Source organism: Mesorhizobium sp. ES1-4, assembly GCF_020164745.1.
GTDB lineage: Bacteria > Pseudomonadota > Alphaproteobacteria > Rhizobiales > Rhizobiaceae > Mesorhizobium.
This window is the reverse complement of sequence record NZ_JAIUGV010000012.1, coordinates 1-57,671: the sequence shown is the minus strand read 5'-3', so window position 1 is coordinate 57,671 and position 57,671 is coordinate 1. Positions and strand designations below refer to the sequence as shown.

Below are 57,671 nucleotides of genomic sequence, written 5' to 3'. Positions count from 1 at the left end.
CGCAGCGGCCATGGCCCATGACAACGATGTTCTTGACCCTGAGACTTTGCACGGCAAATTCGAGCGCGGCCGACGTCGAGTGGAACTCATTGTCGGGCTCATAAGGCGGCACCAGATTGCCGACATTGCGCAGCACGAACAGCTCGCCCGGGCCGGCGTCGAAGATGGCTTCCGGGGCGGAGCGGGAATCGCAGCAGGCGACGATCATCGTCTCCGGCGCCTGGCCTTCGCGCGCCAGCGAACGGTAGCGGCCGCTTTCGGTCGGATAGCGGCCGGTGATGAAGTTGCGATAGCCGATAAGGAGGTGCTCAGGGAGGCGGGACATGGGCGAAGGGAGCCTTGCGTCGACTTCTATCTATGGTTCACCCGACGCCGACATACAAACTCCCCGAGTCCCCGTATCCGAAGCGTGCCCTGCTTCGGTTGAGGCACGCCGATCTCTACTTGATCCGAGATGACTCTCGGCAGAGCCTGGGCGGCAAATCCCGCGCGGAGACCAGAAATTCGTACGATCTCCCTCGCCTCTCAACATAGACATCCATACTGGCCAATGTGATCATACATGACCGTATTTCGAAAGTGCCTCTGCCAGCGAGAGACCCTTTGCCAACTCCTCTCTGATCAGCACTTCCTTTTGAGTGAGCGTCTCTGCTTGACAGAGCACATCTTCAAGGCAATCGATGGGGACGACGACAACGCCGTCGGCGTCTCCCAGAACAAAATCGCCAGGATTGATCGTGACGAAATCGGTGGTGGCGCCGCGAACATAAATGGGGATTTGATTTGCCGTAACCTTCCAACGTCCGATGGACTGGACTGGCGTACGGTAGCGCGCGAATATCGGAAACTGATGCATTCCGAGCCAGCTCACATCTCGGATACCACCGTCGACGATTGCGCCTACGCAACCGCGCTCCTTCATCCCGAGCGCTATCAATTCGCCGAAGTAGCAGATTCCTTGGCCATCGCCACTCCATACCGAGACTTCGTTCGACGATATGCCGCTGCAGGCTCGCATTTTCTCTGGGTCGCCGGTGCCCTCATAAGGGGTCATCTGCCCTCGTATCGTATACGCGAACCCCGCAACCTTGCCGCCATCCATTGGGTAGGGAGCGAAATCCGCATGCAGCGCCTGATTGGGTCTTCCCACCATATCCAGCGCGTCCATCACGTTGGACGAATCGACGTTCAGAAAACGCTGTCTGACCTGGCTGCGATATTCGGCGTCCGAGATTGTCGGTTTCATGGCTCATTTCCCTCATCTTATCCGTTGGGTTGGTGTCAGGCGCGCGCATGCGGCCGCGATCGCCTCACAAGCTTCCTCAAGGCGCTCCAAAGGCTCGCCAATCGAAATGCGAAAATAGGGAGAGAGGCCAAAGGCCGAACCCGGTACGACGGCTACGCCTGCCTCCTCGAGAAAGTAGGTTGCCAGGCTCACATCGCTGTCGATTTCAACACCCTTCGGTGTCCTGCGGCCTATAAGGCCGCGACAGGACGGGAAGAGATAGAAGGCCCCGCCGGGGTTCAAGCAACTCAGTCCATCAATTGCATTGAGCCTATCTCGGCACTTCGTCCGACGTTCGTCATAGGCTGAAAGTTGGCTTTCCAAGAATTCCATCGGCGAAGACAGGGCCACGCGGGCGGCTTCCTGGGCAATCGAATTGGGGTTGGACGTGGAATGCGATTGCACCGTGGTCATCGCAGCGACCAGATCCTTGGGGCCGGCGCCGTAACCGATGCGCCATCCGGTCATGGCGTAGGCTTTGGAAACGCCGTTGCAGAGAAGGGTCCTCTGGCGCAGAGCCGGCTCCAAAGCGACGATCGTTTCATGCGTTCGCCCGTCAAAGAGAATATGCTGGTAGATGTCATCGGATAGGATGAATACGTCCGGCCACGCCAAGAGTTCTTCACTCAACAGATGCAGCTCCTCCGCCGAGTAACAGGAGCCCGAGGGGTTATTAGGGTTGTTGATGATCACCCATTTCGTTCGAGAAGTTAGCGCCCCGCGCAGCTTCTCGACCGTGAGCTTGAATTCAACGTCCTCTCCACATTCGACGATGACCGGCTTGCCTCCAGCCAACCGGACCATCTCAGGGAATGATACCCAATACGGCGCCGGGATGATGACTTCGTCCCCGGAATCAACGGTTGCAAGAAAAGCATTGAAGATGACCTGCTTAGCGCCCGTGGATACGATGATGTTGTCCAGGGAATAAGATAGGCCATCCTCCCTTTTGAACTTCTCAACGATCGCCTTTTTGAGCGCTAGGGTCCCATCTGTCGCGGTATACTTCGTGAGGCCAGCATCAATCGCCGACTTGGCCGCACTTTTGATGTGCTCTGGGGTATCGAAATCAGGCTCGCCCTCCGACAGCCGGATGATCGACCGGCCCTCGGCAGTCAGTTCGGCTGCGCGTTTGGTCACCGCGGTCGTAGCGGACGGAACGACTTTGCGAATACGATTTGCGAGCACCGACATTTGAAGCCTTTTGATTTCCTGGAGCGATTTCGCCAGATTTTGCTGCGCTCGCAACCAAGTGTGCCTTTCTTCTGAACGCAGTTTTTCCTCGTTGTGTGAAACGGACGTCCGGTTTCAATTTCTGGGAGTTGTTCGAAGAGGTGAGTTCGGGTTCTCGCAAGCATCTTCGCAGTTCAGCGAGATAGACGAACGCTAGGTCTGTGTCAGCGACGATTTTGCTGATTTAGCCGAGACACTGAACTCATGCATCGCCACGCGATGTACTCCGGTCAACGACAGAGTGGAACATCAATGATGCCCGCAATCACAGGGGCACGCACCAATGGAGTATCAGATCATGATCGGCACCACCGGATAGATCCTACCGTTTGACTCGGTTTGCACCGTTAATTTGCAAAAGCAAACGCGAGAGTGCGCCGTACCACTTGGTCCACTATTAATGATCAGGTGAAAACAACTTTCGAGCGCTGCTTCCTTTCGAGCGACAAGACTTGGCCAAAGAGCTTGGAGCGGAGTCGAAGGACCGGCCTTTGGCCAGGTCCAGAAACAGGAACCAAAGCGCACAAAAGACCGACGCCCCATCGGTGACGGGGCGGCGGTCCATCGAACAATCGGCTTTCCATCAACCTCCGGAACCGACCAGTCCCGGGTGCCGTGGAGGCTATGTCTCAAACTGATCGGAGGATCCTACAATGAAAATTCGCACAACAAGCATGGCAGCGGTCGCAACACTGGCCTGCGCGTTCGTGCCCGGGACGACGATGGCTCGGGCCGGAGATCTGCTCGACGACGTGAAAGCAAGCCATGAGATTGTCGTAGGCACCGCCAATGAGGCGCCGCTGTCCTTCATCGATCCGAAAACACATGAAGGAGCCGGCGCCCTCATCGATATTTTGAAGGAAGCTTTGAAACGGGAAGGCATCGATGCCAAGGCCACCATGGTGGGGATGCCGTTCTCCAGTCTTATCCCCGCAGTCCAGAGTGGTCGGATCCAACTTATGGGCGATGCCATGTATGTACGCCCACAACGGCGCGAGCAGATGGACTTCACCAACGGCATCTTTTTCAATCCTGAATCTCTTGACGTCCAGGCAGGCAATCCAAAGAACCTTCATAAGATCAGCGATCTCTGCGGTCATCCGGCCGGCACCTACCAAGGGACCTCCTACCTGGAGACGCTGAAGAAGGCGTCAGCAGCCTGCCCGGCTGACAAGCCGATTGACGTTCACACCTACCCAACGATCCAACATGTCTTGGCTGATCTGGCGGCGGGCCGGATTGATGCCGCCGTGGTTGACTCGTCGCTCTCGGCCTACGCCTTGAAGCAGACGCCCTCGCTCGGCTTCGAGCTCGTCGCGGACTTCGTTCCAGAGGACAAGGCCGACACCATGTGCGCTTTTGGCGCTGCCAAGGGCCAAAGCGACAAGTTCCTCGACGCCTTCAACAAGCAGTACGCCACCATGCTGGCCGATGGCACGGCCGCGAAGATCTTCGCCAACTACGGCCTGTCGCCAACCGACTTCTTCCTCAAGCCTTGACTGCGGCGGCGGCTGGGATCCCGCACACGCGGAACCCAGCCGCCAATCGCCATGGCCTTTTCCTGCCAAGCACGGCTCGACGAGTGCGCTACGGGCAATTGTGAGAGAATGAATCACCTCATCAACGACTACATCGAATGGTGGCCGCAGTTGTGGGCCGGCTTGCAGCTCACGGTCGGGCTGACCTTCGCCAGCATGGCCGTCGCACTAGCAATCGCAATCACGCTTGCCCTGGGCCAAATCCATGGCGCCCCTCGTTGGGCGCGAATATGCTCTGTGGTCTTTGTCGAGCTTATCCGTGGGACGCCGCTACTATTGCAGCTCTTCTACATCTTCTACGTCTTGCCCTATTTCGGCATCAAGCTTTCACCAATCGTTGCCGGCATAGCGGGCCTCTCGATCAACTATGGCGCATATCTGAGCGAAGTCTTCCGAGCCGGAATTGAGGCCGTTGACCGTGGACAATGGGAGGCATCAAGGGCGCTCGGCATGCGCTCACTTCAGTTCGTCCCGCTTGTGATCCTGCCCCAGGCCGCACGGATAGTCCTTCCACCCACCGGAAACTACTTCATCTCCATGTTCAAGGATACGGCCCTCGTATCTACAATTTCACTTGGGGATTTAATGTTTCGAGGCCAGTTAATTGCATCTGAAACCTTCAGTTACATAAAAATATACTCGTTTATATTTTTAATATACCTGGCCATTAGCTACCCGGCCAGCCGCGCGGTGGTGGGATTGGAGCGATACCTGCGCAGAGGCCGCAACGCTTGAAGAACGACCTATGCCAATGGAGGCTGCAATGCCCAAGTCGATTGACTTGAACTCTGACCTTGGCGAGGGCTTCGGGCCCTACAGCTTTGGCAATGACGAGGCGATGCTGGCCATCGTCACGTCGGCGAACATCGCGTGCGCATTGCACGCTGGGGATCCGGAAATAATGGCGCAGACCTTCGTTCGCGCCAGGGAGCGAAACGTCGCGATCGGCGCGCATCCAGGTTTCCCAGATTTGTGGGGTTTTGGTCGACGCCGGATACCATTTTCAAATGGCGAGATAGAACGATTGATTGCCTACCAAATCGGTGCCGCCATTGGCGTAGCCGCACTGAGCGGGCAAAAGATTGTTTACGTGAAGACCCACGGAGCGCTCGCGAATATCGCGGCTGCGGAACGCTCGGTGGCGGATGCAATCGCCAGGGCAGTTCGATCCGTGGATCCGTCACTGTCGCTGCTCGCCACAGCGTTGACCGAGCAAGTTCGGGCTGGCGAAGCCGCAGGTTTGCGGGTGCACCAAGAGATCTACGCAGACCGAGGCTATGATGAAGGCGGGCAGCTTATCGCGAGAAGCGCGCCCGGTGCGATGATCGAAGACATGGACTTGGCAGCGTCGCGGGTCCTCGCCATGGTCGAGGGCGGCTCGATCATCACGGCGAGTGGAAAGTTGCTCGCAACGCCGATCGACTCGATTTGCGTGCACGGTGATGGCGCCCATGCGGTGAGCCTGGCGAGACGAGTCAGATCTGTAATGGAAGAGGGCGGCATCGCCCTGGCATCGTTTATGACATGAAAACCGATCTCAATACCGATCTGCCGCGTTTCTACGATGCTGGTGAAGCAGCAATCGTTGTCGAATTCGGGACTGTCGTCGACCCCCTAATCAATGGCCGGGTGCTCGCGCTGGACAGGAAATTGTCAGGCCTCGGCCTGATCGGCGTTCGTGAACTTGTGCCGACTTACCGATCGCTGATGGTGCAGTACGATCCCCTGGTCCTTCCCAGGTATGCCTTGTGCGAGACCATTGCAGACCTTGTCTCGAGCCTGGATGAGACGGAGCTTTCGAATCCCGGAAAGCTTTGGGTCCTTCCCTGCTGCTATGATCCGTCATTCGGCGAGGATCTCGACGAGGTGGCCGCGCTAACGGGACTTGCCCGCGACGAAGTCATTTCCTCGCATGCGGGCGCGCAATACCGGGTTTACATGTATGGCTTTGCGCCCGCCTATTGTTACCTTGGCGGTCTGGCTGAACGTCTCTCTATCCCCAGGCGTCAGCGACCGCGTCCGCCGCATGCCGCAGGTGCCGTTTTGATCGGCGGCGGCCTTGCATCGATCACCACGTTCGCGATGCCTACAGGCTGGTATGTCCTGGGACGCACGCCGGTCAAACTTTATGACCCCCGACGGTCGGATCCTTTTCTGGTTCGGCCGGGCGACAGCGTCAAATTCAGCCCGATAAGTCCAGATGAATTCCTGGACCTGGATGCCCGAATTTCCTCCGGAGAATCCGTTGCCTTGGCGGGCAACGTTGCGGGGGCTCCGCAATGACCGCCATTCTTGTGCATCAAGTTGGTCCGGGGGTTTCTTTGCAGGACGGCGGCAGGAATGGCTACCTCCGGTTCGGTATCAGCCATGCCGGGCCCATGGATGCCGTCGCTCATGCGCTTGCAAATCTTGCGGTAGGCAACGATCGAAATGCCACGTCGATCGAGGTTTCGTTGGGTGGTATTGATTTATCCAGCACCAATGCTGCCCTGGACATCGCGGTGGCAGGCGGAACATTCACGGTTACCCGTGACGGCAAGCCGCTGCCGTCCGCCTGTAGACTTACGCTGAAGCCAGGAGAACGTCTCAAGATCGCCGCCGGCGAAGCGGGATCGTGGTGCTACGTGGCGGCAGCAGCGAGGTTTGACGTGCCCGAAGTCCTGGGCTCCCAGGCTACGCACACCCGTAGCGGCTTCGGGGGAATGAACGGCCGATGCCTGGTCGATGGTGACCAAATCGGCTTGACCGATACGAAATCATTTTGCGCTTCCGAGGGTCGTCTGCTCGCAACCTGGTTGGAGAGACCGGCTGAGACGATCAGAGTTCTGGCTGGGCCACAGCGGGATTACTTTGATGCCGAGCAATACCAAGCGTTCTTAAAGGGTCCTTGGGACATCACCGCACGCAGCGACCGAATGGCGATTTTCTTAGATGGTCCAAGGCTACGGCATTCCCAGGGATATGATATAGTTTCCGATGGCATCGTCATGGGATCGATTCAAGTCCCTGGCGACGGCCTGCCCATCGCGCTGATGGCCGACAGTCAGTCGACCGGCGGGTATCCGAAGATCGCAACCGTGATTGGCACGGATCTGGGATCGTTGGCGCAAATGCGACCGGGCAGCAGAATTCGCTTCGCTGCAGTGCCCTACCACGAGGCGTTGGCAGCTCGAGCCTTGTTGGAGCGGCATCTCGCGGACCCAGTCGAAGTTGAACCATTTGTCAGGACTGATTTCACTGCGGAGTTTCTATCCGCTACATCGCTGACGGACGGACTGCACCAGTCATCGAGTACGGCAAGCATTGATCCGGATACTATCCACGCGCGGGGCCGGCTAACCGTAACCGAACGGCTCTCGCTTCTTTTTGACGATCCAACCTGCGTCGGCGCCGACCACGGTAACGCAGTGGTCGCCGAGGGCCTCGTGTACCGCCAATCAGTTCTTGCCTTCGCGAAAAACCCGGCGAGCAATGGCGGAACGATAGGAGTGCGCGAGGCAGATGCGCTCATGCTTTTGCGAATGCGGGCGCAAACTGAGCAACTGCCGCTCATTGTTCTCTACGACGGCGCGGCCATTGATGCTGACCACGCAGGCGCGGGCTTTCGGGCATTCTCGGCGGTTTCGGATCAGCGGGCACGCGTGGCTGGTTTGGAAATTGCGGTCGTATTCGGCGAGAGTGTCGGCACAGACGCCCTTCTAGCCTCGCTTGCCGACATCGTCGTCACGACGGGTACGGAGGCAGGCGTGTCTCTAGCTGGCCCGGAGCTGGTAAGGCGGGTTTCGAACGAAGTCGTCTCACTTGCGGACTTAGCCTTCGAGGAAGGTATCGCCAGTGTTCAGTTTGATGATGAGGTCACCGCGATACTCGCGCTGAGGCGACTTCTTTCGATGCTCGTGGATCAGGGGTCAACGCGGCTCCGCGACCCCGAAGAGAGAGACTCGCCGGGCCTTAACTACCTAGCTGGCCGCGCGTCCTACGACATGCGCGAGATACTCAAGTCTGTCGCCGACTATGGCGACGTATTCGAGTTGAAGGCTCAAACGACATCAAGCGTCATCACTGCGTTGATCCAGATGGATGGCTTCACGTGCGGCGTGGTGGCTAATCAGCCGCTCGTCAAGCTTGGTCTATTGACGACCGAGGGAATGGGCAAGGCCGCGGATTTCATTGCCTTCTGCGCTCGCCGGCGAATTCCCCTGCTGCGGTTTCTCGATTGCCCTGGAATTCTGCCTGGGAGGATGGAGGCGCGCAACAGACCACTCTCAGCGGCAGCGCGGCTACTCGAGCTCGAAGCTCGATTGACCATACCGCCTATAACAGTGGTCACGGGAAAGGCAATTGGACTTGCCGCCGTCGTGATGGGAATGTCGTCGACCAGTGGCGGTCGCTGTCTTCGCTGGCCGCAAGCTGCCATCGATATGCGGGACGGGCGAGACGGCAAAACGGAACTCGAGCACCGGAACCTGGAACTGATCGTCCCGGGCGAGACTCGGGCACACATCATCAAAGCCATTCGTGAGACGATGGAAGCAAGAAAGTAGCAATGCAGTGTTCCAGAAGATCCTGATTGCCAACCGCGGTGAAATTGCATGTCGTATCATTCGAACCGCGCGACAGATGAATATCGCCACTGTGGCGGTCTATTCGGATGCGGATCGGGACGGGTTGCACGTTCAAATGGCGGACGAGGCCGTGCACATCGGCCCGTCACAAGCGGTGCATTCCTATCTGTCGATAGAAAAGATCCTGGCTGCGGCTAAGTTGACGGCCGCTGAAGCGGTCCACCCTGGTTATGGATTTCTGTCGGAGCAAGTGGCGTTCGCCGAAGCTCTTCGCAACGCAGGAATCGTGTTCATCGGTCCAAACCCCAAGGCCATGGCTGCCATGGGGGACAAGATCGTCTCCAAGAAGGTTGCTTCTGCCGCGGGCGTATCCACCGTACCCGGCTATCCCGACGCGATTGACACGCCCGATCAGGCCATAAGCATCGCGCAGTCGATTGGCTACCCTGTGATGATCAAGGCTTCTGCCGGAGGCGGTGGCAAGGGAATGCGGATTGCCCGAAATGACAGCGAAACGCGCGAGGGTTTCCTCCGCTCCCGGTCCGAGGCGGCGTCGTCTTTCGGGGATGATCGGGTTTTCGTCGAGAAATACATTAGCGAGCCGCGGCACATTGAAATTCAGGTTCTCGGCGACAAACATGGCAGCGTGATCTATCTCGGCGAGCGCGAATGTTCCGTCCAGCGCCGGCACCAGAAAGTTCTCGAAGAGGCACCCTCACCCCTGCTTGATGAGCAGACGCGCGAAACAATGGGCAGGCAGGCCGTGGCCTTGGCAAAGGCGGTTGCGTACGACTCGGCAGGCACCGTCGAGTTCGTTGTCGGACAGGACAAGTCATTTTACTTCCTGGAAATGAATACCAGGCTGCAGGTGGAACACCCCGTGACCGAGTTCGTCACCGGAATCGATCTGGTTGAAGAGATGATCCGCGTCGCGGCCGGCGAGCCATTGCGGCTGCAGCAGGAAGACGTTCATCTCAACGGCTGGGCAGTCGAGGCGCGCGTCTACGCGGAAGATCCTGTACAAGGCTTCCTTCCTTCGACCGGGCGTCTTTCCTTGTTTCGCCCTCCGATGGCCACTTGCTCCGATGCGGCCGTGAGAGTCGACACCGGCGTAGAAGAAGGCAGTACAATCTCTGTCTACTACGATCCGATGATCGCAAAGCTCGTGACCCATGCTCCGACAAGACAGGCTGCGATCGATGCCCAGCTCAAGGCGTTGAATGCTTTCTCAATTGAGGGCGTTCAAAACAATCTGTCCTTCCTCTCCTCTCTCATGAAGCTGCCTCGCTGGCTTGAAGGCCGCCTTTCCACATCGCTGATCGCCGAAGAGTTCGGGTCGTCGGCGAATATCGCCGCCCCGCGAGGGACCGATCTGAAAAAGGTGGTGGCCGTCTCCGTTGCCGTCAATTCGCGCCTCGAGCAACTGCGTGATCGCGTCCGAGATACCCGTGGGCACCTTGCGTCTGGCCGGCATCTGGTGCTGATCCTTGAAGGAGATATGCCGCCGGAGCAGATGCATGTGATGGCGGGCATCGAGGGCGACACGATTTCAACACGATTCCCAGACGGTGACACGGTTGAGGTAGAGACAGGCTGGTTGCCCCCGGAGCCGACATTTAGAGGAATGGTGGACGCGAAGGCGATGTGTTGCCAGGTTCGGACCTCCTCCTCGACAATAGTCATTGAACACTCAGGAACTCGCTTAAGCGCTCAGGTGCTTACCCCGCACGCCGCAGCGATGTCGGCCTTCATGCCGAAGCGTCGCCGCCTTGAGGGTGAGGGAATCGTGTTGGCACCCATGCCTGGAGTCATTCGCGAAATTCAGGTTGCTGCCGGTGATAAAGTCGAAGTCGATCAGCCGGTCGCCGTCATGGAAGCGATGAAAATGGAAGTCACGGTCCGCGCGATAATGCCAGGTCGGGTGACCAAAATCTTCGTCAGGCCAGGAGCGAACGTGGGCTCCAACTCACCGCTGATGACTATTGAGGCCTGAGCGTCGGTTCCGGAGCCCACCGTTGCACCAAGGCGAACAATGAGCGACCTTTGGCCTGCAGCCAGCAATGTCCGCTTGTGGGCACGGCAGGGCCTGACGAAGTGACCTAGAAAGACGCAAAGCTGCCATTCTGTAGAAGGTAAATGCGATTGACGAGTGGCTGGACCCGCTCCTTGAATCAACTTTGGCGAACCGCTTCGCAAGCCATTGTTTCATAACGATTATATTAGTCGCTGAGGTGTGGGACTCCTAAAGAAAATCAACGCTTAGGCGATGGTTAGCCAAGCCATATTCTTCGTCTGATCTCGTATGGTCCGGCGAACCAAGGGGCCAGAAAGAGGAGTAGCTTGGCCATGGGTATGGCCGCGGCTACTTTGAGGCCAAGAACGGACTGGCGGGTCCTGGCGCGAGATGTCCCTGCTTGGGCGTTTGATTGCAAGGCTAAAACCGGTCCCAAGTCGAATGCCACCCTATCCGACAGTTTGGCTTGCCAGGGCATAGGTCTTCGGCCTGGTGGAGCCGCCGTCGGAGAAATCCGCGAGACGTTTGCCCAGCGACATGGTCTGCACCGTGTCGAAGACCGGCATCCCGGCATGCGGCAGAAAGGCCGCGAACTCGCCACTGTCCATAGGGGTGTCCACCCGAAGGAAGGATCCGGAATGATCGACGACATGCGGCCGGATGACCGCCACCGCGTCGGCATCGCTTTCGGCTAAGACCGGCCCCACGACGTGGCCGCGGCCAAACGGCCGGCAGAGCGCGAAAGCTGTCAGCTTGTTTCCGTCGAAAAGCCCATAGCCGGCCGAGTGCGCGAAGAGCTTTTCAACGAGTGCCATCCGCCTCACGCCAAAACCCGTCGTGTCGAGTTCGATCGCTGCCGACATGTCGCTGGCGTCCAAAGTTCGGATGTCGCGTCGCGCCTCCGGTCTGACTGTCGTCGGCACGCGGGCGATGCCCTGGCATTGGTAGACGGTCCTCTCCGGCTGGAAGTCGAGCGAAAGATAAAGCCGCCGCGCAGCACGGGTCGCGTTGAGGCGCAGGTCGCGCCCAGGAATCTTCTCGAAGACCCGCTTCATCAGCCATTGCGCCGCCCCTAACGTCTGAAGCCGGGGCGAGGTGATGACCATGCCGACGGTTGCGAAATCGGGGCCGTGCTCGAACCACATTGCAGAACCGAGAACGCGGTCGATCTCATCGAGCGCTACGAAACCGTGCCCCGATTCCCGCAGGAACTGCCAGTCTTCGGCTCGGTGTGGCCATCCCACGGAGAGCGAGTGCGCATGCAATCGGTCGAGTTCGATGCCTTCGATATCGGCGATATGCATCGAGAAAGCATCGATTTTCAAGCTTTCGGACGGCTTCAATTCGTTGCCTCTGAAGGATTGCCTAACAGGTGACATACAACGCCATGCACAGACAACGGTAAACAACCCGACCGATACGATTTGCTCGAATGCCGTGCAGCAACGCTAGATTCGACTGAAACACTTCCGCTTTCGGCACGCAATCGCGAAAGAACGCGCACATCCTCTGCGGCAATTCTGCAGTTATGGCCGGTGGCGTCGACCCCGGCGAACCTGAAAATGCCGTGAGGGCTGGAATGGACGTCTTCGACATCCTCGACCGTCTTGTCGCCTTTCCATCGGTCGCCGGCAAGCCGAACGGCGATATCGCCGGCTGGATCGAAGCCTATCTCGCAAAGCACGGAATGCAGGTTATGCTGCTTCGAGGGCCGGAAGGCGACCGGTCCAATCTGTTCGCGACGGTCGGCCCGGCCGACGTCCCTGGCTATATTCTCTCCGGCCACATGGACGTCGTCCCCGCCAATGAGCCGCAGTGGAGTTCGAGCCCTTTTGCTATGCGCAAGGAGGGCGAACGGCTCTATGGACGCGGCACCACGGACATGAAGGGGTTTCTTGCCGCGGTGCTCGCGGCGGTGCCTACGCTGGCGGCACTGCGCCTTGCCATGCCGATCCATCTCGCCTTCTCCTATGACGAGGAGGTGGGGTGCCGCGGCGTGCCGCATTTGATCGCCCGCCTTCCCGAACTTTGCGCAAAACCGCTCGGCGTCATTGTCGGTGAGCCGAGCGGCATGCACGCCGTGCGCGGGCACAAGGGCAAGGCGGCGGCTCGGGTGACGATCCGGGGCCTCACCGGCCACTCCTCACGGCCCGATCTCGGTCTCAACGCCATCCACGCCATGGCGAACGCGCTGAGCGCAGCCGTGAGCGAAGCCGAGCGGCTGACGCACGGTCCGTTCGACCCCGCTTTCGAGCCGCCCTACTCCTCGCTGCAAGCGGGTGTCGTGGCGGGCGGCCAATCGGTCAACATCATTCCCGACACCTGCACGCTGGACCTGGAGGCGCGCGCCATACCCGGCGTCGACCCGGCCAGCCTGCTCGCGAGCGTCCGGGCGGAGGCCGAGGCCCTTGCAGCCGAAGGCTTTCAGGCCGAGTGGACGCCGATGAGCGCCTATCCGGCGATGTCGCTGCCGCGAGACGCGCCACTTGCGGGACTGCTACACGCTTTGACTGGCGAGGTGCCGCTTGCCGCCGTCAGTTACGGTACGGAGGCCGGGCTTTACCAGGCCGCAGGTTTAGACGCGATCATCTGCGGCCCCGGTGACATCGGCCGCGCCCACAAGCCCGACGAATACATCCTTACGAGCGAACTCGCCGTCTGCCAGCGGTTGATCGAGGCGCTGGGTGCCCGTTGCGCAACGTGAAAAGGGCCGAAATGACGTTCCTGTTCAATTCCGATCCGCGCCGCGGGGCCATCTTCGCCGATGCCTTCGCGAGAGAACTGCCGGACGTCCCCTTCACGATGGATGCCGCAGCGATCGACACCGACGCCGTGCGTTACCTGATTAGTTGGGCCGTGCCGGATAATCTCGACCGCTACAGGAACCTGGAAATCCTGTTTTCGATCGGCGCTGGCGTTGATCAGTTTCACCTCGATGCTGTGCCCGTGAACGTGAAGATCGTGCGCATGGTCGAGGAAGGCATCGTGCGCATGATGCAGGAATATGTGATGCTTGCCGTACTCGCGCTCCACCGCAACCTGCCTGGATACCTGGCGCAGCAGCGCGCCGGTGAATGGGCCGATATCGCGCAGCCACAGGCTGGATCGCGCCGGGTCGGCGTGCTCGGCCTCGGACAGCTTGGCCAAGCAGTCCTCGACCGCCTGAAGCCCTTCGGCTTCCAGCTCGCCGGATGGAGTCGCTCGCCGCGGCAGATCGCGGGCGTGACCTGTCATCATGGTGAGCTCGGCCTGGACGAGATGCTCGCCGTCAGTGACATATTGGTCTGCCTGCTGCCACTGACCGGGGAGACGCGTGGTTTGCTCGATGCCGGCCTGTTTACGAAACTGCCTGAAGGGGCGGCGCTCGTCCACACCGGCCGGGGGCCGCAGCTCGATCACGAAGCGCTCCTCGCCGCGCTCGACAGCGGCCATCTTTCTGCGGCGATGGTAGACGTCACCGATCCCGAGCCGCTGCCGTCGGGCCATCCGTTCTGGTTGCATCCGAAGGTTATCCTGACCCCGCATGTCGCCAGCGTCACCCAGCCCGTGACTGCCGCACAGGCCGTCGTCGAAAACATCCGGCGCTACCGCGCCGGTCTTGACCCCATCGGGCTCGTCGACCGGTCGCGCGGCTATTGAAATTCAACATGAAAGGCCATCCCTTGTCCCTGCTCAAGACCGTCGATACCAATCCAGCCTTTTCACCGCGCGAATCCGGGGCGCTGCCCGAACGGCTGATTACCGGCAACTCGGCCTTCAAGACCTGGGCACTGGACGTGGCCAAGGACGACCTCGTCCACACTGGCGTCTGGGAAGCGACGCCTGGCGAAACGCGCTCGATCAAGGGAGAGACTTTCGAGTTCTGCCACATCCTCTCGGGCGTGATCGAAATCGCGCCCGACGGCGGCAAGCCGGTGATCTACCGCGCCGGCGACAGCTTCGTGATGAAGCCTGGCTTCGCCGGGGTATGGAAAACCATCGAAACGGTGCGCAAGATCTACGTGACGGTGGGGTAGAGAGCGTCCGCGACTGGCGCTGACCCCCGCGGAAGATTTTGCCGTCTGTCATCGCCCGTACACAACAATCATCCGCGACCGATCGCCGAACGGTGCATGCTGCGCTGCCGCCCGCGCTAGGCTCCTGCTGAACAGTCCAGAGTGGTCGCCGATGAGCCTGAGCTTCGACCCGGATACCGTCCCCCTTCCCGTCGGCCATTTCATTGGCGGGGAGCTGATCGCGGCCGAGGGTGCCATCGAGATGCGCCGCTCGTCGGATGGCAAGGCATATGCCGGCTGCCCCGTGGCCGGCGTCGACATGGTCGACCGTGCCGTGGAAAGCGCCAAGGAGGCGCTGAAGGCCAGCAACTGGGGCGGCGTCCGGCCGCGCGAACGGACGAAGGCGCTCCAGGCCTGGGCCGACGTGATCGAGGCGGAAGCCGAAACGCTGGCCAGGATCGAGGCCCTGTGTTCCACCCGGCCTGTCGGCCAGCTCGTTGCCGGCGACATCGCCGTGACCGCCGAGCAGATCCGCTTCTTCGCCGAATTCGCGGACAAGGAAGGCAGTGAGCTGGTGCCAACCGACGACGCCAGTCTCGGCATGATCATGAGCGAGCCCTATGGCGTGGTCGGTGCGATCACGCCATGGAACTTTCCCATCTCCATGGCGGGCTGGAAGCTCGGCCCGGCGCTGGCCGCGGGCAATGCTGTCGTGCTGAAGCCGTCGGAAATGACGCCCTTCTCGGCTGTCACCATGGCGCAGCTCGCCGTAAAAGCTGGTCTGCCGGCCGGGCTCATAAACGTTGTGCTTGGCGACGGCCCGACGACGGGCACGGCACTGACCGGCCATCCCGAGATCGCCAAGGTTAGCTTCACCGGCTCGACCCGCGCCGGATCGGCCATCATGGAGAACGTCGCCCGCACCGGCGTCAAGCCGATGACGCTGGAACTCGGCGGCAAGAGCCCGCAGATTGTCTTTGCCGATGCCGATCTGGACAAGGCGGCGACGGCTATCGCCGGCAGCGTCACCTTCAACGCCGGGCAGGCCTGCGTCGCCGGCACGCGGCTGATCGTCGAGAACAGCGTGACCGACAGGTTGACGGCCGCCATCCTGGAGAGGATGAAGGCGGTGCGGCCAGGCCCGACATGGGACGACGCGACCCAATATTCGCCAATCATCTCAGAGCGGCAGCGGGGGCGTGTCGACAGCATCGTGCGGGCCGCGATCGAGGCCGGCGGCGAATGCCTGACCGGCGGTGGCGTCATGGACAGCCCAGGCTATTTCTACAAGCCGACGCTGATCGCTGATGTCGACCAGGCCAATCCGGCGATCGTCGAGGAAATCTTCGGCCCGGTCCTGACCATCCAGACCTTCGAGACTGAGGAGGAGGCGCTGGCGCTGTCCCGCCATCCAACCTACGGGCTGGCTTCCGGCCTGTTCACCGCCGACCTGTCCCGGACCATCCGCTTCGCACGCAAGCTCGAGGCGGGCACTGTCTGGGTCAACCGCTATAGCCGCTCGCGCGACCATATTCTGCCGACCGGCGGCTACAAGCGCTCCGGCATCGGCAAGGACCTTGGTCGCGAGGCCTATCTCGCCAACCGCAGGACCAAGAGCGTCCTGATCAGCCTCTAGAGAGATGCCGATGAAATCCTATTCGATCGCTATGATCCCCGGTGACGGCATCGGCAGCGATGTGACCGCCGCCGCCTGGACGGTGCTGGAGGCCGCGGCCAAACACGCGGGCTTTGCCTTGACCGCAACCGAGTTCCCCTGGTCCTGCAAATTCTACAAGGATACCGGCCGCATGATGCCGGAAGACGGCATCGAGACCCTACGCGGCTTTGACGCCATCCTTCTCGGCGCCGTCGGCTGGCCGGCGGAGGTGCCGGATTCCGTTTCGCTGCACGGGCTGCTCCTGCCAATCCGCAAGGCGTTCGTGCAATATGCCAACATCCGGCCGCACCGCCTGCTACCGGGTGTGACAGGCCCGCTGCGGGCAGAAGGTTTCGACATTCTGTGCATCCGTGAGAACACCGAAGGGGAATATTCGGGCGCCGGCGGCCGCGTGCATCAAGGCACTGCGGACGAAGTCGCTGTAGAAACCTCGATCTTCACTCGTGCCGGCGTCGAGCGCATCCTGCGCTTCGGCTTCGAGCAGGCGCAGGCACGGCGGGGCAAGCTTGCCTCCGTCACGAAGTCCAATGCGCAGAAATATTCGATGGTGTTCTGGGACGAGATCACGCGAAAGCTGGCAGCGGACTATCCTGATGTCACAGTGACCAGCTATCACGTCGACGCACTCGCCGCGCGCATGATCATGGCACCGGAGAGCCTAGACGTGGTCGTCGCCTCCAATCTGTTCGGCGACATCCTGACCGACATCGGCGCGGCGATCCAGGGCGGGCTCGGCTACGCTGCCTCCGCCAACATCAATCCCGACCGCTCGGCGCCGTCGATGTTCGAGCCGGTACATGGCTCGGCGCCCGACATCGCGCATCAGGGCATCGCCAATCCGATCGCCACCATCTGGTCCGGCGCCATGATGCTCGAACATCTCGGCGAAAGGGCTGCGGCCGACCGCGTTATGCAGGCCGTCGAAGCCACCACTGTCAGAGGCATGGGCACCATTGCCGGCAAGGACCGGACGGACGTCATCACCGCCGCTGTCGTCGCCGCGCTCACCTGATTGCAAGGTCGTTTCCAATGAAAAACCTCAGAGACAAAACCCTCTTCCGCGAAGCCGGCCTGATCGGCGGTAAGTGGGTCGCTGCCGGCTCCGGCAGTACTGTCGACGTCATCGATCCGGCAACCCAGGCGGCGATCGGCTCGGTGCCCGACATGGCCGGTGCGGAGACCCGCGCGGCGATAGAGGCCGCAGTTTCCGCCTACCGGGACTGGAGGAAGAAGACCAACGCCGAACGCGCGGCGCTCCTTGAAACCTGGCATGGCCTGATGCTGGCGCATCTGGACGATCTGGCGCTTATCCTGACGACGGAACAGGGTAAGCCGCTGGACGAGGCCAAAGGTGAGATCCGTTACGGCGCGTCCTTCGTCAAATGGTTCGCGGAGGAGGCACGCCGCATCAACGGGCACACCATCCCCTCGCCCACGTCCGACCGACGCATCATCGTGCTGAAGGAACCGGTCGGCGTTTGCGGAATCATCACGCCGTGGAATTTTCCTAATGCGATGATCACCCGCAAGGTCGCGCCGGCATTGGCCGCCGGCTGCACGGTGGTGATCAAGCCGTCCGAGTTCACGCCCTATTCGGCGCTGGCGCTCGGCGTGCTTGCCGAACGGGCCGGCATCCCCGCTGGCGTCATCAACATCGTCACCGGCATACCGGCCGAGATTGGCAACGAGATCATGGCGAACGAGACGGTTCGCAAGATCTCCTTCACCGGCTCGACGCGGGTCGGTTCGCTGCTGATGCGAGGCGCGGCCGACAGCGTGAAGCGGCTCAGCCTCGAACTCGGCGGCAACGCCCCTTTCATCGTCTTCGACGACGCCGACCTCGATCTTGCCGTCGAGGGCGCGCTGGTCTCGAAGTTCAGAAACGGCGGCCAGACCTGCGTTTGCGCCAACCGCATCCTCGTTCAGGCTGGTGTCTACGACGCCTTCGCTGCCAAGCTATCCGCTCGCGTCAACGCCATGACGGTGGGACCGGGCAAACAGCCCGGCGTCGCCATCGGGCCGATGATCAACATGGCGGCGGTCGAGAAGATCAACCGCCACGTCGAGGACGCGCTTGGCAAAGGTGCTGCGATCATCACAGCGAGGCCGGCGCTGCCCGAGGGTCCGCAATATGTCGCGCCGCTGGTGCTGACCGGCGCCACAAAAGAGATGCTGCTTGCCGGTGAGGAAACGTTCGGCCCGGTCGCGCCGCTTTTCCGGTTCGAGACGGAAGAGGAAGCAATCGCCTTGGCCAACGGCACGCCCTACGGGCTTGCCTCCTACTTCTACACCGAAAATTTGAAACGCGCCTGGCGCGTCGGCGAGGCGCTGGAGTTCGGCATGGTGGGCTTGAACACCGGCTCGGTCTCGATCGAGGTAGCCCCCTTCGGCGGCGTCAAGCTGTCCGGCCTCGGCCGAGAGGGCGCGCAGGCCGGCATCGAGGAATATCTCGAGATGAAGAGCTTTCACATCGGCGGGCTCAACTGAGGCAATTTGGCTGAAACCCTACCCGGATCGGCGATCACTGAATCCGATCGAGCGCCTTGTAGTAGAGGCCGACCATCGGCAGGAACCAGGGCTTGCCGGAATAGCCGGGAATGGAGGGCCATTCCAGCCCCTTCAGCGGATTGCGGTCCTCGCGGCCGAGCATGGCATCGGCCAGGATCATGCCGAGATGGCTGGAAAGCTGCGCGCCGTGGCCGGAATAGCCCATCGCGAACCAGACACCGTCATGGTAACCGGCGCGGGGGAAGCGATCCTTGGTCATGTCGACCAGCCCGCCCCAGCAATAGTCGATCTCGACCTTGGCGAGCTGCGGAAAGATCGCCGCGAGGCCTGCCCGCAAGATCTCTCCGCTCCTGGCGTCGGAGCGCTGGTCCGATGTCGCCGAAAAGCGTGCGCGGCCGCCGAAGATCAGGCGCCTGTCGGGCGAGAGCCGGAAGTAGTTGCCGATGTTCATCGAGGTCACGCATGTCCGGTTGCCGGGCATGGTGGCAGTGATCTCGGCGTCGCTCAACGGCCGCGTGGCGATGATGAAGCTGCCGACGGAGATGATCCTGCGGCGGAAGTAGTCGAAGTCAGGCGTGGTGTATGCGCCGGTCGCCATCAGCACGTTGTCGGCACTGATGCGGCCGCGCGAAGTGGTCAGTTCATGCCTGCTGCCGGCCTGCTTGCGGTCGGTGACTGCCGTGTTCTCATGGATCACGGCGCCGTGGCGGACGGCTGCAGTGGCGAGACCCGCCACATAGCGGCCCATATGCATCATGGCGCTCTTCTTCGACAGCATCGCGCCGTGGAATGGCGAGCCGATCTCGGATTTGAGATCGGCCGCCGACAGCAGCGCCGTGTCCGGATCCACCTCGGCATGGAGGGCTTCGAAGTTGCGGGCGATCACATCAAAGTGCTGCGGCTTGGAAGCAAGCTTCAGCTTGCCGGCACGGCGGAAATCGCAGTCGATGCCTTCCTCGGTGACCAGCGCCTCGATTGTATCGACGGAGTCGTCGAGCGCCCGGTAGAGCGCGATTGCGCGGTCCTTGCCGAGCTCCGCCTTGGCGGAGAGGTAGCTGTGGGCGAGGCCGTTGTTGAGGTGTCCGCCATTGCGGCCGGATGCGCCCCAGCCCACGCACTGGGCCTCCAGCACCACCACCTTGGCGCCGGCCTTCGCCAGTTGGCGCGCGGCGGCGAGACCGGTGAAGCCGCCGCCTATGATAGCGGCATCGTAGTGCCCCTCGACTGGGCCTTGCGCCCCGCCGGAAAAGACAGGGGCCGTGTCGTGCCAGTAGGAGACGAACTTCATCGGCAATCCGCCTGTTTCAGAGCCCAACGACGCCTGGAAGACCCGAAAGGTCCGATATCTCGACATAGCCGTAATACGGGTTGGCCGGTTCGTGACCGCGATTGACCCATACCTTGTTCTTGATGCCGAGATCGTGCGCCGACATCAGGTCGTAGCGGAACGAAGACGAGCAGTGAAGAACATCCTCCGGGCCGCAACCCAACCTGTCGAACATGTATTCGAACGCCTTGAAACGGGGCTTGTAGGCCTGCGCCTGCTCAGCCGTGTAGACGGCATGGAACGGCGCACCAAGCTTTTCGACATTGGACATGATCTGTGCGTTCATCGCGTTGGACAGGATGACCAGCGGAATTTCCTTGGCGACCTTCGCCAGGCCGGCCGGAACATCGGCGTGCGGCCCCCAGGTGGGGACACGCTCGTAGACCATCCCAGCATCTTCGGCGCTGAAGGCGATGCCGTTGCGCTTGCAGGAGCGCTCGAGCGCATTGTGGATGACGTCGGCATAGGGCTTCCAGTCGCCCATGATCTCGTCGAGCCGATACGCCGCGAAATTCTTGATGAACTCCTGCATGCGCGGCCCGTCGAGCCGACGGCCGTAGAGATCGCGCGCCGCTTCCGCCATCTGGAAAAAGGTCAACGTGCCGTAGCAGTCGAAAGTGATGTATTTGGGCCTGAAGGAAGCCATGTCCGTCGATCTCCGGTGGAAGCACATCCGCACTGGGATGTATTTCATCATAGAGCGGCAGGCGGCGACCCACCTGACCGAAATAGGCCTTCCGAAAGCAGAAAGTTGCGTATCCGCCATCCGGTTTGGCACGCTGTAGCATCTGGCCTGCCCATTGCGGCGCCGCGCGCGACGTGAGGCGCTCCCGCCGCGGACGACGCCAGCACAAGATGCGGCGCACCGCTCGTGCTACGGCGAAAGATACTGTCGAAGCCAAAGCCTTCAGATGATCTGCGGCGCACCGATGGCCGAAACTTGTCGTCAGACGGAAGGATGCCTCATGCCGCAGGGCGACATCGAACTCCAGGCCTTCGGGCCCGACCACATCGAGGGTGCCGTGGTGCTTTCCCGCCAGGAGAATTGGCCACATCGCCCGCAGGACTGGCAGATGGCACTGCAGCTTTCGAACGGCGCGGTCGCGCTCGACGATCAGGGCCGCGTCACCGGAACAATCCTGGTCACGCCCTACGGCGCGGATTGCGCCATGATCAACATGGTGATCGTCGACAGGAACGCGCGCGGCAAGGGGCTTGGGCGCCGGCTTATGGATCAGGCCTTCGCCTTGGCCGGGGACCGTCCGCTGCGGCTCGTCGCGACGGCGGACGGCATGCCTCTCTATGAGAAATTGGGGTTCGTGCCCTCCGGCACCGTTCTGCAGCATCAAGGCAAAGTTACGGAGCTTGGCGAACCCGATGGCGTAGAGGCCGCAAGCATCGGCGATCTGCCTGAAATCAAGGTTCTGGACCGCGACGCCTATGGCGCCGACCGTGAAGCTCTGCTCAATGCGCTGGCTGAGCGCGGCCAGTTCGCCGTCATCCGCCGCAACGGTGCCATTGAAGCCTATGCCGCGATCCGGCCGTTCGGACGCGGCGAGGTGATTGGCCCGGTGATCGCGGGAAGCAGCGACGATGCGAAGGCCCTGATCGGCTTCTTCGCCGCCCCGCGCACCGGCGCCTTCCTGCGCGTGGACACCGACAGCAGGGCCGGCATCGCCGGCTGGTTGACGGAAATCGGTCTCGCCCATGTCGGCGGCGGTGTGACCATGGTCCGTCCGCAAAAGGAAAGTGCCGAACAGGCAAGACGAAAAGTTTACGCCCTCGCCAACCAGGCGCTCGGCTAGTCCGGAGGACAACAATGCTCGCCAATTCCCTGATCGAACTCGATCGCGCCCATCTCATCCACCCGGTCGCCTCATACCGAGGCCATGAGGCGCACGGCGTGCGCGTGTTGAAATCGGCGATGGGCGCGACCGTGACCGATGCATCCGGCCGGCAACTTCTCGACGGTTTCGCGGGGCTATGGTGTGTCAATGCCGGCTACGGCCATGACAGCATCGTCGAGGCAGCGGCCAGGCAGATGCGCGAGCTTCCCTACGCCACCGCCTATTTTGACCTCGGCTCGGAGCCGGCCATCCGCCTCGCCTCGGAGCTGGCCGAGCGCGCGCCAGGCGACCTCAACCACGTCTTTTTCACGCTTGGCGGGTCGGACGCGGTCGACAGCACGATCCGTTTCGTCCGCTACTACTGGAATGCCAGAGGCGAGCCCAAACGCGATCAGTTCATTTCCATCGAGCAGGGCTATCACGGCTCGTCGGTGGTCGGCGCTGGCCTGACCGCCCTACCCGCCTTTCACGCCGGTTTCGGCATCCCCTTCGAATGGCAGCACAAGATCCCCTCCCCCTATCCCTACCGCAACCCGGTCGGCGAGGACGGCAACGCGATCATCGCCGCATCGCTCGCCGCGCTGAAGGCCAAGATCGAGGAGATTAGGCCGGAGCGGGTCGCCGCCTTCTATGCCGAGCCGATCCAGGGCTCGGGTGGCGTGATCGTTCCACCGAAAGGCTGGATCAAGGCGATGCGCGAACTCTGCCGGGAGTACGGCATCCTGTTCATCGCCGATGAGGTGATCACCGGTTTCGGCCGCACGGGGCCTTTGTTCGCCTGTACCGACGAGGACATCGTTCCCGATTTTATGACGACCGCGAAAGGCCTGACCTCGGGCTATGTTCCCATGGGCGCCGTGTTCATGGCCGATCATGTCTACGATGTCATCGCCGATGGCGCGGGTGCCTCGGCGGTCGGCCACGGCTATACCTATTCCGCCCATCCCGTCAGCGCTGCCGTCGCGCTCGAAGTGCTAAAGCTTTACGAAGACGGCCTTCTGGAGAATGGCATCAAGGCCGGCGCACGCCTGATGGCGGGCTTGCAAAGCCTGAGGGGTCATCCGCTGGTCGGCGACGTGCGCGGCCGAGGCATGCTTGCCGCGATCGAACTGGTGGTCGACAAGGACAAGAAGACGCCGCTTCCGGCATCGGCAATGCCGGCGCGGCGGGTCTTCGACAGGGCCTGGGACAACGGCCTGATCATCCGTGCCTTCGCGCATGGGGTTATCGGCTACGCACCGCCGCTCTGTTGCACCGATGCCGACATCGACGCGGTCATCGAGCGCACGCGCCGCACCCTCGACCAGACGCTGGACGATCCCGACGTCCGCCAGGCCCTGGCATGATGGCGGCGAAACATGTCGTGTCTCGAAATATCGCCGGGGCAGATGATTTCGCAATTTTGTGCCGCCCCCACACGCCTTTTCGGCGAATCCAGCGCGGGGGAAGTGCCAGACTGCTCAGAAGACAAGGCCAGAGGCCCGGATTTCCCGGCCTTCGGGAAGGGCCGACGCCCCGGACAGCACGGAATTTTGTTCTGTTCAACACGTGCAATTCGGCCGCGTGCAGAGGAGACCCAGTCTTGGCCAGGGGCTTTAGCGAATTCAAATACATGACCTTCGATGTGGTCGGAACGCTGATCGACTTCGAGAGCGGGATCACGACCTGCCTGGCGGGTATTGCCGCCGAGGCCGGCGTCTCGATCGATGGCGAGCAGGCGCTGGCCCTTTACCGGCAGGCCCGCTACATGCCCGATGCGGGCCTGTTTCCCGACGATCTCGCGCGTGTCTACATGGTCATCGCGCCACGGCTCGGCCTGCCGGCCGAGGAGAGACACGGCATGCGGCTGCGCGACTCCGCCAGCGTCTGGCACGGCTTTCCTGACAGCGCGGCAGCATTGGCGGAGCTTGCGAAGTCGCACAGATTGATCGCCATGACCAATGCCCGGCGCTGGGCGCTCGATCATTTCGAGAAGCAGCTCGGCTCGCCCTTCTTCGCAACCTTTACGGCCGACGATACAGGCACGGAAAAACCAGATCCGGCGTTTTTCCAGAAGGTCTTCGATTTCGTGGCCTCGAGGGGCGACAGCAAGGATGACATCCTGCACGTCGCGCAAAGCCAGTATCACGATATCGGCATATCCCGGGCGCTTGGCTTGACCAACTGCTGGATCGAGCGCCGGCATGCCCAGACAGGCTACGGTGGCACGATCGAGCCCGAGCGCTTCACCGCGCCGGACTACCACTTCACGTCAATGGCGGCGCTTGCCGCCGCGGTGCGGGAAAGCCTGAAGCAACGAACCTGAGCCCAAGCCCGGAAAGCCGCAGCAAGACGAGCAACCCGGAAACACAACCAGAAAGGGGAATGATATGACCGACAAGATCACCAACTGGACCAGCGCAGACGATGCCATGGTCGAAAATGCCATTCGGCGCGGCGCAAGCCGCCGCGAACTCCTCAAGATGCTGCTGGCCGGCGGTGCCGCGATAGCCGCGGGCGGCGTGGTGCTCGGCCGTGCCAGCAATGCCGTCGCCGCCACGCCGGTTTCCGGCGGGAGTTTCAAGGCCGCCGGCTGGTCGTCCTCGACCGCCGACACGCTCGATCCGGCAAAGGCGTCGCTGTCGACCGACTATGTCCGCTGCTGCTCGCTCTACAACCGCCTGACTTTCCTCGACAAGGATGGTGTCACGCAGATGGAGCTGGCTGAAAGCTTCGACAGCAAGGACGCCAAGACCTGGACCGTAAAGCTGCGCAAGGGCGTCACCTTTCACGACGGCAAGGACCTCACGGCCGACGACGTCGTCTTCTCGATGAAGCGTCATCTCGATCCGGCGGTCGGCTCCAAGGTCGCCAAGATCGCGGCGCAGATGACTGGTTTCAAGGCGGTCGACAAGTCGACCGTCGAAATCACGCTCGCCGATCCGAATGCCGACCTCCCGACCATCCTGGCGCTGCATCACTTCATGATCGTTGCGGATGGCACCACCGACTTCTCCAAGGGCAATGGCACCGGTGCCTTCGTGCTGCAAACGTTCGAACCGGGCGTACGGTCGGTCGTCACCAAGAACAAGAACTACTGGAAATCCGGCAAACCCTACCTGGATTCGTTCGAATTCATCGCCATCAGCGACGACAGCGCCCGCGTGAACGCCCTGCTTTCGGGCGACATCAATTTCGCCGCCTCGATCAATCCGCGCGCGATGAAGCTCATCGGCGGCCAGCAGGGCTTCGAGCTGTCGAAGACCACCTCGGGCAACTACACCGACCTCAACATCCGACTCGACATGAATCCGGGCAATAAGGCCGACTTCGTGACCGGCATGAAATACCTGGTCAACCGCGAGCAGATCGTCAAATCGGCATTGCGCGGCCTTGGCGAAATCGGCAACGACCAGCCCGTCTCGCCGGCGAACATCTTCCACAATGGCGACCTCAAGCCGAAGGCTTTCGATCCGGACAAGGCGAAGTTCCACTTCCAGAAATCGGGCCTGCTTGGCCAGTCTATCCCCGTGGTCGCCTCCGATGCCGCGACCTCGTCGATCGACATGGCGGTGATCATCCAGGCCGCCGGTGCCGATATCGGCATGAAGCTCGATGTTCAGCGCGTCCCGTCCGACGGCTACTGGGACAATTACTGGCTCAAGGCGCCGGTTCATTTCGGCAATATCAATCCGCGCCCGACGCCCGACATCCTGTTCTCGCTCCTCTACGCCTCCAGCGCACCCTGGAACGAAAGCCAGTACAAGTCCGAGAAGTTCGACAAGCTGCTCGTCGAGGCACGCGGCTCGCTCGACCAGGCCAAGCGCAAGGAAATCTACGGCCAGATGCAGACCATGGTCTCCGATGAGGCCGGCACGATCATCCCGGCCTACATTTCCAACGTGGATGCCCTCTCCAACAAGGTGAAGGGTTTGGAGGCTAACCCGCTCGGTGGCATGATGGGCTACGCAATGGCGGAATATCTCTGGCTGGAAGCCTGATAGACGCCTGCCAGGGACCCTACAGCCGGTCCCTGGCAGCTATTGCGCAACACGGCTTGGCCGAACGCAACCGCAGGAGCGCTTCCATGACATCTGGGGTTTTAAACCTCGTGCTGAAGCGGCTGGCAATCGCGGTCGTTACACTTCTGATCGTCCTGTTCGCCGTTTTTTTCGCCACCAGCATGCTGCCCGGCGACACCGCGTCGATCCTGCTCGGCCAAGCGGCTACACCCGAAGCCGTCGCCGGCCTGCGCGAGGCCATGCATCTCAACGATCCGGCAATCCTGCGCTTCCTGCGCTGGCTTCTCGGCCTGCTCCACGGCAATCTCGGCACTTCCTATGCCAACCAGATGCCGGTCGCCGCGCTGATCGGCGGGCGCTTCGTCAACACCATGGAGCTCGCTGGCATCACCACGCTGCTTTCGGTACCCCTGGCGCTGACGCTCGGCGTCACCGCCGCGATGCTGCGCGGCTCCCTCTACGACCGCACCGTCACCATTCTTGCGATCGGCGTCATCTCTGTGCCGGAATTCATGGTCGCGACACTCGCGGTCCTGCTTTTCGCTGTTTATCTCAAATGGCTGCCGGCACTGTCCTCGGTCAATGAGGCGCATACGCTGACCGACCTCGTGCGCATCTATGCCATGCCGGTGATCACGCTGACCTTCGTCATCTCGGCTCAGATGATCCGCATGACCCGCGCCGCGGTGGTCGAAACGCTCTCCACGCCTTATGTCGAGATGGCGCTGCTCAAAGGCGCCTCACGCAGCCGCATGGTGCTCAAGCACGCACTTCCCAATGCGCTCGGGCCGATCGTCAACGCGGTTGCGCTGTCGCTGTCCTATCTGGTCGGCGGCGTCATTATCGTGGAGACAATCTTCAATTATCCGGGCATCGCCAAGCTGATGGTCGATGCGGTCGCGACCCGCGACCTTCCGTTGATCCAGAGCTGCGCAATGATCTTCTGCCTCGGCTATCTTTTGCTTATTACGATCGCCGACATCATCGCCATCATGTCCAACCCGAGGCTCAGGTGACGATGGCGCGCGTGGCAGCTCCCCGACGGCCCTTCCTTGGCCACAGCTACAATCTCGTGGGCGTCGTGGCCTCGCTGGTCATCCTGGGGTGGATGCTCATCGCCATCTTCGCGCCCACCATCATCCCCCATTCGATCGGCGACATCGTCGACGACGATTATTTCGGCCCGATGCGTCAGGGCCTATGGCTCGGGTCTGACTATCTGGGGCGCGACATGCTATCGCGGGTACTGATGGGTGCGCGCTACACCGTCGGCATATCGCTCGCCGCCGTCTGTATCGCCTGCTTTTCTGGAGTCGTGCTGGGGATGATCGCGGCCGTCACCGGCGGCTGGCTCGACATCTGTCTCAGCCGCTTCCTCGACGCCATGAACTCCATTCCCAGCAAACTGTTCGGCCTTGTGGTCGTTGCCGCGGTCGGCTCGTCCATCCCGGCGCTGATCCTGACGCTCGCCGTCATCTACATACCGGGCGCCTACCGCTTCGCGCGGGCGCTCGCCGTCAACATCAACACCATGGACTTCATGACAGTCGCTCGCGTCCGCGGCGAAAGCACCGCCTATCTCATCGGGTCAGAAATCCTGCCCAACATCATCCGCCCGGTGCTGGCCGACTTCGGCCTGCGCTTCGTCTTCATCGTGCTCTTGCTCTCCGGCCTGTCCTTCCTCGGGCTCGGCCTGCAGCCGCCGCTCGCCGACTGGGGCGCGCTGGTGCGCGAGAACATAGGCGGCCTCCCCTTCGCGGCTCCCGCTGTCATCGTTCCCTCGCTGGCGATCGCCAGCCTCACCATCAGCGTCAACCTGCTGATCGACAACCTGCCGCAGAAAATCAGGGACAGGGACGCATGACCAATCTCGTCGAGGTCAGGAACCTGAGGATCGAGGCGACCACCGACGCCGGTCGTGTTGTCGAAATCATCAAGGGCGTCAACCTCGACATCGCCGACGGCGAGATCGTCGCCCTGATCGGCGAGAGCGGCTCCGGCAAGACGACGATCGCGCTCTCGCTGCTGGGCTATGCGCGGCCTGGCTGCCGGATCACCGGCGGCGAGATCAATGTGAACGGCAAGAACATGGCCGCACTTACCGAGAAGCAGCGCGCCAAATTGCGTGGGACCGACATTGCCTATGTTCCGCAAAGTGCCGCCGCCTCCTTCAACCCTTCGTCCACCATCATAGAGCAGGTGATCGAGGTTACGCGCATCCACAGGCTGATGCCGCCCGAGCAGGCGCGAAAGCGCGCGGTCCAGCTGTTCCAGGCCTTGTCGCTGCCGGACCCGGAAGGGATCGGCGCCCGCTATCCGCACCAAGTTTCAGGCGGGCAGTTGCAGCGGCTGTCGGCGGCGATGGCGCTGATCGGCGATCCCAAACTGATGATCTTCGACGAGCCGACGACGGCCCTCGACGTGACGACGCAGATCGACGTGCTGAAAGCATTCAAGTCGGTCATGCGGGCCGGCGGGATAGCGGGTGTCTATGTTTCCCACGACCTCGCGGTCGTCGCCCAGATCGCCGATCGCATCGTGGTGCTGAAGGGCGGCGAAGTGCAGGAAGCCGGCACCACGGCTCAGATCCTTTCGGCTGCCCAGCACCCCTACACGCGCGAACTTCTCGCTGCCTTCGAGCCGAAACCGCGGCAAGCACATGCGGACGCGGATGCCGGCACGAAGCCGTTGCTGCGTATCGACAATGTGACCGCCGGCTATGGTTCGGTGCGGGCCGACGGACTACCGCTTATCCGCGCTGTCAATTCCGTCAGCCTGGTCGTCGAGAAGGGGCGCAATCTAGGCGTCATCGGCGAATCCGGCTGCGGAAAATCGACGCTGGCGCGCGTCATCGCCGGCATCCATCCGGCAGCGGCCGGCGACATCGTCTTCGACGGCAGGCAACTGGAGCGCGCTGCGGGCAAACGCAGCCAGGACCAACTGCGCGAGATGCAGATCGTGTTCCAGTATGCCGATACCGCCCTCAATCCGGCCAAGCCTGTGGAGGACATCATCTCCCGGCCGCTGGCCTTCTATCACGGGCTCGACCGGCAGACGCGCTCGAAGCGCGTCGACGAACTGCTCGACATGGTTCAACTGCCCAGGACGCTGCGCTACCGTCGCCCGTCGGAGCTCTCGGGAGGCCAGAAGCAGCGCGTGAACTTCGCGCGTGCTCTGGCCGCCGGCCCCAAGCTCATCATCTGCGACGAAATCACCTCGGCGCTCGACACGGTGGTGGCGGCCGCCGTGATCGAACTGCTCAAGGAGTTGCAGCGCGAGTTGGGCCTTTCCTACATTTTCATCAGCCACGACCTCTCCGTCGTCGAAGCGATCTGCGACGAGATCATGGTCATGTACAATGGCGAGCGGGTGGAGCAGATCACGCCGGACAGACTGAAGGCGCCCACCCACCCCTATTCGAAGCTTCTGTTCTCCTCCGTGCCGAAGCTCGATCCGACGTGGCTCGATGGCCTCGTCCGCGAGCCCGAGCTGGTCAGCCAGTACGGCCATCGCTGATGCATGTCGCCAGAAGTGTGCAGCGGGTTGGGGGCAACGACATGCATCAAGGCAAAGACTGTAGACGGCCGAGCCTCACCTTGGAAACAGGCTGGGCAACGGCATATGCGCCTTGACGATGGGAGATTTCAGCACAACGAAGCTGAAACACTTGTCGATGCCGATATTTATGTCGGTGAGCCACTCCACGAAGTCTGATAGTCGGCAATCCCACCCGTGACGATTTCAAGAGATAGTGGTAGCGGGCCGAAGCGCGGTGCCATTCGACGGCCGCGTCAACTTTATCGAGGCGGCAAGGAAACGCGCGAAGTCGATCTGACGATGGTTCTTTAGCGTGATTTCGGTGATGCGGCCGTTCCTCTGCTCGTGCAGAATCCTGATGTCAATCCGATCGGTTTCATGGGCTATCTAACGTGCTTCCTGTGAGGGCGAAACGCCTGCCACAGCCGGATTTCACCCTGTCTACAATTGTGAGCAGAGCCGGTAGGCCTCATAGATCGACGAGTAGATGTCCCTGCTGGCAACGGCGTCTCCTATGCGGTGTAAGACGAACGATCCGGCAGGTTGGGAACCATTGTCGCCGTCCGCTTCCGTTCCCGCCATCAGTGCTATATCGGTGACTCCGTTGTTGACGGAGCGCGCGCGCAATTCCTGGTAGGTATCCTCTATGGGCACCGTGCCGCGCTCGACAATAAGTTGGGCGGCGGCCATTTCCGTTTCCGCACCGGTGAGTTCATGCCGGAACGTGGCGGCGATCCCGTTGCCCTGGCGCGCGGCCTTGACCAGGCGCACATCGCTGACGACGCGAATGCCGCGTTCCGAGGCGCGTTTGCGGAAACTCACCCGGTCCGGATAGGGCGTCTCGATCGCCAGAGTGTCGTCCGCCGTGGCCAGGCTGACCACGCGCCCCGGACGTGCAAGATGGAGGGCGCAGGAAACTGCCGCCTGGCGTCCAGTCTCATCGTAGATGAGCACGTCGTCCTTCGCCGGCACGACCCCGGTCAAGACGTCCCAGACGCTGTCGCAATGCTCAGCGCCCTCCAGCCGTTCCATATCCGGAATGCCACCGGTGGCGATGATGACTGCATCCGGTTTTGCGGCAAGGACGATTTCTGCGTCCGCATAGGTGTTGAGACGGACTTCCACGCCCAGGCGAGCGAGTTCATCGGTACGCCAGTCGACTATGCCGATGAGATCCTTGCGATGGGACGCCGAGGCCGCCACGAGCACCTGCCCACCAAGTCGCGCCCCGGCTTCGAGCAGGCTCACTCTGTGGCCACGCTCGGCGGCGATCCTTGCCGCTTCCAACCCGCCCGGACCGCCGCCGACCACGACCACACGTTTCAGCGTTTCAGCCCGCACGATGGTATGGCTGATGATCGTTTCATGGCCGCTGGCCGGGTTGTGGATACATTGCACCTTCTTGTACAGGCAGTAGGACGCGCCCACACATGGGCGAATGCGTTCTTCTTCGCCGCGCATCACCTTGTTGACGATATGGGGGTCGGCAATATGCGCCCGGGTCATACCGACCAGGTCGACAAGGTTCTCGCGCACAGCATGCCGCGCAGTCGCTATGTCCCGGATGCCCGCGGCGTGGATCACGGGCAGCCTGGTTTCGCGTTTGAACTGCCCGACCAACGGCAGAAACGGCGCGCTCTGGCTGAACATGCCTGGCATGTTGTGCTCAGCCAGCGACAGGTCGGTGTCCATGCGGCCAAAGATACAGTTGAAAAAGTCGAGATGACCTTCCCGCTCGAACAGCCTGGCGAAGGCAAGGCATTCCTCGAAATCCGACCCGTCCTCGACCGCCTCGTCGATCACGAAACGGATGCCTACGGCGAAATCGTCGCCCACCGCACGGCGGATCGCCTCGTGAACCATCAGGCCGAAGCGCGCGCGGTTTTCCAGTGAACCGCCGAAGCCATCCGTGCGTCTGTTGGTTCTGAGCGAGAGGAATTGCCCGATCAGATGCCCACCGGTGACGGTTTCGACACCATCCAGATCGCCGTCCAGGCAGCGCCTGGCAGCACTGGCGTAGTCCTTGATGATCCGGTCGATGTCCGCGGTGTCCATCTCCTTCGGAAAATTCCGGTTTCGCGTCTCGCGAACGCGTGACGGCGCCACGGGCGGCAGCCAGTTCCCGGCATAGGCGGTGGCACGCCGGCCAAGGTGTGAGACCTGACACATGACGGCAGCGCCGTGGCGATGCACTCGCTGCGACAGCGACTGGAGATGAGGCACGATGCGGTCGGTCGAGAGGTTCAACTGACCCCCGCCCCAACTCGAGTCGGGCGAGGTCATGGCCGAGCCGCCCACCATGGTCATCGCCAGGCCGCCATGCGCTTTCTCCTCATGGTAGCGCTGGTAGCGCTCGAGCGGCAGGCCGCCATCGTCCAGCATCGAGGCATGGCTGGTGCTCACAACACGGTTGCGCAGCGTCAGACCCTTCAGCCGAAACGGCTGAAGCAGAGGATCGCTGGATGTGCTGCCCGCTTGAGATCCCGCCAGCTTCACGTTCTGCTCCGCCCATTCATGAGGGTTATAGTTCGTCATTTGCGGAGTTGGAGAAAGCTTGAAAATTGTTGGGGCGGCTATACGGTGGGCGTATGGCTGGTTACGCAAAACTCGTTCCTTCCGCGCGCGGACTGCTGGTTTTCGAAGCGGCTGCCCGGTCGGGCAGTTTCACCGCTGCCGCGCGCGAATTCAACGTCACGCAACCATCGATCAGCCGCAGCATCGCCCAGCTCGAGGCCGATTTTGGCGTCGCCCTTTTCACGCGAGGCCCAAGCGGGTTGGCCCCGACTGCAGAAGGGCGTGACCTCTACTCGGCCGTGCGAGAGGGATTCGATGGCATCGAGGAGGTGGTCCGGAGAATCAAGCAGAACGGCGCCGCAAAGCCGGTGGTGACCCTTTCCCTCTCGAGTTCTCTCGCAACCTATTGGTTCGTCCCGAGACTGGGAGCCTTCAGCACGAGATTTCCTGACGTCGACCTGAGATTCGAACTGATCGCGGGCGTTCTGCGAGGACCAGCCGAGAATGTCGACCTTGCCACGAGAATCCTGGGCGATGACGACACCCACTATCACCACTGGGCATTTTCGCCGGAAATCATAGTTCCGGTATGCAGCCCATCCTATTTGTCGGCCCACGGCCGATTGATGCATGCCGGAACCGGGGAGGGTCATGTCCTGCTGCATCTGACCGACGCCAAGGAACAGTGGCAGGACGTCTGGGGCAACGTAGCCGAGCGCAAGGCCAGCAGGGCAAAGTGGCTCGAATTCTCGGACTACGCGGTCGTGCTTCAAGCCGCCATGAACGGGGAAGGCGTGGCGCTCGGCTGGCTCAGCAACGTTTCCAGGGCGTTGCTTCAGGGAACCCTTGTCCCGGCCTCGGACAGGCAGATCAAGACGGGCCGGATCCATCAGCTGATTGCACCGCGCTCAAGGCCGGTACGGCCTGTCGTCTCCGACATCTGCGCGTGGATGATCGCCGAGATGCGAGCCGAATTGAAAGCGCTGCACCCGATATTGCGGCCGGACACCTTGTAGCGGGCGACAAGCGCAGCGCGCTCGTCGTTGACTACCTCGGAAACAGGCTGGGCAGCGGCATGTGCGCCTTGACGATCGGGGACTTCAGCACCACGAAGCTGAAATACTTGTCGATGCCGATATCCATGTCGGTCAGCCGTTCCATGATGGTCTGGTACTCGGCGATGCCGGCGGTCACGAATTTCATCAAATAGTCGTAGCCGCCCGACACGAGGTGGCACTCGATGACCTGGTCAATCTTCTCCACAACGGCGAGAAAGCGGGCGAAGTCCACCTGGCGATGGTTCTTCAAGGTGATTTCGGTGAACACGGTCAGCGTCTGGCCGAGCTTGCCGATATTGACCTGCGCGGAATAGCCTTCGATGTAGCCTTCCGACTGCAATTTCTTCACCCGCATGAGGCACGGGCTCGGCGACAGATGCACCAGATCAGCCAGTTCCACATTGGTGATGCGGCCGTTCTTCTGCAATTCGTGAAGGATCTTGATGTCGATCCGATCCAGTTTCATGGCCGTCTCCGCAGAACGCATGCCGCAGCACAAAATGCTGCCTTGCTCACAGGCATTGACACTACCACAGCCCGTTGGTCTGTCCATCCAAGCGGACAGCGCTTGAAACGCAGCGGCTCCCGATTTCGACCAGGCCGCCGGAATAAAATTCTGCTTCAGCTTCAACTGCGGCAGCGGCTGCCTGCACAACGCGGTAGATTGGCGCGTCAAGGCAGAGAGATCATGCGCGCACCACTGCAGCAAATCGAGACATCTGGCGAACTGCCGCGGACAGCGGACGCGGTGGTGATCGGCGGCGGCATCGTCGGCATCTTCGCTGCCTATTATCTGGCACGGCGCGGCCTGAAGGTCGCGCTTGTCGAAAAGGGCCGGATTGGCGCCGAGCAGTCCTCGAGGAACTGGGGCTGGTGCCGCCAGCAGAACCGCGACGCCCGCGAGCTGCCAATGGCAACCCGAAGCCTCGATCTGTGGAACAGCTTCGCGGCTGAAACTGGCGAGGACACCGGCTTTCGACGCTGCGGCCTGCTCTATCTCAGCAATGACGACGCGGAACTGGCGGGCTGGGCGCGCTGGCGTGACTTCGCCAAAACGGCCGGCGTCACCACGCACATGCTCGACAGCGCCGAAGCCAGCGAACGGGGCCGCGCCACGGGCCGGACCTGGAAAGGCGGCGTCTTCTCGCCGACCGACGGCACCGCCGATCCGTCGCGGGCCGCGCCCTCGGTCGCCCGCGCGATCCTCAAGCTCGGGAGCTCCGTGCACCAGAATTGCGCCGCGCGCGGTATCGAGACCGAGAGCGGGCGCCTGAGCGGCGTGGTCACCGAAAGCGGAACTATCCGGACGAAGCTGGCGGTCCTGGCCGGCGGCGCGTGGGCGTCCTCCTTCTGCCATCAGTTCGGCTTCCGCTTTCCGCAGGCGTCGGTCCGATCCTCCATCCTGTCCGTCTCGCCCGGCGCTGAGGGCCTGCCGGATGCGCTGCACACGGCACGGATTTCGGCCACGCGTCGCGGCGACGGCGGCTACACGCTCGCCATAAGCGGACGCGGCCGCGTGGACGTCACGCCGCAGCAGCTGCGCTTCTCGTCGCAGTTCCTGCCCATGTTCCTGAAGCGGTGGCGAAGCCTCGCGCCCGGCGGTCTGCAGGGCGTGCGCTCGGGCCACGAAACGCTCCGGCACTGGCGGCTCGACCAGCCGACGCCAATGGAGCGGATGCGCATCCTCGATCCGGCCCCGGACGAGGCGACCATCCGCCTGACCCACGCCCGGGCACTCGAGCTGCTGCCGGCCCTGCGCCAAACCAGGATCAGCGCAGCCTGGGCCGGCTACATCGACAGCACGCCTGACGGCGTGCCTGCCATCGGCGAGATCCATAGTGTTCCGGGTTTCTTCCTGGCCGCCGGATTTTCGGGACACGGCTTCGGCATCGGACCCGGCGCCGGACACCTCGTCGCCGATCTGGTGACCGGGTCGCAACCGATCGCCGACCCGACGTCCTACGATCCACGGCGCTTCGATGCTTCCGTTTGGGGGAAGGTCGCCGACTTCTAATCCAAAGTTCCGCATGTCCCGGCAGCCCTGCGGAGATCACCGTGGAACCGCATCAGCCGTCCCGCAGAAAAGCGCCGACGGGCGCCGGGCGGACAGGCGCTTGCCCGCGCAACCGGCCTACTGCAGCAGGCGTGCAGCCGGTCTGCGCCGCGATGAGTTCGACGGCGGCCAACTGACAATAGCGTCCCTGGCATCGCCCCATGCCGACGCGCGACAGCGATTTCACCCTGTTCGCTTCGCCGCCGCCGAAATCCACACTTTCGCGTACATCTCCGGCGGTCACGTTCTCGCAGCGGCAAACGACCGCGTCGCCGGGGAGCGCCCGCACCATCGCCGCCGGCCAGGGAAAGGTGGAAGCCAGGCCGCAGGCAAAGCGCTCGATCCGTGCAAGCTCCCGCAGATCGGCCGCGGTGGATGGCGCTGGAAATCCAAGATCGGCAAGGCACGCCGCTGCCGCCAGACGCCCCGCGATCTCCGCGCCGTCTGCTCCCAGAAGACGAACTCCATCGCCCGCGAGATAGGTCCCGTTGCCGGCGCGCCCCATCTGATCGGTCTTCGGCAGCCATTGCCACCACCGCTCGTCATAGATGAAGGTGCATCCCGCCAGGTCGGCCAGATGCGTCTCCGCCCGCAGGTGCCAGCCCATGCCTATCGTGTCGCATGGAGTGAGGTGCTGCCTTCCGCCGGCGTCGCGCCAGCGCATCGCTGAGACGCCGTTCCCGTCTGTCTCGATCCGTTCGAGCGTCACGCCCGTATGGTAGCGGCCGCCGAGCCGGACCCGCAGGGCCAGACCGCGTAGCGCGACCAACGGTCGGGCGGCAAGCCTCCAGAGCCCCCGCATCTGCTGGCGCCAGGAAGAGGTATCCAACACCGCCGCCACATCCGCTCCAGCCTTGACGAGCTGGGCTCCGACCAATGTCAGCAAAGGTCCCGATCCGATCAGGACGATGCGCTGCCCCAGCGCCACGCCCTGCGCCTTGAGCGCGATCTGCGCCGCGCCAAGGCTGTAGACGCCGGCGCTCTGCCAGCCCGGGACCGGAGCGACACGGTCGGATGCACCGGTCGCAAGGATCAGGCGGTCGTGGAAGATCACCTGCACGCCGCCCTCCCCCAGCACATGCAGCCGATCCTCCTGCACGGCGATGACCGAGCTTCCCGCGCAATGGGTAAGGCGCCCCTCTTCGGCCAGCTGGTCGAAGAGCGCATGCAGCGCGCTGGCCTTCGCCGCCTCCGACCCATAGAGCTGGTCCGGCGTGCGCGCGAACCCGGCAGGCGGACGGCGATAGATCTGCCCACCGGCGCGCTGGCCTTCATCGATCACCACAGGATGGAGCCCGGCCCCGACCAGCATGACCGCCGCCCTTATGCCGGCGGGACCGGCGCCGACGATCACGATCCGCGGCGGCGGGGTCTCGCTCACAGCCAGCTCTCCGATGGCATCGTGCGCAACCGCATGCCTTCGCTGAGAAGTGTCGAGCACGCCCGCAGGCGCGGTCCCTCGTCCTGCCATACCCAGCAATCCTGGCAGGCTCCCATCAGGCAGAAGCCAGCGCGCGGCTCGGCTCCGAACTCGGACTTTCGCAGCGCGTTGCCTGAAGCCAGCATGGCGGTCAGCACGGTGTCGCCCGCCAATGCACTCCACATCTGCCCGTCGAGATAGAAATGCACCTCTGCCCGATCGAACTCCGCCAGCCTGACGATGCGGCCGGCGGTGATCATTCCGCGGCCTCACGCGCCGGAGTTGGGCGAGGCACTTCGGGAAACCGTTCGCAGACCGCATCGAATGCCGCCTGAACGCCTTCCGGCCCGGAGCGTCCCTTCATGCGGCGGAAAATTTCCGTCTTGGTGAAGAACCGCCAGTGAATCGGCAAGTCCCCTAATATGGCGGTGAGCCGGTCATAGGCGGCCGGCGTCCATTGCGCCTCGTAGCCGTCGCGCTCCGGGCCGAAATGGAAGTGGCCGGCGGCCGGCTCCTGCCGCGCACGCAGCTGCCCTGTTGCCTGCTCGTCGATCCCGCCGCCGCGGATGACGACGCCATAATCGTGCTCGGCAGCTGCCGTCGAGACATAGCCGCGCCGCACATCCTGTGCGACCCGCCAGGGTTCACGTTGACGCGGATCGCCGCGCCCACCGCCTCCGGCGGAGCGGATCTCGAGCACATCGCCGGGTTGCAGCACAGTGGTGTCAATATTGCCCAGCCGCCGCTCGTGCGCGGTCCCCGGATTGACGATCATGTCCGACAGGCCGGCCGCCTTGCCGCCCAGCACGCCCCAGGGACGGAACAAGCTGCGGTCGCGGTTGCGGGCCGTGATCCTGGAATCGGGGGCAAAGACGCGGAAGGCCATTTCGGTCGCCAAGCCGCCGCGCCAACGACCCGCACCGCCGCTGTCCTTGGCGAGCCCGTATTTCACGAATTCGACCGGAGTTTCGGTCTCGGTGATCTCGATCGGCGTGTTCTTGAGATAGGCTGCATCCGCGCCAGATCCATTGGTCCCATCGCGATGCGGCATCGCGCCCCCGCCGCCGACCACGGGGTTCACCGCCGTGATGACGGTCTGGCAGGTGCGCTCGTCCGTGGTCATGACGTTGACGATGCAGTTGTTGCCGGCCGGCGCCGCGGGCAGGCGCTCGGGCATCACCTGCGAGAAGGCGCCGAAGATGACCGACCGCAGTCGGGCGCAGGTGAGCGAGCGCATGCCTACGGCGGCGGGGTGGACCGGGTTCAGCACAGAACCTTGAGGCGTGATGCAGGTGAACGGCCGGGTCAGGCCGGTGTTGAGCAGGATCTTCGGGTTGAGCGTGTAGAGCACGTAGTAGACACCCACCAGCAGCATGGTGTGTCGCGGGTCGCCGCCGGAAGGCACGTTGAGCGAGGAGCCGAGCTGCGGATCGGAGCCGGTGAAGTCGAGCACCGCCACATCGCCCTTGATCGTCAGCGTCAGCTTCAGCCGACACGGATTGGCCTCGACGGAATCCTCGTCGGCATAATCGGCGAATTCCCATGTGCCGTCGGGCATGGAACGCAGCACGTCGCGCGCCTGCGCTTCCGCCTGGTCGAGAAGCGCGGAAACGCCTTCGATGAAGCCGGCCTTGCCGAACTTCCGCACCATTGCCTGGATCTTGCGCTCGCCGGTGTTGAGCGCGCCGACAAGCGCTTTGATGTCGCCGATGTTGAGGTCGGGCTTGCGCACATTGGTGCTCATGATCCGCAGGATCGACTCGTCGAAGATGCCCTCATTCACCAGCTTCATGGGCGGAAAGCGGATGCCTTCCTGATGGATTTCAGTCAGCGCCCGGCTGAGCGAAGCCGGCACCGCGCCGCCCATGTCAGTGTTGTGGATATGGCCACCGGTCCAGGCGACGATGTCGCCGTCGACGAAGACCGGCTTCCACAGATGCGTGTCTGGCGCATGCGTGGCGACGTGGCCGGAATAGGGATCGTTGGTGAAGGCGACATCTCCCGGCCGGTAGTCGTCGACCATGGCGATCGCGCGGTGATACGAAAGCCCCGGATACCAGGTGGCGCCGAGTTCCATCGGCACGGCGAAGGTCGCGCCTGAACGGTCCATCAGCATCACGGTAAAGTCCTGCGTCTCCTTGACGAAGGCGGAGTGCGCGGTGCGGTGCAGCGTGTGCGCCATGTTCTCGGCCGCCGCGCGGGCGTGATTGGCCAGAACCTGAAGGTTTGTCCGGTCAAACATGGCGTCACTCCGCGAAGGTCAGCAGAAGGTTGAGATGGCGGTCGACCCGCGCCTGCGCTCCCGCGGGAATGGCGAAGGTGGTGTCTTCCTGAACGACCACGGCAGGCCCGTGGAACGTGCTGCCCGGCACGAGGGTCTGCCGGTCGTGGAGGTCGACGGTCTCGACGCTCGCGCCCGTGTAAACGGGAAGACGGCGCGCCGGGATGGCCGGAGCGTCGATCTCGTCGGTCTCCGGGAGGGAGAGCTTCGGCCCCGCGCCCATTGCGGACAACCGCACGTTCACGAGCTCGATCTCGCCATCAACGTCGTGGAAGTCGTAGAGCTGCTGGTGGGTGAGATGGAAGGCCTTCGCGATGGTGGTCGCATCACCATCTGCCAACCATTGCGGCGACAGGACAACCTCGATCTCATAGCTCTGCCCGACATAGCGCATGTCGCAGGAGAAAGTGAGGTCCGCGGCCGCGTCGTGCCCCTGCGCTGCAAGCCAGTCGCACCCCTCATGCGCCAGCGCCTCGAAGGCCTCGCGAATTCCGGCAAGCGACACGCCCGAGAGCGGGGTGAAGATGGTGCGAATGAAATCCCCGCGCAAATCCGCCACCAGTCCGCCGAGCGCCGACACCACGCCAGGGCGGCGCGGCGCCATCACCCGCTTCATGCCGAGTTCGCGGGCAAGAAAAGCGCCGAGCATCGGCCCGCCACCGCCGAAAGGCATCAGCGTGAAGTCGCGCAAGTCGACGCCGGCGCGCGAGGCGAGCTTCTCAACCTCGACGAACATCTCTGACACCGCGATATCGAGGATCGCCTGCGCTGTCTGCTCGACGGGGCGGCCGAGCCGGGTGGCAAGCTCGCCAACCGCGCGATGCGCCAGGCCGGTATCGATTCTGAGCTGGCCATAGGCCATCTCGCTGTGACCGAGCCATCCGCACACCACCATGGCGTCCGTCACCGTCGGCCTCTCGCCGCCACGGCCATAGCAGGCCGGTCCCGGCGTCGAACCAGCCGATTCCGGTCCGATCCGTAGCACCCCCTGAGCATCGACGCTGGCTATGGAGCCGCCGCCGACGCCGATCGAGCTGACCGACACGGAGGGGATATGGAGCGGGAACTCGCCGATCAGCTCGCCGGTACCAAATCGCGCCTCGCCGTCGATGATCAGCGCGAAGTCGGCCGAGGTTCCGCCAATATCAAGCGTGAGGACCTTATCCTCTCCGGCCTGGCGCGCCAGCCACGAGGCGCCGATAACGCCGGAGGCCGTTCCCGACAAAAGCATGTTCACGCAGGCGCGCTTGCCTTCGGCGGCGTTCATCAGGCCGCCATTCGACTTGGTCAGCATCGGGCGGGCAGGCACGCTGTGTTCCTTCAGCCGCTCTTCCAGCGCCGTCAGATAGCCGGATACGCGCGGATGGACATAGCCGTTGAGGATGGCGGTCGAGCTGCGCTCATATTCGCGGATCACCGGCCAGACCTCGGCCGAGGAGAAGACAAAGAGGTCGGGCGCAAGACGCGCGATCGTCGCCTTCACCGAAATTTCCTGAGCGGCATTGCGCCAGGAATGGAGGAAGGACACGACGATGCCTTGCGCCCCGTTCGCTTTTGCCACTGCCACCGCCCTTGCCACCGCCGCCATGTCCGGCGCCCGGGATTCGCTCCCATCGGCACGCATGCGGGCCGGAATGCCGAAAACCATGTCGCGCGAGATCAGCGGATCCGGCCGCGCGCAGAACAGCGAATACATGTCCGGCATGCGTAACCGCGCCAGTTCGATGACGTCCTCGAAGCCGGCATTGGTGAACAGCGCGAGCGGTGCGCCCTTGCGCTGGATGATCGTGTTGATGCCAACCGTCGTACCGTGTACGAAGCGCGTGATACCGGCAGGGTCAAAGCCTTCGCGTTCGGCCAGAAGCGTGAGGCCCGTCATCAGCTCGGCGCCCGGATCCTCCGGCGTCGTCAGCACTTTCAGCGAGGCGACGCGACCGGAGCGCGCTTCCAGCGCGCAGAAATCAATGAATGTGCCGCCGATATCGACGCCGACCTTCCAGTCGGTTTCGTTCCGCGCCTCGTTGGCCGTGATGACACCATCCATCATGCGTCCCTTCCTGTCTGCCAACCAAAGCTGACACAACAGGATGGCCAGGGTCCAAGACGTATGAAGAGGAACGATATAAGTCTTGCTTATGCCCTGGCGCCACCCAGCACGACGGAACAGGCGGTGCGGATCTGGTCGCGCATCATCTCATCGGCCCGCGAGAGAGCCCGTGTGCGCGAGGTGAGCAGCGCGATCGGAAATTCCGGCCCATTCGCGAGCGGCCTGACGGCAAGCCCGGCAAACTGGTGCCAGGGCAGCAGCGCGTCGACCAGGGCGACACCCAGGCCGGCCTGGACGAAGCCGACCGCCGAGATGGAGACGTCGATCTCGAGCGACGGCGAAAGCGCCACACCTTGCGCACGGGCCGCGTGGGCCAACTCGTCGGCGGGGCGGGTGTTTCCGCGATAGGATATCAACTCTTCTCCGGCGAGATCGGCGAGGCTCAACTCGGTTTTCCCGGCCAATGCATGCCCGGGGGGCAGCAGGCAGGCGAAGCCGACGCTGCCGATCACCTCCGCATCGACATCGGGAGGCAGCCGGTCGTCCAGGGCCACGCCGAGGCTGGCATCGCCGGCGCGCAACATGTCCACGATCGCGGCGATCGGCGCGCTATGGGAACGCAGCAAAATATCGGGATGCTGCGCCCGGAAGCTGGTGAATGCGCGCGGCAAGATAGCCATGGCCGGCGGCGGTGAGGCCGCGACCCGCACCAGCCCCGTCCGGCCCAAACGCAGGTCTGTGGTCTTGCGGCGCAAGCCTTCCAGCCCCGCCGACAGCCTCTCGGCATCGGCGAAGATCTCTAGCGCCTCCGGGGTCGGCCGCAGTCGGCCCTTCACCCGCTCAAACAGCGTGAAGCCGAGTTCGTCCTCGGTATGGAGCAGGATCTGGCTGAGCGCGGGCTGGGAGATGTTCAGCATCCGCGCCGCAGCGGTCACGGTGCCCGCGCGCATGACGGCGATGAACACTTCGAGCTGACGGGCACGCATTGCCACTCCATAGGCCAAGCTTATGGCTGTTGTCCAAACCCATCTTTGACGCAATGAAGCTGTGCCGACAAGATCGGCGCCTTCAGGGATTGTCCGCTCCGCGCTAGATGAGGATGACATTTGCTCGAATAGCCGTCATCTAGCTCATGTTGGAGCATGATCTCCGAAAACCTGTTCCCACTTTTCGGAATCTTGCTCTAGGGAATAACCATGGATGTGATCGTGCTGGGCGGCGGACTGATGGGGACAGCTTCGGCCTATTTCCTCGCCCGGCGCGGCGCGCGCGTGACGCTGATCGAGCGCAATCGGGTCGGCGCCGGAGCGACAGTCGCCTCCTTCGGCAACATCCGGCGCACGGGACGCCATCTGTCGCAGCTTCCGCTGGCCCACCGCTCGCTTCGACTGTGGGGCGAGGCCGAAAAGATGCTTGGCCGCGACGTCGAGTTCCGCGCCACCGGTCATGTCCGGCTGATCTTCGATGAAGGAAGCCTTGCCGACATGCGGGCCTATGCCGAAGCCGCGCAGCCCTGGGGCCTCGAACTGGAAGAACTCGGCCCACGCGAGATTAGCGCCCGCTTTCCCGGCCTCGGCCCCGACGCGATCGCCGCATCATTCTCTCCGCGTGACGGCAGCGGCAATCCGCGGCTGATCGCGCCGGCCTTTGCCGCGGCGGCCCGCAAACTGGGGGCGCAAATCGTCGAGGGAGCCGAAATCGAGAAGATCACCTATACCGGCTCCGGTTTCCTTATTACCAGTTCGAAGGGCTCGTTCGCCTCGGAGTGCCTGCTCAACACCGCCGGAGCCTGGGGCGCGCGCATCGCCGCTGAGTTCGGCGAAGAAGTCCCGCTCGACGCCCGCGGTCCGCAAATGGGCGTGACCGAACCGCTGCCGCATCGGATCCTGCCGGTGGTCGGCATCTGGACCCGCGACAAGGACTATGGCGCCTATCTACGCCAGGTCGAGCGCGGCAACATCGTCTTCGGTGGCGCGGCAGAAAGGGTGCGGGTGGACCTCGATCCGGGCCATGCGATCGCCGATCCCATGCGCCTCCCGTTGCAGCTCCGCGCCGTCGCGCGGCTGCTCCCGGCAATCGCGAAGGTCGCGGTCATCCGCACCTGGTCCGGATGCGAGGGCTATGTTCGGGATATGCTGCCGGTCATGGGACGGTCAGCGACGACGCCAGGCCTGTTCCACGCCTTCGGCTTCAGCGGACATGGCTTCCAGCTTGGTCCGGGCGTGGGCGACGCCATGGCCGAGCTCATGACGACCGACTGTTGCGAAACTCCACTCGACGATTTCAGGATCGATCGCTTCGGCCGTGCCGCCTGGAGGGATTCGGCCGACGGCATGTGACCAGGCTTACTGGATGCAAGAAACCGCGATGGTCGCCGTTTGCCACCCACGCCAAGGGCACGCCTTCCCTTCCGAACCGAAATCCGCTTACGCAGACGATGTGCGGTGTTTGTGGGCTGAGAGAAAGAACGAGCGGTGCAGAGCCACGCACTATGCCCAGGCTGCGGAAATTGGGGCGGATAACCCATGCGGCAGTTCAGCGAGCAGGCTCTGCGGTCGGAAGGTTAACCCCTTTGCGATCTCGGACCGACCGCGACAGCCGGAGAAATACTGATGGAGATCGCCGCCTGCAAAAACCGGCGTCGGCGTTAGAGAGCCCATCGAGCTTATCGGTCCCTTTCGCAAAGATGCCCTCGCCGACGTAGCCGTTTGTTTCAGCTCGGGCACATGGCAAGCGCGAAGCAAACCATCCCTTTGGCACGTCGTTGCCGCCGATTGCCGCGCGTACAGGGCTGAGGTCCTTCGCACTCGAAACATCTGGATTACGTGTGGCCGATCGTCGCCAGAAGGACAACGGGATAGGATGAAGGCTCAAAACTATCGTCGCGCTTTAAAATCCGACCGCCAACAATTGACTCACTTCATAAAGGAAAAGTCATAACCTATTGATGTTATAGATATGGTGGGATGGTCCCTACCTACTAGCAGGCGACGCCGTAGCCGCTCTGCTTCATTGAACGCGCTCGGCAGCGGGCCGGTCTGGCAACCATCAATAACCGCCAAAGCGGCGGCAATGTATCGTTTGAGCATTTTCTGAAGATCCCCCTGGCAAGGAACTCGAAATGCTTCGCCAGTTCAATACCCGAATCGACAATGCAATAGGCCAAGGATTCGAAATTGGAGGAACATCTGGACCGCGATAAAATGGCCGACGCCAAAGCGCGGGAGCTATGGGGTTTTCAGCGCCGGCCAAGCGGACAATTCAGGTCCGCGGCCAGATGACAATGGCCGATTCGTGACCTCGCGGTTATGGTGTAATCGCGTAAGCGGACCGAGGAACCTTGCGTCGCCGCCTAGTCCGACCACCCTGTTAAACTCCTGAAGCTGGTCGGGAAATTCATGGGCGAGGTACCGTAGGATCTTCGGGTTGTTCATCAGTTGGTTAAGGTAGCCTTGTGCTGCCACAAGTTCGATGCCCCACCGCCCAAAGTGGGCGACTGCGTTTCGAAAAACGTCGCTCACGACGGCCAGCTCAGTTTCCATCGCAGCCAGTCGGTCGGCAGTGATGCGTGCGAACTGATTGCGAGGGGCAAGAGGGTTCGCGAGCTGTGAGTGCGGCGTTAGTGCAATAAGGGTCTTTGCGAATTGCACCTTCACTTTGGCCAACCCGATCATGATCTGAACGATCTCGAGCTGCCGGCGCGGCACGACCTGCCGCAACAAACCGAAGATTTTCGGGGACACGATGCAATCTTGCAAGAGGTCTAGCACATCAAGGCTGATTCCTCGGACAAGCTCTTGGCTGATAACTACGGCTTCGTTCGTATCGTCCTCGGCATGAGGGGCATTCGTGTGGTCGCCCAGCGTTCTTTCCGCCAAAGTCCTTGGCATGGTCGCGAAGCCCTCTGACTTCAGCAACGTACGAAATTCAGCGACGGCCAATATTGGGCGCAAGGCTTTTGAGATCGCCTCCAGGCACGCTCGCGATACATTCGCCTCAAGAATGAAGCGTCGCATCCGTTCGCATTCATTTTTGTAGATATTGAGCAACACATACGAATTGAGGTGCATCTCCGACTCCCTCAAATCGTCGGTCGGGTGAATTGCATGTCGGTCGTCCTCCAAGGTCGGATGAGCTTCGTTCCGGCTCATGAGTTTGCGCTCGCCCGGACCGGCAATCGCATTGCTATATCAACCAAAGGCTCCAGTGAGCGAAAGGAAAAGGCATCGAGGCGCACTCCGTTGTTGGCGGAAAGCATCAGCGGAGAGCATTGCGTCTGCCAGGCCGGCAGAACGACATAGTCACGGACCGTGATATTGTCAGGCTTCATTCTGATCAACACCGAAATATCGCAATCGGTGCGGTGCCGTTTTCTGAATGGCCAGTGAGGATAGCCGTAAACTGACGGCCGACAGCGCGCGATCGAAATGGCGACGGTGAATTCCTCGTTGACCCTGACAAGCTGAGCCTCGGGGTCGTAGCGAGCCTGCCCGCCCGTCCGTCCGATTGCAGCGACAAGATCCTCGATGATCTCTAGCCGGCGCCGTTGAATCCGATTGTTGATGTCGAAATGCCGGTAATTCAGCGAGGACTCGAATCCGACCAACTTATAGGCTGCATGAAGGGTTCCGAAGCGATGGATGTAAAGGCTTCTCGTCGAGCATTCGGGTGCAGCGTTGATGATCGATGCCGATAACCACCCTCGCTTTTCAAGAAGATTTGAAAGGTCGAGCAGCATCTGTTCATTGCTGATGCGCGAACCTCGCGCCTTTGCAACATCTTGCACGCGGTTGAACAGCCTTCGGCTCACTAGTTGCTCGGAGATGTTCTCGGCGCGTATCCATTCGCTTGGGGGATTTTTCACCCGCTTGCGTTGCAACCTCTCGGACGTCCGGTTCCAAACATTGTTGCCGATATAGTTCTCGTTGCTCAGGACCCCACGCACGGAAGCGGTCGTCCACTGACGATTGAGGTCCGTGACCACGCCGCGCTCGTTCAATGCTCTGGCAATCTCGACCTCCTTCCTTGCCTTTACAAACTGATTGAAGATCCAACGGACGACAGCAATCTCCTCTCCCGACCCGGGCACTATGATAACCCGGTCGGATACCAGGCTCTTCCATTCCCCCGGCTTGAGAATTGCCTTTGGCTTACCCGATCGATCTACCAGCAGGCGCCGCAAGCCATACCCAACATAGCCGCCCCCTCGGAAGCCCATCTTTACTATCCGGCTTTGACCGATGAAGACCTTCTGCGACAGCATGCGGCTCCACTCGGCGGCCATGCTGCGCTTGATCGTCTTGATGACGTCGGACCCTATGCTGCCGTCGTTCACGAATTGCTCGGCACAGAACTCAATACGGACGCCGGCCATCTGGCACCGGTATTCATAGGAGGCACTTTCATTGATGTTCTGAAATCGCCCCCAACGGCTTACGTCGTAGACGACGACCGTTTCAAAATTGGCCTGCCTATCCTCAACATCTGCCAGCAACCGCAGCAGGCCGGGGCGCCCCTCGATGTTCAGTCCGCTTCGGCCAACATCCTCATATGTGGCGACGATGTCGTAGCCCATGACATCCGCGTAGTCGCGGATAGCATCCCGCTGGTTCTCAATGGAATATGTCTGTTGTTCGGTGGACATCCGCAGATATTGAGCCGCACGAACCGTCCGCCTCACCTGAGGAGCGTTGCGTCCCGCTGCAGGCCTGTCCATCTCTATGCACCATTCTGCCAGTGCCCCATTCTAGCAAACGGCAGCCTGCGGTTTGGTTAGAAACGCCTATCCATTTTGTATCGAATGCCCTTCTTTTCCGTTTGGAAACCATTGTCATCAACGGCCGGGAAACTCTGACTCACATCGTGAGCGAGCACGCCGCCGTTCCGCCGCAAACTGACCGCACTCGATTTGTTTGCGCCCCTGTTTGTTGGTTCCCGGGGCTTCAAAGGAGTTGGAGTCATGATTATAAAAAAGGCTATGTTGGCGATGCTGATGACTGCAGCTCTCGCAGGATGCGAGACACAGACCGAAGGCCAGCAGCGTGCAACGACAGGCGCGCTGCTCGGAGGCGCAGGCGGTGCCCTGGTCGGCCAGGCGATCGGCGGCAACACAAAGAGCACCGTCATCGGCGCGGCGAGCGGCGCGCTGCTCGGCGCTGTCGTCGGCAGCGCTACGACTCCTCAGCGACGCGGCGATGAACTCTGCCGCTACCAAGACCGCTACGGTCGTATCTACACCGCGCCCTGCGACGACCGGTACTACAACGGCAATTATTGATTGAATTCTGAATAGCGGGAGTCCGGCGCGTTCTGCGCCGGCTCCCTTAACATCACACAGAGCGACAAAGGCGGCCGGTGGCTCTACCCGTCGGAAACCTCGGCGAAAGGCGTGTCAGCGCAGGTCAAGCTAACCCACAGCAGCAGCCCGACCTTCTTCACAAGCGACCGCAGTTCGGCCGGTGGGCCGACCCAGAAAGTTCGAAAAACTTCCAAGAACCCCAGCCAGACTGGATGTCCTACCGATGATTTCGCCCCGGCGGGCTCGCATGAGGCCGCCACAGCTGCCGATTCTGGAAGTCCACGAGGTGGATGCGGCAAGTGAGGTTGTCGTTCGCAGGAAGCTGACGCGCGGGCGCGTGCTGCCATTCTTCGAGAGCCTGCTACGTGGCCTGGTCGGGATCGAACCCGGCAGCTCACTGCATTGTTGGGCGAGAGAATTGACTGCACGTGGCCATGATCTGCGGGTGCTGTCGGCAAGTGTGTTGAAGCCTATGCCCCACGGTTTATGTAACTTCATCGTGACCCGATCTCCAGGAAGGAACAATCGGAATGAACTCCAAGTTGGGGCCAGCAATCGCTTGAGGCAGACCACGACAACCAATGGAGCATGTCATGAGATTTCCACGCTGCACGACCACTGCGGCCGCCGCTTTCATATTCGCGACCTTCCCTGCGCTCGCCCAGACGAACGGAACACCTGCACCAACCCCGGCGACCCAACAGCCCGGTGCCGGACAACTGCCGGATGTGAACGGACAGGCGGGTGGGCCGACGCATGAAATGATTCGCCAGATGATTGAGCAAGCCGTCCAGGAGAGAATGCAACAGGATCGGAGCTCTAACGAAGGTAACAATCCGCAAGAGGAGGGTGACAACCGTCAAGCGGAAGCTTCCCGTCATGGAGACGGTTGGCAGCGGCACCGCAATGGCGGCCCAGCCGGTGAGCATGCAATGGTCCGAAATCATGGTCCTCGGATGATGCGCGGCACCGGGATGCGACTTATGCTCGCGCTTCTGGACGCGGATGGTGACGGATCGCTGTCTGAGAATGAGGTCCAGGAGGCTGTCGGCCGAATCTTCTCTGCAATCGACCAGAACGGTGACGGGAAGATCGACATGGATGAAATCCAGTCCTTCTCGCATGGCTCTGGCGGTGGTGAAGAAATGCCGTAATTGGCTAGTGTCTCAGCTTGAAATTCGGGCTGGTCAAAAAGAAGGCTTGAACCGTCAGGATGCATCCCAGCGCTGGGAGGTTGGTCGCACCCAGCGTTCTCGTTGTTTTGGTCCCGGCGACTCCACAGTTCTTCGCACTCTGGTTTGCGCCGGATCGTCCGGTTGTTTTACGGGTGACCTAGACGCCACGCCTTTAGTCCTGGCGCTAGGCGAAGATGCTCGCTTAGCGCTTGGCGATATCGAAGGAATTCTGCAGGAGCACTATTTGAAGGGCGTTGCGCTTTTAAACCCACCTGGAAGCAGCTCCGAATGGCTCGAAGTTTGTCGAACGCCGCAGGCACTATGGGGCGCTTTGGGGGAGGCGACACGGCCGTGGGCGCGTTCTCTCCCCGAGCCCTGCGGGTTCCCAATCGCCATTCGAGTAACCTGGGGTCAGGTTGAGCGGGGTGTCCGGCCAGATTCCTTCACGACGGATCATCCGTTCAAGCGGTCATCCGTACAGCAGCCTGATCGGACGAGGCTCGGGCCAGCCGTCAAGACTCGCAGATAAAGTCGGCCAGCCCGTCACCGACAAGCCGCCCCTCAAGAACTGCAGTCCTATTCTACCAGCAGCGCGCCGTGTTTCGCCCAAAGTTGCTCACACTGCTTGGCTCTCAAGATTGGCGCTCCCGCATGGAAGATTATCGCAGAACGAACGTCGTAACCCAATACCGACGCGTTTGCTATAAAGTGAACGGCCTCTCCAAGACGGCGAAGTTCAACGGAGGCTTCTTTCTTGTTCGCTGCGTCGAATACCCCGAGAACCTGCACTTCATCATCGCGTGAGGCCAATACGGCAGCCATGGCCTCGTCACTCATCACCCCCACGACTGTTCGCGTCGTTGCTGCTGAAAAAACCCAGCGCTACCAAGGACGCTGATGCTCGATGCCTGCCAGCAACGGTTTCTTCTTTGATCGTGGCTGGCTCTTGCCGCGAACCAAATAGCGCCAGCCTTTGTCAGACCAATGAGGCACTCATCTGCAAACTCGGCCGGTTCGTCGGTTGTAGTGTCGAATACCGCCCATGTGCCGCAGGGTTCCAGAACGGGCAAGAATTTCATATTCGTCTCCGCTAATTTTATCCCAACATTAGCGGAACCACTTTGTTCCTGGAGCCTCGATGCCGTGCGCGCGTACCCGTCTCGACGGATGCCGGGAACGAAGAGCAGCGACTTAGAGGTGTCGCGCGACCTTTGTGGCCTCAAATGCCTCGTGAAGTGCTTTGACGAGGATACCTCGTGCATCCGTAGAGAGACTGCCGGATGGACCGATTCGGCCAACGCAGCGGCTTATCTTTCACGACTGACTAGCTTAGCTGGACTTGCGTAGCGTGCGCCTGATCGAGTTTCTTGACCGTGTCGAACGGCGTTCAGACGTTTGTCCGTCGTTGCGACTTGGCGTCATCCGCTGCCGAGGCTTGCGACTGGTCGCCGGCCATCCCGGTTTTCCGCGCCAACGCCTCGGCGGCGAGAGGATCGGGCTGGCCTGATGGGATCGTGACCGCGCCAGGGATCGCGGCGCCCGGTTGTTCGCCAAGTCCATTATCCTCGCGTTCGATCTCCCTGCTGGCCTGATGCCAATGCTCTTCATGCTGACCGTGCAGTTCGCCGCTCCGCTGCCAGATCTCATAGGCGCGGCGCTGAATGCGTTCATATTTGTCGCCCAACATAGTTCGTTCCTCCGTTCTCTGTCCCACGCACGGGGTTGATCGATCTTTCGGAGGCCGCGGATCGGAAGCTTCTCGTTTGAGCCCGGCCCGCGACCGACAGCCATCACATGAGCTTGTCGAGCGTGAGCGGCAGGTCGCGAATGCGCTTCCCGGTGGCGTTGTAAACCGCGTTGGCGACGGCGGCGCCGGTGCCCGTAATGCCGATCTCGCCGACGCCGTGAGCGCCCATCGGCGTGTGCGGATCGGGAATGTCGGTCCAGATCACCTCGATCGGCGGGACATCCAGATGCACCGGCACGTGATAGTCGGCCAGGCTGGCGTTCATGATGCGACCGTTGCGTTCGTCGAACTCGGTTTCCTCCATCAGCGCCAGTCCGAGGCCCATGATGATGCCGCCGCGGAACTGGCTTGCGGCCGTCTTCGGATTGAGGATACGGCCGCAATCGAATGAGCCGAGCACACGGCTTACCCGCGTTTCGCCCGTCACTGCGTTGACGCGCACCTCGCAGAAGATCGCGCTGTAGGAATGCATCGACCAGTGTTGCAATTCCAACGGCGGAGGCGCGCTCGCTTGGGCCACCACCTCGTCGCGTCCCGCACGCGACAGAATGGAAGCGTAGCTCTCGTGGCGTTCCGGCTCATCGAGCTTGGCCAGGCCTGCATCGTAGCCACCAACCTGGTCGGCGCCGAGCCCGGCCAGCGGCGAGTCGTTTCCCGCGAGCTTGAGCAACTCGGTCACAAGCACCCGCTGGGCGGCGATTACCGACGCTCCGATGGACGCTGTCTGCTGCGAGCCACCAGCCAGGATCACACCTGGAAGGGTCGAATCCCCGTATTCGATCGAAACGTGGTCAAGCGGCAAGCCAAGCCTTTCGGCGGCGATGGACATATTCACGGTAGCCGTGCCCATCCCCATTTCGTGAGCCGCCACCGCCACTGTCGCCCGGCCGTCGCGGGTGAGAGTGATCCGAGCCGCGCCGCCCGGCATGCGGTAGTAGGGATAGGTGCCCGTCGCGCAGCCCATGCCGACCAGCCATTCGCCTTCCCGGCGCATCCCAGGCGCGGTTCGCTGGCTCCAGCCAAAACGCTCGGCGCCGGCTCGATAGGCCTCGACGATATGCCTTGACGAAAAGGGAGTGCCTTCGGTCGGATCCTTTTCCGGTTCGTTGCGGATGCGCAGTTCGATCGGGTCCATGCCGAGTTCTTCGGCCAGTTCGTCAATGGCACATTCGAGCCCGAATGTGCCGACGGCTTCGCCGGGTGCCCGCATGAAGGTGTTGGCCACCATGTCTATATACGCCACCTCGACATCAAGCTTGAAGTTGTCGGCGGCGTAGCCGCTGCGCGTTGCAACAATAAATGGCTCGGGAAAGGCATTGTGCCGGGTCATCACGGTGACGCCGGTGTGGATGATCGAGGTAAACCGGCCATCCGGCTGCGCGCCGATCGCCACATGCTGTTCAGTCAGACTGCGACCGCCGACCACCCTGAAAACGCCTTCGCGCGACAGGGCGATCCGCACCGGTCGGGCGGCAAGCTTCGCCGCCGCCGCCCCCAGCACCTGGTGCTGCCACAGGCACTTCGAGCCGAAGCCGCCGCCCACATAGGGCGACGTGACATTCACCTGCTTCTCGTCGATGTCGAAGATCTTCGCGAGGGACCACGCGGTGTGCGCCACGCCTTGCGAGGAATCATGTACCCTCAGTTCCTCGCCATTCCACACCAGCATCGCAGCGTGCGGCTCGATGGCATTGTGGTTCTGGCGAGGTGTGCGGTAGGTGGCGGATATCTTGTGCGGGGCCTCGACCAACCGCGCCTCGGCATCACCGATTTCCAGCTTCAGCGGCTCGCCCATGAACTGACCCGGCCCGGTGCCTTGCGCCTTGGCTGCGGCCAGCGACGTGGTCGCCGGCTCGGCCTCGTATTCGACGCGGATCAGCGACTTGGCATGATCCGCCTGCTCCTGGGTTTCCGCCAGGACGACGGCGACCGGCTGGCCATTCCAGTGGATACGGTCGTCCTGCATGACTGCTAGATTGTCGCCGCCCGCCGCCTTGGAATGGGTCATGAACAGCGGCGTCGGTTTCATCGGCGGCGCATTGAGGTGCGTCATCACCAGCACCACGCCCGGCGCTTCCGCCGCAGCCTTTATGTCCAGGGTCGCGATCCGGCCCTTGGCGATCGTGCTGAACGCCACAGCCGCGTAGGTCATGCCGACGAGCGGGAACTCGGCGGAGAAACGCGCCGCGCCCTTGACCTTGAGAGGCCCGTCGATCCGCGACATGGGTTTGCCCACATGCCCATGCTGGTGATGGATGAGCGGATCGGGCCTGCCGCCCGGCAACCAGCTGTCGGGCGCCAGTTCGATTGCTTTTTTCAGCACGCCTTGGGCCGCGCCCTTGGCCGCCTCACCCGCTTGCTCCAGGATGTTCATGCGGCTTCTCCCGCCAATTCGCCGAGCACGCTGACCATGGTGCGCTTGGCCAGTTCGATCTTGAACGCGTTGTCACGCAATGGAGCGGCGTCGGCGAGTTCCGCTTCCGCGGCCGCCCGAAAGGCCTCCGCGGTGACAGGACCGTCTTTCAGCGCCGCCTCCGCCTTCCAGGCCCGCCAGGGCTTGTGCGCCACTCCGCCGAGGGCGAGGCGCACCGCCTTGACGGCACCGTCCTCCACCCGCAGCGCCGCGGCGACGGAGACAAGGGCAAAAGCATAGCTCGCGCGATCGCGCACCTTGCGATAGGTCGACGCCATTGTCAGCGGCGGCAGTTCGACGGCGGTGATCAACTCGCCTGGCTCCAGAACCGTCTCGATCTCAGGGTGATCGCCCGGCAAGCGATGGAGGTCGGTCAACGCCAGCGTTCGTCTGCCCTGCCTACCCTCAAGATGGACCGTTGCATCGAGCGCGGCGAGCGCCACGCACATGTCCGAAGGATGTGTCGCGACACAGGCCGGCGAGGTGCCGAGAATTGCGTGCATGCGATTGAAGCCGTCCAAGGCGTCACAGCCTTGTCCGGGCGTGCGCTTGTTGCAGCGCGATCCCTCGTCGTCATAGAAATACGCGCAGCGTGTGCGTTGCAGGATGTTGCCGCCCACCGTCGCCATGTTGCGGATCTGAGCGGAGGCGCCGGCAAGAATGGCGCGGGCCAGAACGGGATAGCGCTCGCGCACGACGCGGTGCTCGGCCAAGGCGGTATTTCGAACCGCCGCTCCGATCAGCAATCCGCCCTCACGCTCATCGATGTTTGCCGACAGCCCAGTCACATCCACGAGGACAGCCGGGCGCTCGATCGTCTCGCGCATCAGGTCCACCAGATTGGTGCCGCCGCCAAGATATTTGGCTGCCTCTAGGCCTGCGCTCTGTACCGCCTCGGCCGCGCTCGTCGCTCGGGAATATTGGAACGGGGTCATGCTGCCATCTCCGGGCCATCAGGCCGATAAGGCTGCGCGGCCTCCTTGCTGATAAATGTCGCGGCGATCGCATCGATGATGCCGTTATGCGCGCCGCACCGGCACAGATTGCCGCTCATGCGCTCCGCAAGCTCTTCGCGGCTGGCAGCGATAGTGCCGGCCGTCAGATCGCCGGTGACGTGGCTGGGAACCCCGCGTTCTAACTCCGCGGCCATGCCGATGGCGGAGCAGATTTGTCCCGGCGTGCAATAGCCGCACTGAAAGCCGTCACGGTCGATAAACGCCTGCTGAAGTGGGTGAAGCTTGTCCGATTGCGCGAGCCCTTCCACAGTGGTGACCGCACGCCCTTCTGCCTGCACCGCAAGCGTCAGGCACGATACCACGCGTTCACCGTCCAACAAGACCGTGCAGGCGCCGCACGCCCCCTGATTGCAGCCCTTCTTGGTGCCTGTCAGCTTTAGATGTTCGCGCAGAAGATCGAGCAACGAAACACGCGGATCTGGGGGCAGCGGCGTTGCTGAGCCATTGACGATGATGGACATGGTAACCTCGTTGACGCGGGGACATCGAAGCTACCTGGCGCTCCTGACGACGTGGTCAACCCTCATCGCAGTTGTATGATGGCGCGCCCAGACGTTGCGATTTAAGAAATCAAAAGGGCTCCTATGCGGGCTGGCGGCAAGGCGCTGCCGACGCAGAGGTCTGCCTGAGGCGTTTCATCGCCCCACTATGGCGCGCCATCCCACCCCGCTTTCAGACTCAGCCGCTCCAAGACAGACTGCTGTTGCGTCCGTTTATGAGGCTTGCCTAGAGAGACGAAGCTTCCCGGAAGCGCTTCTCAAAGCGCTCAGGTCGGATGGTTAGCCAACCCGTATCCTTCGCATCGTCTCGGCGCGCAATTTCGTCGAGCAACTCGAGGTGTGTCATAAGTTGCTCGACTCTAGGAAAGTCGATTCAAGAAACGCGCGGCAGCCGCTTGATAGCGTGGCCGAGGATTCACTCTGCTGCGGAACGGTCGAACTGGATCGTTCGCTGGCGCCAAAAGAATTCAATTCTCATCCTACCGCTGCCCTCGGCCTGGACGCTGACCTGGCGACACGGGTCTGCTAGTCTTCCCGCGCGGCGCGGATCGGGCCATTTTTCCCGACATCGGCGTCGCCTCAGGGAACGACGTGCTAAGCACAGGGACAAGCAAAGGGTGCTCGTCGTCAGATTCCTGAAATGATTGCCCAGATTTCAGATCTTTGATCTCATCATCGCGCCGCGCAAGCCGGCTTTCGAGATTGGCAATCCGCTCGGTCAAGAAGTAGCGGCCGACCACGAAGCCTCCGCTCCCAAAGAGAATTGCGAAGGTTGCAAACGGTGTTGGATTGGCAAGCACCAGTGCCGCATTCGACCGTAGGAAGTCGATCAGGTCATGCATTTCGTAGGCCTTCCGAGGGGGGGCCGAGGCAGACAAATCTTGGCGGCTTGCGCGCCGGGGAACAAACAAGGAACATGGTAATGTTCCTCCCCCTGAACGTCAACCGGTCCCACGGCCGACCAGGCAGTTCATAGAGGTCCTGGTCACGACGATATTGATCACACGGGACGGCGAGTGGCCTCTACTCGGCGCCGTCGTCGGCGTCGCTACGACTCCTCAGCGACGCGGCGGTGAACTCTGCCGCTACCCGGAGACCGCTGCGGCCATATCTACCCGCATCCTGCGACGACCGGTTCTACAACGGCGATTATTCAATGAATTCGCAGCGGCGGGAGACCGGCACTTTCTGCGCCAACTCCTTCCCGTCGTCATTCTTTTGTACGGTTTGCGGAGTAGAAAGATTTGCGGTGGGCAGGAGGAGGTCGAAAATGACAAGCGTTGCCGCACTGACAAGCCGGGGAAAACAAACCGTGAAGCGGCTGCTTCGTTACGACAGCCGCAACTGGTTACGCATCCGCCAAATCGAGGCCTTCACCACATTCCTTGAAGCGGCCAACCGCAAATCGCGCGACGTGATCGAGATCTCGCCGGGCTGGAACCGGTACTGGCGCGCGCTTTGCCCACATTACCGTTCGGTCGATTTCCCGGATTTCGACATCTGCAAGAATCGCACCGAAGAGCAATATTCCATCGTCATCGCCGACCAGGTGCTTGAACATGTCCAGCGCCCGCACACCGCGGTCGCCAACATCCACGCCATGACCAAGCCTGGCGGCTGGGCGATGGTGGCCACACCCTTCCTGTTCCGTGTGCATGCCCGCCCGCACGACTACAACCGCTGGACGCCTGCGGGGCTGAAGCAGTTGATGGTCGAAGGTGGCTTCGGCGAGGATGACGTGCAGGCATTTGGTTGGGGCAACAAGGCCTGTGCCAAGGCCCATATTGGCGGCCCGGTGCGGGCCTACGGGTTGTGGCGAGACCTCAGCAACGATGAGGAATACCCACTTATGGTATGGGCGTTCGCGAAGAAAGCCGCCTAAGAGTCGCCTTCGCGCGTCCCCCGCCGCTCGAATACCGTCGTATGCAAGCCCCCGTTTGTTGTCGAATGCCCACTTTCGGGAAGCATGAAAGACTATCCAGCGTTGTGCCGATCGTTCGATCCAGACAGAAGCTGACCAGCTATCATAAAGCAAAGTCTTTGCGGGTGACAAACGTGATGCTTATTCCGTTGTGTCAGTTCTGGTCTAGCGCCCGATCAAGAATGCCCCTCGTCACCTGGAGCCATATACCCATCGATCTGGGCGCTGGAAGACGGCCCAGCCCCAATGCGCGACATTTCGCTTTTGGCGCGCCCGGTGTCCATGCGCTGGAGTGGCGACGGCATGTGGCTGGCCTGCGGGCTCGAAACCGGAGCCTTTGCCCTGGTCGACATGACCGATGGCCGAGCTGACATTGTTGCGGGATTTCCATCACCGGTCGGACAGTTGCTGGAGCCTGCCTGAGAATGCGCTGTTTGCATCGGGCGCTTTCCGGATCGCCGGCTGGTCCGTGACCGCCCCGCCACTTGGCGGCGAAACCTCTGGCGCGCTAGAGACTGGTCGCGCCGGACTGGTTCCGGTCGAGCCGGTGGCCGCACCCCAAGAAGAAAATGATAGCAGCCGGCTATGCCAACGGGCCGGATCACCATCGCCCAGATCGGCGCGCGGGACGAACTCCTCGTCAGACCGCGGGCAGTCCGGTGACCGCGCTTGCCTGGTCCGGCGACGGACTGCAGCTGGCGGTGGGCACCGTCGACGGCACCGCCGCGAACCTTTCCCGCGCAGATGTGCAAATAGCAAAGGCAGACGGCATGCAACAGGAGCGAAAATGTCAACCGAATCCAGCCCCGAGGACGAGAGTCAGCCAGCTTGGCTGCAACTAAGTCCATTAGCAGACGTTAATAATCGATGCCTGCTACGGAGGAGGTGAATGCCGACCTATCTCGTTGAAGAAATGCACAATGATCGCTCGGTAAGATCGCGGGCGATAGATGCACCAACGCCGTTGAGGGCTGCTTCGGAGTTGATCAACCGAAAGATCGGCAGTCAAACATGGGAAAAGAAATGGATACGGGTCACCGACGAAGTGCGAGGGGAGGAATTTGCATACTCCATCGAAAATAAAGATATGCCAGCGGCGAGGGCTCCCCGAGGCGCTTAATGCATTCAACGCGGATACCCATTGCCTAGCCGGGGCAGGCGCGAATTTGATACATGTGGTGCCCCACAACCGGTACTCACCTTTGAGCGCCATTACGCGGGTCGCCACGCTTTTCAGGAAGACGGCCGTCGGCATTCGCCGAGCCGCGCGCGGTAGCCACCGGCCTCTGCCGAAGGCCAGATGCAGGCGGGAGAGACGCAGGATAGAACGCCGGGCTTCGATCCTGCCATGGCTCCGCTGGAGACCGACGCCGAGGCGGCCGGCATACAAAACGCGACCACTGAAGCTCCAGTTTCACCAACCCAACGCGGCCTCCTGAAAGCGAACCGCAACCGCAGCCTCGCAGCAACTGGCCGCTGTTGGTCATTGTAGCCGTGGTGGCAGCCGCGGTTTTTCTGTGTGCGAGTATGCTGCGCTAACTGACTATCTGCGGCTGTCGCCCTCGATATCGAGTTGACCGTCCGCCAGATGGTTTCGCCGTTCGATCAGTGTCTGCAGCGAACTCTCCCCAAGCAATACGAGAATGTTGGCGCGGGCACGGTTCAGCCTGCTTTTGACCGTCCCTACAGCGCAGCCGCAT

At 62.0% G+C, this 57,671-nt stretch carries 48 protein-coding genes and 1 pseudogene (1 of these 49 running past the window's edge); 27 read left to right on the top strand and 22 right to left on the bottom strand.

Annotated features, from left to right (window positions below):
* From LB556_RS22520 to LB556_RS22510, 3 genes are all read right to left on the bottom strand, one after another.
* On the bottom strand, positions 1-325 hold the 5' portion of the coding sequence (locus tag LB556_RS22520; protein WP_224569920.1) for a carbonic anhydrase. It extends 317 nt beyond the left edge of the window; the window shows 325 of its 642 coding nt (coding positions 1-325); the start codon lies at positions 323-325; the stop codon falls past the left edge of the window.
* 231 nt (positions 326-556) lie between these two features.
* Positions 557-1,246, bottom strand: coding sequence for an RraA family protein (locus tag LB556_RS22515; RefSeq protein WP_224569919.1), 690 nt, complete (start codon positions 1,244-1,246; stop codon positions 557-559).
* Positions 1,247-1,258: 12 nt separating this feature from the next.
* Positions 1,259-2,479, bottom strand: coding sequence for a pyridoxal phosphate-dependent aminotransferase (locus LB556_RS22510; RefSeq protein ID WP_224569918.1), 1,221 nt, complete (start codon positions 2,477-2,479; stop codon positions 1,259-1,261).
* A 692-nt stretch (positions 2,480-3,171) separates the two neighbouring features.
* Between LB556_RS22510 and LB556_RS22505 the strand changes: the two genes are divergently transcribed.
* From LB556_RS22505 to LB556_RS22475, 6 genes are all read left to right on the top strand, one after another.
* On the top strand, positions 3,172-4,017 hold the full coding sequence (locus tag LB556_RS22505; RefSeq protein WP_224569917.1) for a substrate-binding periplasmic protein: 846 nt from the start codon (positions 3,172-3,174) through the stop codon (positions 4,015-4,017).
* A gap of 108 nt (positions 4,018-4,125) precedes the next feature.
* On the top strand, positions 4,126-4,791 hold the full coding sequence (locus LB556_RS22500) for an amino acid ABC transporter permease (protein ID WP_224569916.1): 666 nt from the start codon (positions 4,126-4,128) through the stop codon (positions 4,789-4,791).
* Positions 4,792-4,819: 28 nt separating this feature from the next.
* A complete protein-coding gene (locus tag LB556_RS22495) occupies positions 4,820-5,584 on the top strand; it encodes a LamB/YcsF family protein (RefSeq protein WP_224569915.1) in 765 nt (254 codons plus the stop codon).
* The gene (locus tag LB556_RS22490; protein WP_224569914.1) at positions 5,581-6,339 is read left to right on the top strand and encodes a 5-oxoprolinase subunit B family protein; all 759 of its coding nucleotides are present in this window, start codon (positions 5,581-5,583) and stop codon (positions 6,337-6,339) included. The genes LB556_RS22495 and LB556_RS22490 overlap by 4 nt, the downstream gene beginning before the upstream one ends.
* Positions 6,336-8,600: a 5-oxoprolinase/urea amidolyase family protein gene (locus LB556_RS31875; protein WP_318011301.1), complete on the top strand. Its 2,265-nt coding sequence runs from the start codon at positions 6,336-6,338 to the stop codon at positions 8,598-8,600. The genes LB556_RS22490 and LB556_RS31875 overlap by 4 nt, the downstream gene beginning before the upstream one ends.
* Positions 8,601-8,607: 7 nt before the next feature.
* The gene (locus LB556_RS22475; protein ID WP_224569913.1) at positions 8,608-10,614 is read left to right on the top strand and encodes an acetyl-CoA carboxylase biotin carboxylase subunit; all 2,007 of its coding nucleotides are present in this window, start codon (positions 8,608-8,610) and stop codon (positions 10,612-10,614) included.
* Between the two features lie 470 nt (positions 10,615-11,084).
* Here LB556_RS22475 and LB556_RS22470 read toward each other — a convergent pair whose 3' ends face one another.
* Positions 11,085-12,014, bottom strand: coding sequence for a GNAT family N-acetyltransferase (locus LB556_RS22470; protein ID WP_224569912.1), 930 nt, complete (start codon positions 12,012-12,014; stop codon positions 11,085-11,087).
* 200 nt (positions 12,015-12,214) lie between these two features.
* Between LB556_RS22470 and argE the strand changes: the two genes are divergently transcribed.
* The 6 genes from argE to LB556_RS22440 all read left to right on the top strand — a co-directional run bounded on the left by argE (position 12,215) and on the right by LB556_RS22440 (position 18,795).
* Entirely contained in the window at positions 12,215-13,339 is a 1,125-nt protein-coding gene (gene argE / locus LB556_RS22465; protein ID WP_224569911.1) for an acetylornithine deacetylase, read from the top strand.
* An 11-nt stretch (positions 13,340-13,350) separates the two neighbouring features.
* A complete protein-coding gene (locus tag LB556_RS22460; protein WP_224569910.1) occupies positions 13,351-14,274 on the top strand; it encodes a 2-hydroxyacid dehydrogenase in 924 nt (307 codons plus the stop codon).
* Positions 14,275-14,297: 23 nt separating this feature from the next.
* Positions 14,298-14,651: a cupin domain-containing protein gene (locus LB556_RS22455; protein ID WP_224570018.1), complete on the top strand. Its 354-nt coding sequence runs from the start codon at positions 14,298-14,300 to the stop codon at positions 14,649-14,651.
* Between the two features lie 151 nt (positions 14,652-14,802).
* A complete protein-coding gene (locus LB556_RS22450) occupies positions 14,803-16,266 on the top strand; it encodes an aldehyde dehydrogenase family protein (RefSeq protein ID WP_224569909.1) in 1,464 nt (487 codons plus the stop codon).
* 10 nt (positions 16,267-16,276) lie between these two features.
* Positions 16,277-17,320: a tartrate dehydrogenase gene (locus LB556_RS22445; RefSeq protein ID WP_224569908.1), complete on the top strand. Its 1,044-nt coding sequence runs from the start codon at positions 16,277-16,279 to the stop codon at positions 17,318-17,320.
* A 17-nt stretch (positions 17,321-17,337) separates the two neighbouring features.
* Positions 17,338-18,795: an NAD-dependent succinate-semialdehyde dehydrogenase gene (locus tag LB556_RS22440; RefSeq protein ID WP_224569907.1), complete on the top strand. Its 1,458-nt coding sequence runs from the start codon at positions 17,338-17,340 to the stop codon at positions 18,793-18,795.
* A 34-nt stretch (positions 18,796-18,829) separates the two neighbouring features.
* Here the strand turns inward: LB556_RS22440 and LB556_RS22435 are convergent, their stop codons facing one another.
* Complete coding sequence (locus LB556_RS22435; protein WP_224569906.1) at positions 18,830-20,104, bottom strand: NAD(P)/FAD-dependent oxidoreductase; 1,275 nt, start codon at positions 20,102-20,104, stop codon at positions 18,830-18,832.
* 16 nt (positions 20,105-20,120) lie between these two features.
* Positions 20,121-20,789: a haloacid dehalogenase type II gene (locus tag LB556_RS22430; protein WP_224569905.1), complete on the bottom strand. Its 669-nt coding sequence runs from the start codon at positions 20,787-20,789 to the stop codon at positions 20,121-20,123.
* A 319-nt stretch (positions 20,790-21,108) separates the two neighbouring features.
* Here LB556_RS22430 and LB556_RS22425 point away from each other — a divergent pair, with 319 nt between their 5' ends.
* The 7 genes from LB556_RS22425 to LB556_RS22390 all read left to right on the top strand — a co-directional run bounded on the left by LB556_RS22425 (position 21,109) and on the right by LB556_RS22390 (position 29,507).
* Positions 21,109-21,948 carry a GNAT family N-acetyltransferase gene (locus LB556_RS22425; protein WP_224569904.1) on the top strand — a complete coding sequence of 280 codons (840 nt, stop codon included), beginning with the start codon at positions 21,109-21,111 and terminating at the stop codon, positions 21,946-21,948.
* Positions 21,949-21,962: 14 nt separating this feature from the next.
* Positions 21,963-23,336 carry an aspartate aminotransferase family protein gene (locus tag LB556_RS22420; RefSeq protein WP_224569903.1) on the top strand — a complete coding sequence of 458 codons (1,374 nt, stop codon included), beginning with the start codon at positions 21,963-21,965 and terminating at the stop codon, positions 23,334-23,336.
* A gap of 266 nt (positions 23,337-23,602) precedes the next feature.
* Complete coding sequence (locus LB556_RS22415) at positions 23,603-24,295, top strand: HAD-IA family hydrolase (RefSeq protein WP_411908605.1); 693 nt, start codon at positions 23,603-23,605, stop codon at positions 24,293-24,295.
* Between the two features lie 64 nt (positions 24,296-24,359).
* Complete coding sequence (locus tag LB556_RS22410; RefSeq protein WP_224569901.1) at positions 24,360-25,970, top strand: ABC transporter substrate-binding protein; 1,611 nt, start codon at positions 24,360-24,362, stop codon at positions 25,968-25,970.
* Positions 25,971-26,056: 86 nt separating this feature from the next.
* Positions 26,057-27,007, top strand: coding sequence for an ABC transporter permease (locus tag LB556_RS22405; RefSeq protein ID WP_224569900.1), 951 nt, complete (start codon positions 26,057-26,059; stop codon positions 27,005-27,007).
* A gap of 2 nt (positions 27,008-27,009) precedes the next feature.
* The gene (locus tag LB556_RS22395) at positions 27,010-27,855 is read left to right on the top strand and encodes an ABC transporter permease (RefSeq protein ID WP_263485441.1); all 846 of its coding nucleotides are present in this window, start codon (positions 27,010-27,012) and stop codon (positions 27,853-27,855) included.
* Positions 27,852-29,507 carry an ABC transporter ATP-binding protein gene (locus LB556_RS22390; RefSeq protein WP_224569899.1) on the top strand — a complete coding sequence of 552 codons (1,656 nt, stop codon included), beginning with the start codon at positions 27,852-27,854 and terminating at the stop codon, positions 29,505-29,507. Before LB556_RS22395 ends, LB556_RS22390 begins: the two co-directional genes overlap by 4 nt.
* A 75-nt stretch (positions 29,508-29,582) precedes the next feature.
* Here LB556_RS22390 and LB556_RS22385 read toward each other — a convergent pair.
* Both LB556_RS22385 and LB556_RS22380 read right to left on the bottom strand, forming a co-directional pair.
* Positions 29,583-29,852 (bottom strand): annotated as a pseudogene (locus tag LB556_RS22385) (Lrp/AsnC family transcriptional regulator); the annotation flags it as partial.
* Positions 29,853-29,969: 117 nt separating this feature from the next.
* The gene (locus tag LB556_RS22380; RefSeq protein ID WP_224569898.1) at positions 29,970-32,024 is read right to left on the bottom strand and encodes an FAD-dependent oxidoreductase; all 2,055 of its coding nucleotides are present in this window, start codon (positions 32,022-32,024) and stop codon (positions 29,970-29,972) included.
* A 92-nt stretch (positions 32,025-32,116) separates the two neighbouring features.
* Here LB556_RS22380 and LB556_RS22375 point away from each other — a divergent pair, with 92 nt between their 5' ends.
* A complete protein-coding gene (locus LB556_RS22375; RefSeq protein WP_224569897.1) occupies positions 32,117-33,058 on the top strand; it encodes a LysR substrate-binding domain-containing protein in 942 nt (313 codons plus the stop codon).
* Between the two features lie 31 nt (positions 33,059-33,089).
* Here LB556_RS22375 and LB556_RS22370 read toward each other — a convergent pair whose 3' ends face one another.
* Positions 33,090-33,566: an Lrp/AsnC family transcriptional regulator gene (locus LB556_RS22370; RefSeq protein ID WP_038644676.1), complete on the bottom strand. Its 477-nt coding sequence runs from the start codon at positions 33,564-33,566 to the stop codon at positions 33,090-33,092.
* A gap of 222 nt (positions 33,567-33,788) precedes the next feature.
* Between LB556_RS22370 and LB556_RS22365 the strand changes: the two genes are divergently transcribed.
* A complete protein-coding gene (locus tag LB556_RS22365; RefSeq protein ID WP_224570016.1) occupies positions 33,789-35,114 on the top strand; it encodes an NAD(P)/FAD-dependent oxidoreductase in 1,326 nt (441 codons plus the stop codon).
* 52 nt (positions 35,115-35,166) lie between these two features.
* Here LB556_RS22365 and LB556_RS22360 read toward each other — a convergent pair whose 3' ends face one another.
* The 5 genes from LB556_RS22360 to LB556_RS22340 form a co-directional block, all read right to left on the bottom strand.
* Positions 35,167-36,534 carry an NAD(P)/FAD-dependent oxidoreductase gene (locus tag LB556_RS22360; protein WP_224569896.1) on the bottom strand — a complete coding sequence of 456 codons (1,368 nt, stop codon included), beginning with the start codon at positions 36,532-36,534 and terminating at the stop codon, positions 35,167-35,169.
* The gene (locus LB556_RS22355) at positions 36,531-36,833 is read right to left on the bottom strand and encodes a (2Fe-2S)-binding protein (RefSeq protein ID WP_224569895.1); all 303 of its coding nucleotides are present in this window, start codon (positions 36,831-36,833) and stop codon (positions 36,531-36,533) included. The genes LB556_RS22360 and LB556_RS22355 overlap by 4 nt, the downstream gene beginning before the upstream one ends.
* Positions 36,830-38,815, bottom strand: a complete 1,986-nt coding sequence (locus LB556_RS22350) for a hydantoinase B/oxoprolinase family protein (protein WP_224569894.1) — start codon at positions 38,813-38,815, stop codon at positions 36,830-36,832. The genes LB556_RS22355 and LB556_RS22350 overlap by 4 nt, the downstream gene beginning before the upstream one ends.
* Before the next feature lie 4 nt (positions 38,816-38,819).
* Entirely contained in the window at positions 38,820-40,898 is a 2,079-nt protein-coding gene (locus tag LB556_RS22345) for a hydantoinase/oxoprolinase family protein (protein WP_224570015.1), read from the bottom strand.
* 89 nt (positions 40,899-40,987) lie between these two features.
* The gene (locus LB556_RS22340) at positions 40,988-41,887 is read right to left on the bottom strand and encodes a LysR family transcriptional regulator (protein WP_224569893.1); all 900 of its coding nucleotides are present in this window, start codon (positions 41,885-41,887) and stop codon (positions 40,988-40,990) included.
* A gap of 210 nt (positions 41,888-42,097) precedes the next feature.
* Here LB556_RS22340 and LB556_RS22335 point away from each other — a divergent pair, with 210 nt between their 5' ends.
* Positions 42,098-43,240, top strand: coding sequence for an NAD(P)/FAD-dependent oxidoreductase (locus LB556_RS22335; RefSeq protein WP_224569892.1), 1,143 nt, complete (start codon positions 42,098-42,100; stop codon positions 43,238-43,240).
* Positions 43,241-44,128: 888 nt separating this feature from the next.
* On the opposite strand, the gene LB556_RS22330 is transcribed toward LB556_RS22335, so the two are convergent.
* Both LB556_RS22330 and LB556_RS22325 read right to left on the bottom strand, forming a co-directional pair.
* Positions 44,129-45,052 (bottom strand): plasmid partitioning protein RepB C-terminal domain-containing protein, encoded by a 924-nt coding sequence (locus LB556_RS22330; RefSeq protein ID WP_224569891.1) that lies wholly within the window; start codon positions 45,050-45,052, stop codon positions 44,129-44,131.
* Positions 45,049-46,617, bottom strand: coding sequence for a recombinase family protein (locus LB556_RS22325; RefSeq protein WP_224569890.1), 1,569 nt, complete (start codon positions 46,615-46,617; stop codon positions 45,049-45,051). The genes LB556_RS22330 and LB556_RS22325 overlap by 4 nt, the downstream gene beginning before the upstream one ends.
* A 243-nt stretch (positions 46,618-46,860) precedes the next feature.
* On the opposite strand from LB556_RS22325, the gene LB556_RS22320 reads away from it, so the two are divergent.
* On the top strand, positions 46,861-47,178 hold the full coding sequence (locus tag LB556_RS22320; RefSeq protein ID WP_224569889.1) for a YMGG-like glycine zipper-containing protein: 318 nt from the start codon (positions 46,861-46,863) through the stop codon (positions 47,176-47,178).
* A 614-nt stretch (positions 47,179-47,792) separates the two neighbouring features.
* Complete coding sequence (locus tag LB556_RS22315; RefSeq protein ID WP_224569888.1) at positions 47,793-48,353, top strand: EF-hand domain-containing protein; 561 nt, start codon at positions 47,793-47,795, stop codon at positions 48,351-48,353.
* Positions 48,354-48,950: 597 nt separating this feature from the next.
* Here the strand turns inward: LB556_RS22315 and LB556_RS22310 are convergent.
* The 6 genes from LB556_RS22310 to LB556_RS22285 form a co-directional block, all read right to left on the bottom strand.
* The gene (locus tag LB556_RS22310; protein ID WP_224569887.1) at positions 48,951-49,211 is read right to left on the bottom strand and encodes a hypothetical protein; all 261 of its coding nucleotides are present in this window, start codon (positions 49,209-49,211) and stop codon (positions 48,951-48,953) included.
* Positions 49,212-49,761: 550 nt separating this feature from the next.
* Positions 49,762-50,061: a DUF2934 domain-containing protein gene (locus LB556_RS22305; RefSeq protein WP_224569886.1), complete on the bottom strand. Its 300-nt coding sequence runs from the start codon at positions 50,059-50,061 to the stop codon at positions 49,762-49,764.
* Positions 50,062-50,164: 103 nt separating this feature from the next.
* A complete protein-coding gene (locus tag LB556_RS22300) occupies positions 50,165-52,495 on the bottom strand; it encodes a xanthine dehydrogenase family protein molybdopterin-binding subunit (RefSeq protein ID WP_224569885.1) in 2,331 nt (776 codons plus the stop codon).
* Positions 52,492-53,469 carry an FAD binding domain-containing protein gene (locus tag LB556_RS22295; RefSeq protein WP_224569884.1) on the bottom strand — a complete coding sequence of 326 codons (978 nt, stop codon included), beginning with the start codon at positions 53,467-53,469 and terminating at the stop codon, positions 52,492-52,494. Before LB556_RS22295 ends, LB556_RS22300 begins: the two co-directional genes overlap by 4 nt.
* Entirely contained in the window at positions 53,466-54,011 is a 546-nt protein-coding gene (locus LB556_RS22290) for a 2Fe-2S iron-sulfur cluster-binding protein (RefSeq protein WP_224569883.1), read from the bottom strand. The genes LB556_RS22295 and LB556_RS22290 overlap by 4 nt, the downstream gene beginning before the upstream one ends.
* Before the next feature lie 518 nt (positions 54,012-54,529).
* Positions 54,530-54,892: a hypothetical protein gene (locus tag LB556_RS22285; protein ID WP_224569882.1), complete on the bottom strand. Its 363-nt coding sequence runs from the start codon at positions 54,890-54,892 to the stop codon at positions 54,530-54,532.
* A gap of 428 nt (positions 54,893-55,320) precedes the next feature.
* Here LB556_RS22285 and LB556_RS22280 point away from each other — a divergent pair, with 428 nt between their 5' ends.
* The 3 genes from LB556_RS22280 to LB556_RS22270 all read left to right on the top strand — a co-directional run bounded on the left by LB556_RS22280 (position 55,321) and on the right by LB556_RS22270 (position 57,091).
* Positions 55,321-55,932 (top strand): class I SAM-dependent methyltransferase, encoded by a 612-nt coding sequence (locus tag LB556_RS22280; RefSeq protein WP_411908604.1) that lies wholly within the window; start codon positions 55,321-55,323, stop codon positions 55,930-55,932.
* A 285-nt stretch (positions 55,933-56,217) separates the two neighbouring features.
* Complete coding sequence (locus LB556_RS22275; RefSeq protein WP_224569881.1) at positions 56,218-56,394, top strand: hypothetical protein; 177 nt, start codon at positions 56,218-56,220, stop codon at positions 56,392-56,394.
* A gap of 466 nt (positions 56,395-56,860) precedes the next feature.
* The gene (locus tag LB556_RS22270; protein ID WP_224569880.1) at positions 56,861-57,091 is read left to right on the top strand and encodes a hypothetical protein; all 231 of its coding nucleotides are present in this window, start codon (positions 56,861-56,863) and stop codon (positions 57,089-57,091) included.
* Positions 57,092-57,671: the final 580 nt, after the last annotated feature.

Coding starts and splice junctions, on each gene's coding strand:
- LB556_RS22500 (WP_224569916.1), top strand. CDS start 4,126: ATGAATCACCTCATCAACGACTACATCGAATGGTGGCCGCAGTTGTGG.
- LB556_RS22460 (WP_224569910.1), top strand. CDS start 13,351: ATGACGTTCCTGTTCAATTCCGATCCGCGCCGCGGGGCCATCTTCGCC.
- LB556_RS22445 (WP_224569908.1), top strand. CDS start 16,277: ATGAAATCCTATTCGATCGCTATGATCCCCGGTGACGGCATCGGCAGC.
- LB556_RS22335 (WP_224569892.1), top strand. CDS start 42,098: ATGGATGTGATCGTGCTGGGCGGCGGACTGATGGGGACAGCTTCGGCC.
- LB556_RS22270 (WP_224569880.1), top strand. CDS start 56,861: ATGCCGACCTATCTCGTTGAAGAAATGCACAATGATCGCTCGGTAAGA.
- LB556_RS22390 (WP_224569899.1), top strand. CDS start 27,852: ATGACCAATCTCGTCGAGGTCAGGAACCTGAGGATCGAGGCGACCACC.
- LB556_RS22495 (WP_224569915.1), top strand. CDS start 4,820: ATGCCCAAGTCGATTGACTTGAACTCTGACCTTGGCGAGGGCTTCGGG.
- LB556_RS22440 (WP_224569907.1), top strand. CDS start 17,338: ATGAAAAACCTCAGAGACAAAACCCTCTTCCGCGAAGCCGGCCTGATC.
- LB556_RS22375 (WP_224569897.1), top strand. CDS start 32,117: ATGGCTGGTTACGCAAAACTCGTTCCTTCCGCGCGCGGACTGCTGGTT.
- LB556_RS22510 (WP_224569918.1), bottom strand. CDS start 2,479: ATGTCGGTGCTCGCAAATCGTATTCGCAAAGTCGTTCCGTCCGCTACG.
- argE (WP_224569911.1), top strand. CDS start 12,215: ATGGACGTCTTCGACATCCTCGACCGTCTTGTCGCCTTTCCATCGGTC.
- LB556_RS22430 (WP_224569905.1), bottom strand. CDS start 20,789: ATGGCTTCCTTCAGGCCCAAATACATCACTTTCGACTGCTACGGCACG.
- LB556_RS22395 (WP_263485441.1), top strand. CDS start 27,010: ATGGCGCGCGTGGCAGCTCCCCGACGGCCCTTCCTTGGCCACAGCTAC.
- LB556_RS22470 (WP_224569912.1), bottom strand. CDS start 12,014: ATGTCACCTGTTAGGCAATCCTTCAGAGGCAACGAATTGAAGCCGTCC.
- LB556_RS22365 (WP_224570016.1), top strand. CDS start 33,789: ATGCGCGCACCACTGCAGCAAATCGAGACATCTGGCGAACTGCCGCGG.
- LB556_RS22340 (WP_224569893.1), bottom strand. CDS start 41,887: ATGCGTGCCCGTCAGCTCGAAGTGTTCATCGCCGTCATGCGCGCGGGC.
- LB556_RS22325 (WP_224569890.1), bottom strand. CDS start 46,617: ATGGACAGGCCTGCAGCGGGACGCAACGCTCCTCAGGTGAGGCGGACG.
- LB556_RS22310 (WP_224569887.1), bottom strand. CDS start 49,211: ATGAGTGACGAGGCCATGGCTGCCGTATTGGCCTCACGCGATGATGAA.
- LB556_RS22345 (WP_224570015.1), bottom strand. CDS start 40,898: ATGGATGGTGTCATCACGGCCAACGAGGCGCGGAACGAAACCGACTGG.
- LB556_RS22280 (WP_411908604.1), top strand. CDS start 55,321: ATGACAAGCGTTGCCGCACTGACAAGCCGGGGAAAACAAACCGTGAAG.
- LB556_RS22410 (WP_224569901.1), top strand. CDS start 24,360: ATGACCGACAAGATCACCAACTGGACCAGCGCAGACGATGCCATGGTC.
- LB556_RS22320 (WP_224569889.1), top strand. CDS start 46,861: ATGATTATAAAAAAGGCTATGTTGGCGATGCTGATGACTGCAGCTCTC.
- LB556_RS22405 (WP_224569900.1), top strand. CDS start 26,057: ATGACATCTGGGGTTTTAAACCTCGTGCTGAAGCGGCTGGCAATCGCG.
- LB556_RS22300 (WP_224569885.1), bottom strand. CDS start 52,495: ATGAACATCCTGGAGCAAGCGGGTGAGGCGGCCAAGGGCGCGGCCCAA.
- LB556_RS22515 (WP_224569919.1), bottom strand. CDS start 1,246: ATGAAACCGACAATCTCGGACGCCGAATATCGCAGCCAGGTCAGACAG.
- LB556_RS22305 (WP_224569886.1), bottom strand. CDS start 50,061: ATGTTGGGCGACAAATATGAACGCATTCAGCGCCGCGCCTATGAGATC.
- LB556_RS22450 (WP_224569909.1), top strand. CDS start 14,803: ATGAGCCTGAGCTTCGACCCGGATACCGTCCCCCTTCCCGTCGGCCAT.
- LB556_RS22505 (WP_224569917.1), top strand. CDS start 3,172: ATGAAAATTCGCACAACAAGCATGGCAGCGGTCGCAACACTGGCCTGC.
- LB556_RS22285 (WP_224569882.1), bottom strand. CDS start 54,892: ATGCATGACCTGATCGACTTCCTACGGTCGAATGCGGCACTGGTGCTT.
- LB556_RS22435 (WP_224569906.1), bottom strand. CDS start 20,104: ATGAAGTTCGTCTCCTACTGGCACGACACGGCCCCTGTCTTTTCCGGC.
- LB556_RS22355 (WP_224569895.1), bottom strand. CDS start 36,833: ATGATCACCGCCGGCCGCATCGTCAGGCTGGCGGAGTTCGATCGGGCA.
- LB556_RS22315 (WP_224569888.1), top strand. CDS start 47,793: ATGAGATTTCCACGCTGCACGACCACTGCGGCCGCCGCTTTCATATTC.
- LB556_RS22275 (WP_224569881.1), top strand. CDS start 56,218: ATGCGCGACATTTCGCTTTTGGCGCGCCCGGTGTCCATGCGCTGGAGT.
- LB556_RS22420 (WP_224569903.1), top strand. CDS start 21,963: ATGCTCGCCAATTCCCTGATCGAACTCGATCGCGCCCATCTCATCCAC.
- LB556_RS31875 (WP_318011301.1), top strand. CDS start 6,336: ATGACCGCCATTCTTGTGCATCAAGTTGGTCCGGGGGTTTCTTTGCAG.
- LB556_RS22370 (WP_038644676.1), bottom strand. CDS start 33,566: ATGAAACTGGATCGGATCGACATCAAGATCCTTCACGAATTGCAGAAG.
- LB556_RS22295 (WP_224569884.1), bottom strand. CDS start 53,469: ATGACCCCGTTCCAATATTCCCGAGCGACGAGCGCGGCCGAGGCGGTA.
- LB556_RS22290 (WP_224569883.1), bottom strand. CDS start 54,011: ATGTCCATCATCGTCAATGGCTCAGCAACGCCGCTGCCCCCAGATCCG.
- LB556_RS22490 (WP_224569914.1), top strand. CDS start 5,581: ATGAAAACCGATCTCAATACCGATCTGCCGCGTTTCTACGATGCTGGT.
- LB556_RS22330 (WP_224569891.1), bottom strand. CDS start 45,052: ATGAGCCGGAACGAAGCTCATCCGACCTTGGAGGACGACCGACATGCA.
- LB556_RS22415 (WP_411908605.1), top strand. CDS start 23,603: ATGACCTTCGATGTGGTCGGAACGCTGATCGACTTCGAGAGCGGGATC.
- LB556_RS22350 (WP_224569894.1), bottom strand. CDS start 38,815: ATGTTTGACCGGACAAACCTTCAGGTTCTGGCCAATCACGCCCGCGCG.
- LB556_RS22425 (WP_224569904.1), top strand. CDS start 21,109: ATGCCGCAGGGCGACATCGAACTCCAGGCCTTCGGGCCCGACCACATC.